Source organism: Paraburkholderia sp. D1E (assembly GCF_052682275.1).
Window position 1 is genome coordinate 574,849 of the sequence record NZ_JBQYMB010000001.1, and the last position, 57,671, is coordinate 632,519.

The following is a 57,671-nucleotide window of genomic DNA, read 5'->3' on the forward strand; positions in this document are numbered from 1 at the left end:
CCTTGAATCCGGGCAGGAACGAGTGATGAATGTTGATAGCGCGCCCGGCGAGGGATGCGCTCAGCCCGGCGGACAACACCTGCATGTAACGTGCGAGGACGACAAGTTCAGCACCGGTCTGCTCTACCACGGCCAGTACCTGCGCCTCCTGTTGCGGCTTCGTGTCGGCCGTCAGCGGTAGATGGTGGAACGGGATGCCGTTCGCAGCCGCGACAGGTTCGAGATCCGGATGATTCGAGGCTACCCCGACGATGTCCATCTTCAGTTCGTCCATGCGCCAGCGGAACAGCAGGTCGGCCAGGCAATGGTCGAGCTTCGACACCAGGATCAGTACCCTGGGTTTCGCTGACATGTCGTGGATCTTCCACGCCATGTCGAACCGGTTAGCAACATTCGCAATTTCTTCACGCATCGACGCAACGTCCAGCCGCTGCATCGATGCCGCATGAAAAATGCACCGCACGAAGAAACGGGCAGTGAATTCATCGTCGAATACATCGAACTCGTCGATATAGCATCCGCGCTCATCGAGAAATCGCACCAGCGCAGCGACCTGCCCGGGTGCGCTGGGACAGGTGACGGTCAGCGCGAACTGTGGCGCCCGATCCGTGCGCTTCGTAGTGGTTTCAGTCATGGCGACTCCGTATTTGGCATGTGTCAGGCGTGCGTGGCTTCGGCGACGTGTGCGGCAGCGAGGTGGGCACGCCGGCGCAGATAGTCGTGACGACTCCAGCGCAGCCGCACGCCCACCTGCGCCGCCGAACGCACCGCGTGCGGTTTGTAGAGCGTGAGCGTGGCGTCGTCGAGCATCACGAAGCGGTCGAACGCCAACGCCAGCAGATCGGCGGCGAGTTGCTCGACCAGGTCCGTGTGTGTCTGCACGTCGAGGTAAGCGCACACAATCCGGCAGAACGCGTCGTAATCGAGGCACTCAGCGATCTCCTCCGGTAGGGCCTGACTTCGACAATGGAGTACCGCATCAATTACCACCGGCTGCGCTACGCGTTCGTGATTGTGGATCCCGATTCGCGTCTGCGCCCGCAACTGGTCAATCACGACATCCCATTCGACCGTTGGTCCTGCTTCCGGATGTTTCATCGAACGATCTCCTATGTATGACGGGAAGCAGCCGGCGCGCGCTATGCAAGATACGGCTGCGCCGCATCGAGCAGCATCAGGCAGCAGTACTCGGCAAAGCTGCGCCGCACGATGACCTGGAACCGGTCATCCCCGTCACGGCACAGCGTGATGCCGGCCTTGAAGAAATGGGTGCTCGCGCATTGCCCGTCAACGAACACGCGTCGATGCAGATCGAGCGGGCTGCCGCTCGCCAGCACCTCTCGCACATGGGTACCCGAAATGTCGATTACGGTGTAACCGCTGCTGACGTCCACGACCGCGTAGTGTTGTCCGTCAAGCGCTTCACGCAAGGCGCGTTCGAGCTCAGCCGCCATATCCTGGGTAGACTGGATCAGCCACTCGTCCGGCCCCATCCACCACACCGCCCGTTCACCTGCAGTCACGCGATCACCGGATTGCTTCGGCAACGCCACGCCCAGCACACCTTGCACGGCCACATCAAACGCGGTACCGTTGCCGCGCACCGTGAGAAGCGTCACGAACGGTCGCTCGGTGAACCGAAAACGCTTAGATATGCCGCCCGATGCAGCGGCAATCCGCCCTTCGATGCCGACGAGCGGCGACTCCTGAACCAGATCATTCAACATGCTGACGTACCCCTTCCGGATCGTAAAAAACAGGACTGCACACCTCGGCCTCGACACAGCGCGTGGCGGACATCGACACAAAGACCCGTTGCCCCATCCTGTCGAGACCGCCTTTGACAACTGCCAGCGCAATCGACCGTTTCAGGATCGGGCTCATATAGCTCGACGTTACATGGCCGATCATCGGCGTGATGCCTTGTGTCGCAGGTGTCGTTACGATCTGTGCGCCTTCGGTCAGCGTGACGCGGGGGTCCACCGGCTTCAGCCCAACGAGCTGCTTGCGTCCCGCACCCTGTGTATCCGAGCGCGACAGCGAGCGCTTGCCGAGGCAGTCCTTCTTCGCGACCATGCCACCCATGCCGAGATCAAACGGCGTGACCGATCCGTCCGTGTCCTGGCCGACGATGATGTAGCCCTTCTCTGCACGCAGAACGTGCATGGTTTCGGTGCCATAAGGCGTGATATCGAACTCCCGTCCCGCGCTCATCAGCGCTTCCCACACACCACGCCCGAAGTTCGCGGGCACGTTGACTTCGTACGCCAGCTCGCCCGAGAAGCTGATTCGCATGACCCGTGCGGAGGCGCTGGCAACGGTGCCGTTGCGATACGTCATGAACGGGAATGCCGCGTTCGCGAAGTCGATGTCCTTACATACCTTCTGCAACACCTCGCGGCTGTTCGGCCCGACGACCGCGAAGGTCGCCCAGTGATCTGTCACGGAGCTCAGGTGGACGTTCAGATGCGGCCATTCCGTCTGCAGCCAGCGCTCCATCCAGTTCAGCACACGCGCGGCGCCACCCGTGGTCGTGGTCATCATGTAGTGCTGTTCGCCAAGGCGCACCGTCACACCATCATCGAAGACCATGCCGTTCTCGTCGAGCATCAGTCCATAGCGGCACTTTCCGACTTCCAGCTTGCTCCATGGATTCGTGTACAGCCAGTTGAGCAGCGTCGCTGCATCCGGGCCCTGAATGTCGATCTTGCCCAGCGTCGACGCATCCAGAATGCCGACGCTGTTGCGTACCGCGAGGCATTCGCGCGCTACCGTCGCGTGCAGGTTCTCGCCGTTTTTCGGGTAATACCACGGCCGCTTCCAGTTGCCGACGTCTTCGAATTGGGCACCATGCGCTTCGTGCCATGGATGGATACAGGTCTTGCGAACCGGATCCAGAAAGTCACCCAGTTCACGCCCCGCGATCGTGCCGAATGTCACCGGTGTGTAGTTGGGCCGGAACGTCGTCGTGCCCGTCTCGGGAATCGTCTTGCCCAGTGCCTGGGCGAGGATCGCCATCCCGTTGATGTTGCCAAGCTTGCCCTGATCAGTGCCGAAACCCATCGCCGTGTAGCGTTTGACGTGCTCGACGGAGTGATAGCCCTCGCGTGCAGCGAGCAGGATGTCAGAGGCCGACACGTCGTTCTGGAAATCAACGAACCGCTTGGGACCGCGCGATGCTTCATCGAGATTTGCAACCAGCCACAGCGGCAACAGTGGTTGTTCATTCGACGGCTTCACCTGCCATTGGTGCACGGCAGGATTCGCCAACCCCGCGGCCTGCGCCGCGGCCCGCCCCGTCGCGATACCGTCACCGAGCGCCTCGGGCAACTGGAACGCGCCACGCGCCGCGCCGACGCTGCATTCCTCCTGCACACCCGCGCCCGGAATGAAGCACGCCTTGTCGTCGTTCCAGAGTGCCTTGCCGCCCGACTGCGCAAAGAGGTGCAACACCGGATTCCAGCCACCCGACATGCCCACCAGGTCACAGCCGAGAGTCGCAATGCGTTGCCCCACGCGTCCCTGTGCATAGCGGGCAACGGTGACGTTGCGCACGCGCTCCTTGCCGTCTGCGTCGATCACAACGGCGTTGTTGACGATGGCGACCCCGCTGCGCGCTGCCTGTTGCGGCAGCGCACCCGCGCTAGCGCCGCGAGGATCGACAACCGTCACGTCTGCCCCGTGTATCTTGAGATCGAGCGCGGCGCGATACCCTTCGTCGTTGTTTGTGAAGATCACCGCACGCCGGCCTGGCAAAACGCTGTAACGGTTGAGGTACGTCGAGATCGCCGACGCCAGCATGATGCCTGGCAGGTCGTTGTTGCCGAATACCAGCGGCCGCTCATGCGCACCCGTTGCGAGAATCACCTTCTTCGTGCGGATCTTCCAGAGCCGTTCACGCGTGCCGCGACGCGTAGACACGGATAAATGATCGGTCAGGCGTTGCGTCACGGTGACGAGGTTGTGGTCCTGGTAGCCAAACGCCGTACTGCGATTCAGAATCGTCACTTCTGGCATTTTTGCCAGTTCAGTCTCGATCGCGCGTACCCAGTCGGCCGCCGGCTTGCCGTCAATCTTTTCTGTGCCGGACAGCAGACTTCCGCCCAGTTCGGGCTGGTCGTCAACCAGAATGACCCGCGCACCGCTCGCGCCTGCCGTTCGTGCCGCAGCCAGCCCCGCTGGACCCGCACCGACGATCAGCACGTCACAATGCGCAAAGCGCTTGTCGTAGCGGCCCGGATCGATCACCTCCGGCGACTTGCCCAGACCCGCGGCATGGCGAATGCGTTCCTCGTACTTCGGCCAGAAGCTGCGCGGCCACATGAAGGTCTTGTAATAGAAGCCCGCCGGCATGAACCGGGCGAACTTCTGGTTGATCGCCATGCGATCGTGCTCCAGACTCGGCTCCGCGTTCACACTTGTCGCGTCGAGCCCCTGGTAAAGCTCGACTTCCGTTGCACGCGCATTCGGAATCGTGTGGGCGCCGCGCTCCAGTTGCACCAGCGCATTCGGCTCCTCAACGCCCGCGGTTACGATGCCACGCGGACGGTGATACTTGAAACTACGTGCAACGAAATGTACGTCGTTGGCAAGCAGCGCAGACGCCAGCGTGTCGCCCTGGAAGCCCTGATAGGTCCGCCCGTTGAAAGTAAACGTCAGCGGAATAGCGCGATTGATGCGCCCGCCCGATGGCAAACGGTTCTGCTGTGTCATGCTGATTCTCCTTCTTTCGCACCGCCGATCTTGCTGACTGACTTGAATGCGTACGTCACGGTATCGCGCTCGGCATTGAACCAGCGGCGGCATCCCTGCGCATGGTTCCACTGTTCACGGTGCAGGCCACGCGTGTTCTTGCGCATGAACAGGTACTCGCCCCATTCCCTGTCGGTAAGCTTCTCGGTGTCGAGCGGACGCACGATCTCGGCTTCGCCGCCGTATGAGAATTCGGACTCGGCGCGCGGCCCGCACCAGGGGCATTGAATGAGCAACATGGATCTCTCCCTGGTTAGTGCGCGACCGCTGCCGCGCCGTGTTCGTCGATCAGATGGCCGGTGTAGAACCGGTCCAGCGAAAAAGGAGCGTTCAGCGGATGCGGCGCATCGTTGGCGATGGTGTGTGCGAACGCCCACCCGGAACCCGGCGTGGCCTTGAAGCCCCCCGTGCCCCAGCCGCAGTTGAAGTACAGCCCCTTCACGTCTGTCTTGCTGACGATCGGGCACGCATCCGGCGACACGTCGACGATGCCCCCCCACTGCCGGTTCATCCGCACGCGCGAGAACACCGGAAACATTTCGACGATGGCCTGCAGCGTGCCCTCGATGGTGTGGAAGCTGCCCCGCTGGCCGTATCCGGTGTACTGGTCCACACCGGCTCCGATCACCAGATCGCCCTTGTCAGACTGACTGATGTACGCGTGCACCGCGTTGGACATGATCACCGTATTGACGATCGGCTTGATCGGCTCCGAGACGAGCGCCTGCAGTGGATGGCTTTCAAGCGGCAGGCGGATCCCCGCCATCTCCGCGAGCACGCTGCTGTTACCTGCGGCGACCACCGCGACCTTCTTCGCCTTGATGAAGCCTTTGACGGTGTCGACGCCGACTACTGCGCCATTGGCGCGGCGAATGCCGGTCACGCCACAGTTCTGCAAAATGTCGACACCGTGCTGGTCCGCACCGCGCGCATAGCCCCAGGCGACCGCATCGTGCCGGGCCACACCGGCGCGGCGCTGGAACGAGGCACCCAGCACCGGATAGCGACTGTGCAGGTTGATCACCGGCACGACCTCCTTGATCTGCTCGGGTGTAAGGAATTCTGCATCGACACCGTTGAGCCGGTTTGCATTCACGCGGCGCTCGGTGTCGCGAACATCCTGCAGCGTGTGCGCAAGATTCATCACACCTCGCTGGCTGAACATCACGTTGTAGTTGATGTCCTGCGACAGGCCTTCCCACAGCTGCAGAGCCTTTTCGTAGAGCGCGGCCGACTCGTCCCACAGATAGTTCGACCGTACGATCGTTGTATTGCGCGCGGTATTGCCGCCGCCGATCCAGCCTTTGTCAAGGACCGCAATGTTACGCACGCCGAGTTCTTTCGCGAGGTAGTACGCCGTCGCGAGACCATGGCCGCCGCCGCCGACGATCACCACGTCATACTCCTTCTTCGGCTCGGGGCTCTTCCATGCGCGCTCCCAGTTCTCGTGATACGACAACCCGTTGCGCAGCAAACTGAATATCGAATACCGGTTCATCATCTGTCTCCTCAACACTCGATCACGTTGACCGCGAGGCCCCCGCGCGAAGTTTCCTTGTACTTGGTCTTCATATCCGCGCCTGTCTCACGCATCGTCTTGATGACCTTATCCAGCGACACGTAATGTTTGCCATTGCCGTGCAGTGCCATGCGGGCCGCGTTTACAGCCTTGACTGCGCCCATCGCGTTACGCTCGATACAGGGAATCTGAACGAGGCCGCCCACCGGATCGCAGGTCATGCCCAGGTTGTGTTCCATGCCAATTTCGGCGGCGTTCTCGACCTGTTCAGGCGACCCACCCATCACGGCTGCAAGCGCCGCGGCGGCCATAGAGCACGCCACGCCGACTTCGCCCTGACAACCGACTTCCGCGCCGGAGATCGACGCATTCTCCTTGTAGAGCAGCCCGATGGCAGCGGCCGTCAGCAGGAAGGTCACAACGCCGTCGTCGCTCGACCCTGGGACGAACTTCATGTAGTACTGCAATACCGCCGGGATGATTCCCGCGGCGCCGTTGGTCGGTGCGGTCACGATGCGCCCGCCCGCGGCATTCTCTTCGTTCACCGCCATCGCATACAGATTGATCCAGTCGATCATCGACAGAGGGTCGCGCAGACTTTCTTCCGACTGGCCTTTCAGCTGTTGAAATAGTTCGGCCGCTCGTCGCCTGACCTTCATGGGCCCCGGCAGGTGCCCTTCCATCGAGCAGCCGCGTGCGATCGCCGCCGACATCACGTCCCTGATCTTCAGCAATCCTTGCCGCACTGCTTCGGGCGTGCGCCAGGTGGCTTCGTTGGCAAGCATCAATCCCGCGATAGACAGGCCGCTTTCCCCGCACATGCGCAACAGGTCCACGCCCGTCCTGAACGGATAAGGAACCTGCGTGGCACCTTCCTGACCGTTGAGACGCACCCCTGCATCGTCAACAACAAAGCCGCCCCCAACTGAAAAATAGGCCTGTTCGTCGACTATCTTGCCGTTTGCGTCGAACGCGGTGAACCGCATCCCATTGGAGTGGAACGGCAGCACCTCACGGCGCAGGAACACCATCTGCGTCTTCTCGTCGAAGGCAATCTGATGGACTCCTGCGACCTCGATCGACTTCGTTGAGCGAATATGCGCCAGCCGGGATTCCACATAGTCGGGATCGATCGCATCGGGGAGATTCCCTTCAAGCCCAAGTAGCACAGCCTTGTCGGTACCGTGTCCCTTGCCGGTGGCGCCGAGTGAGCCGTACAGGTCCGCCCGGATCGCGCTCGCCTCGCCCAGCCTTCCGGCGTCGCGAATGCGGGTAACGAACCGGCAAGCCGCGATCATCGGCCCGACGGTGTGAGAGCTCGAGGGCCCAATGCCGATCTTGAAGAGATCGAAGGTGCTGACGTTCATGGCTTTCTCGTTAAAGTCCAGCGTATACCGGCAGGCGCGCACACAACTTCGCCACCTGTTCGCGCACGCGCTCCTCGACCTGGGCATCGCCGAGGTTGTCCAGCACGTCGCAGATGAGCGCGGCGGTCAGCACGGCATCAGCCTCCCTGAATCCGCGTGTCGTGATGGCAGGTGTGCCGATGCGGATCCCGCTCGTCACGAACGGTGATTGCGGATCATTCGGCACCGCATTCTTGTTCACCGTAATATGCGCACGGCCCAAAGCCGCGTCCGCGTCCTTGCCAGTGATCCCCTTCGCGACCAGGTCGACAAGAAACAGGTGATCGTCCGTGCCGCCGGACACCACGTCGTAGCCGCGCTCAACGAATACCGAGACCATTGCGCGCGCATTTGCCAGCGTCTGTCTTTGATAGTCGACGAACTCCGCCCCAAGCGCTTCCTTGAACGCGACTGCCTTCGCCGCGATGACGTGCATCAGCGGGCCGCCCTGCGTACCTGGAAAGACCATCGAATTGAGCTTCTTTTCGATCTCGGCGTTGGCTTTGGCCAGAATCAGCCCACCACGTGGGCCACGTAACGTCTTGTGGGTGGTTGTCGTGACGATGTCGGCGAATACCAACGGGTTCGGATAGAGCCCTGCCGCAACGAGTCCGGCAACGTGCGCCATGTCGACGAACAGGTACGCACCGACGCGGTCCGCGATCTGCCGGAAGCGTGCAAAGTCCAGCACACGCGAGTAGGCCGAAAATCCTGCCACGATCATTTTGGGCTTGTGTTCGACGGCGAGGCGTTCGACTTCGTCGTAATCGATCAGACCGGTGTGCGTATCGACGCCATACTGAGCCGCGTTATATAGCTTGCCCGAAAACGACACCTTCGCACCGTGCGTGAGGTGGCCACCGTGCGCGAGGCTCATGCCGAGAATCGTGTCGCCAGGCGTCAGCAAAGCCAGGTAGACTGCGGCGTTGGCCTGCGAGCCACTATGCGGCTGGACGTTCGCATAGTCAGCGCCAAATAGCTGCTTCGCACGCGCAATCGCCAGTGACTCCACTACGTCGACATGTTCGCAGCCACCGTAGTAACGCTTGCCCGGATAGCCTTCGGCGTACTTGTTCGTGAGCACCGATCCTTGCGCTTCGAGCACCCGCGGGCTGGTGTAGTTTTCCGATGCGATCAGTTCGATGTGAGCTTCCTGACGCTGGCGCTCAAGGCGCATCGCGTCGGCCAGTTCCGGATCGAACCCGGCAATGGTTTGTTCCTTTGAAAACATTGAAACGTCTCCTGCAACATCCTGGGGTGCCTGCGGCCGTAGCCGCAGGGTGATTCGAATGAGACCGGGTCAGGCCTTGATGATGTTGTGCGCCGGGCCGTACTTGAATCCGGTGATGTTGGTGGCATCTCTCTCGCCCACCACCAGAATGTCGTGCTCGCGATAGCCGCCCGCGCCAGGCAAACCTTCGGGCAGCATGATCATCGGTTCCATCGAGATCACCATGTTCGGTTCGAGCACCGTGTCGATGTCTTCGCGCAGTTCGAGCCCCGCTTCGCGGCCGTAATAGTGCGACAGCACGCCGAACGAATGGCCGTAGCCGAACGTGCGGTACTGCAGCAGGTCGTACTCCGCGTAGATCCTGTTGAGCTCGTGCGCGATATCACTGCAGCGCGCGCCTGGTTTGATCAGTTTCAGCCCCGCTTCGTGGACTTCGACGTTGACCTTCCACAAACGAAGGTGCTCGTCGGAACAGTGATCGAAGAACATCGTGCGCTCGAGCGCCGTGTAGTAACCGGCGATCATCGAGAAGCAGTTCAGGCTCAGGATGTCGCCCTTCTGCACCTTGCGCGTGGTGACCGGATTGTGGGCGCCGTCGGTGTTGATGCCGGACTGAAACCACGTCCACGTATCCATCAGTTCGGAATCGGGGAAACGGCGGGCAATCTCGCGCACCATCGCCTGGGTCGAGGCCAGCGCCACCTCGTGCTCGGGTACGCCTTCGTGCACCGCTGCAGCGAGGGCCGCACCGCCCACATCACACACGTTCGCGCCATGCTTGATGACCTCGATTTCCTCGGCGGACTTGATCATGCGCATGCGCATCGTCTGCGCGCTGATATCGACGAATTCGACAGAGGGCAGCGCGGCTTTCAGCTTGGCCAGCACGTCGACGGGTACGTGGTCAAATTCAATGCCCACACGTCCCTTGTTCTCGATTTCCTGCTGCACTGCACGGAAAAAGTTGTCGCGCTGCCAGTCCGTGTAGACCACGTTGTAGTCACCGACCGTACGGCGCCACGGCTGTCCGCCATCGATGTTCGCCGAGATCGAGACCACCTTGTTCGCCGTCACGACAAGCCCGTACTTGCGACCGAACGAGCAGTACAGGAAGTCCGCGTAATAGTTGATGTTGTGATACGACGTAAACAGCACGGCATCGATATTCTCATTGGACATCAATGCGCGCAGCTTGCCTTGACGGTTCGCATACTCCGCATCCGAAAAGGTGTGCTTCACCTTCTCGCCGTTCTCGATCCTGATCAGGTTCTCCAGTTTCATGCGCTCGCTCCTTCGTGAAAAAGCTCCGTTGGTGTGAGCGAATGGTAGAAGTCTGGTGATTTCGAAAGTTTTCTAAAACGACACGACGGTCCTTAATTGCGACATCGAGGGTTTACCACCGTAAAGCCTCTTTGCTGGCGGATTGGCATCTCCAGCAGGCGAGCGCCTCCCCCACGCAGCAACCGTGTGTGGACTGGAGCAAGAAAAGGGTGGGGGAGATGCTGCCTTACAATGCGTTCTGATATCGCCGACGGTCTGCCATGGGCGAAATTTTGAATTGTGCTTTGTAACGCGTCGCGAAGTGCGTCATTGATGTGAAGCCTGTTCGTGAACAGACCTCTTCGAGCGGCTTGCCGGTTCGGTAAAGCAACTGGCGGGCACGTAGCAGGCGAATTTCAAGATACGCCTGAGCCGGCGTCTTACCTATCCGTTCGTGGAACCAGCGCTCAAGCTGCCGCTGTGAGACGCCCAGATACGAAGCTACCTCCGCCACAGAGAGCGCTTCCTCGACATTGCTCTCCATGATCTGCAAAGCCTCGTCGAGCTTAATATGTTCCGCGCCCATGTACTGGCGCAGCGATGTCCGCTGCTGTTGCTCATGACTGCGTCGTTCGGCAACAAGCAGTTCGAGCACGCGCGCGCCAAGCGAGCGGCTGCCCGGCGGCATGCCGAGCAGATGCACCATCAGGTCCAGCGGCGCGACGCCACCGCTACATGTGTAGCGATCCCGATCTACCTCGTAGAGTCGATTGGACACGATGAGCTTGGGGAACTGGCCCATCAGCACGTCCTGATCTTCCCAGTGGATCGTGCACCGGTAGCCGTTCAGCAGACCGGCACGGGCGAGAAAATAACTGCCGGTGTCGAGACCACCCAGAGCCGTACCGCCGCGCGCGTGCAGACGCAGCCAATCCAGCACTGCGCCGATCCCCTTGCGCGGAATCGGATTGGGGCCGACTACGAAGACGGCGTCAAACGAGCCGGGGTCCCGGATCGTTGTGTCGGGCAGTAAGCGGATCCCGTCGCTCGATTGAACACACTCGCCACCCGCGCTAACGAGTTGATAGTCGTAGACGCGGCGCCCGACAATCATGTTGGCGATCCGCAAGGGATCAACCGCGGCACCCAGTGCGATCAACGAGAAGTTGTCGAGCAGCAGAAATCCATATCTTCTGACGCCGAGGTCATGAAGTCCATTAGCGTGACGCTCTTCGAGCTTGAGAGGGTGAGTTGGCATAGACGGGTTCTGGTCAGCAACGACCCGGCTAGCCTGCGGGTTGTGTCGCAGTAAGACGGGAGGGGCGAGTAAATGCGATATCAGAAGGATACCTTATGAAAAGAGCGAGTAGAATTGCTGGGCAGCGGACAGCGGGATTTTACCCAAGCATTTCATCTGCCCTTTCTTGATCATGTGCATAGTCTCAATGCCAATGAGAATAACGCGCGCGCAGTCAAAGTCCTTGAACCCCAGCATCGGCCGAGTGATGCGTTTGATGGCCCGATGGTCCTGTTCGACCACGTTGTTCAAATACTTGACTTGACGAATCTTGATGGGCGTCTCGCGCTCGGCATTCACCGCATGAAGCGCGGCCAGATTGGAACCGCTCTTGTCGATGGTCACCGTCTCGGGCGAGCCGTTCTGACCGATTGCCTTTTCAAAAAACCGCCGGGCAGCAGCCTTGTCCCGCTTGGCTCTAAACAGAAAGTCGATGGTGTTGCCCGCCTTGTCCACGGCGCGATAAAGATATTTCCACGAGCCTTTGACCTTGATATAGCTTTCATCCATGCGCCAACTCTTGCCCACCGGGCGCTTGTGCTTGCGAAACGTCTTTTCGAACAACGGCACCAACTTGATGACCCAACGATGCACTGTTGAATGATCCACGCCAATGGCGCGCTCAGCCATCATCTCCTCAAGATTCCGAAGACTGAGCGAATAGGCCACATACCACCGCACGCACAACAACATCACGTCCAGCGGATAGTGAAGCCGCTTCAAAACCTTCGCGATGCCTGCAGCAAGGGCCGTTCGTGGTGTCGCGGTCTTCTTCATCGTGAGCCGAAGCAAAGTTTGTGCATCCCGAACTTTAACGCAGCATCGCTAGTGCGACAAAACCGCTTTCTTTGCGCGACCGCGACGATGCGGTTGCGACCGTTTTCAAACGTTTTGAGCGTGCGCGTCGCGTCGGCGCTACGCGGTAGCCAGAAATGCTCTTCGAGTGCGTCACGCGCAATTGCGCCTTCGACCTCGCGGCCGCGGATCGACAGCACGAAAACCACGGCGCGTCCGTTCGGCGAGACGGCGGGCGCGCGATCAAGAACTTCCATGACGTACCTCGACAATATCCTTCGCGGTCTTTGTATTTGTGCTGCGCCGCGCAGCAATAAATCTACCAGAAGTTGAAAGCAGCGCAATCGTCAATGCAGCAACGGTTCAGTTTCGCCGGGTATCCGTTATCGATAACCGCCAGGCGACGTACATGATCGTTATTTTTCAGACGGCCGTTGTGTTGTAGGCGGTTTTGTATGTTGAGGTGTACGCAAGTGATACAGACGGTTAGTTGCGTATTGAAAATCAACATTCTTCGTTATGGTGAGCTTTTTCGGGGGGACGCGTGTACCCTCATCTGGCGAGTGATCCCGGCACTACAGCGTGAAAACTCCCACCTGTAAGGCTGAATTTATCATTGAGAACGCAATAGTCGTTTCTGGAGAAGCGTTCGTAGATCGCGGCGCGTATCGGTGACGACGTGAATGTAAATCGTGTCGTCGCGCACCTCATAGATAACCCGATTCTGGCCGCTCAACGCTTCCCGGAAATTCAGACCACCGAAATCTGCAAGCTCAGCCGGGACATAACCGCTCTGTGGGAACTGCCTGATATTGCTAAACGTGACGGTCAAGTCCGCCGACGTCTGCTTCCACGTCTCGGCACCGAAGCTTTTGAGGATGTAGCGACGCAAATCTTTTGTATCCTCCTGCGCCTCGTCGAGAATCAGGAGCTTCAGCTTCGCCTGCCACATCAGCGGATTTTCTCCTTCCGATCAAGGTCGGCGAGCTCGGCAAGAAACTCACCAGCGTCCTTGAATTTTCCCTGCTCGATGTCCTTCTGGCCTAGGGCCAGGATCTTGAGCAACGCCAGCGTTTGCTGGGTGTCTTCGTAGCTCTGCACGTCCTGCACAACGAGCTTCGCCTCGCCATTCTGCGTAATGAGCAGCGGCTCGCCAGAAGCCGTTAAATCCTTGACGATCTGCGCTGCGTCGCTTTTCAGGTAGCTGATTGGCTTTACGTGGTCTGCCAGGCGCATGTCTGATCCTCCGTTTGTCGCGTCACTCAGACCGAATATAGACTGAATTCAGTTTTTTGCAAAGTCCTGAATCAGCCTTAACCGCTCGTGATCTGTCGTCGGAGGCTCGATTTACCCGCCCACAAAATATGCTGCAGTTCGCCGCCATTCATTGGCCGCCATGAATGCGCCGCCTATTCTGCATCGCCCGCCTCGCACGCCGCGGGCGAGGCAGCGCGCTGGTCGGGCCTCAGCCTGCGCTGCCACGAATATCGGCTGCGGCTTGTGCAGCACGTCTTTGCCTTCGGCCAGAGACAAGCCGATTTTCGACTGATCCAGCTTGCAATACTGGCGCTCAATCTCATTGATTTCAAAGGTCTCAGTTTCGTTCCAGTCTGTGGTGATCTCAACGCGAATCGTGATCTTCATTTCGATCTCCGGCTGACACGGCGCCCAAATTTTAGGCAGCGTGCGCCGAAACCCCAAGATTTTTAACGCTCCGCCACTCAAGCTGCTTTCTGATATTTAGCGAGCATCGACACCAGTTGCGCCGCCGCTTTGCGGCGACGGTGCCGACACATATCCCTCTGCGGTTGCCCTTTGATGCCATTCTCGTGCTTGTGCGGGGTCGCGCTCAATACCTAACCCGTCCTGGTATGCCTGCCCCATGTTGAACATCGCCTCGGCGTTACCATGTTCGGCGGACTTGCGAAACCAGGCGGTCGCCTGGCCGTAGTCCATCGCGACTCCTCGGCCGAACGCATAGCATTTCGCTACATAGAGCTCACCGCGCGCGTCGCCCAGCTTGGCCGCCTTCGCAAACCATTCAAACGCATCGACAGCGTCTTGCGCGACAGCGGACTTGTTCCAGTAGTAAACACCTAAGTCCAGCATAGCGGCTACGTTGTCTTGTTCGGCAGAACGTCGCAGCCACATAACGCCAGCGGCAGGATCACGCTCGACGCCACGGCCAGCCAGATACGCAATGCCAAGGTTGGTTTGTGCGTCAGCGTTGCCCTGCTCGGCGGACTTGTGCAGCCACGAAGCAGCCTGCAAGTCATCCTTTGCGACGCCACGACCGTCTTTATAGAACGCCGCAAGATAGACTTCGGCCTGAGCGTCGCCCTGCGCGGCCGCCTTGGCGAACCAGCGGAATGCTTCGGCGTCGTTTCGCATGACGCCTTGCCCACTCGCGTAACTTGAGCCGAGCCACACCATGCCATTGACATCGTCCTGATCAGCGGCCTTACGGAACCACTCTATCGCTGCGGTCAGGTCGGTCTCGATGCCAATACCCTTCGCGTAGCGGCTGCCCAACTGCCACTGCGAAAACGCATCGCCCTGGTTCGCCGCCGACTTCAGCCAGCCTGTAGCGAGCGTCTCGTCATGCGGTACACCCTGGCCACGGGCATACATGATCGCGAGATTTTTCTGAGCGCCAACGTTTCCGCTGAGCGCCGCCTCTGTGAACAGCTCAGTCGCTCGCCTGTCGTCATGAGCGACGCCCAGGCCTGTCATGTAGAGGTATCCGAGATTCACTTTCGCCTTCAGATCGCCACCTTGCGCCGACAACGCAAACCAGTGCGCCGCCACCTTCAAATCCGGCGGCACGCCGATGCCGCGTTGGAAACACACACCCACCTTGAACTGAGCCGGAGCATAGTCCTGCGCCGCGGCGGTCCGGTACCATTCGAGCGCCCGGTCGACGTCGCGAGGCAGACCGTACAACCCGTATTCATAAAACACCCCGACATTGTCCTGTGCAGGCGCATAGCCGCCCTCTGCGGACTTCGTCATCCATTGCACCGCCAGCGCGTCGTTCTGTGGCACGCCTAGTCCCTTCAGGTACGCGTAGCCGAGCCGATTCTGTGCAGCCGCGTAGCCCTGATCTGCGGCCTTCCGATACCACTGGACGGCGATGCCATCGTCGCGCACCACGCCCTGGCCGACGCTATACATCCGGCCCAGGATGTCCTCGGCTTCCGGCTGACCTTGTTCGGCCGACAGTCGAATGGCGCGCACGCGAGCGTCGCTGGCGTCAAGTTGACGAATATTTTTTGCCTCGCTTGCGTCGTCGCGAGCAAACTCTCCTATCTCGACAGATGGCGCCAGCGCGGGCGCCATTATCTGGGATGCGGCCAACGAGCTGCTGGCAAGCAGCGCAAGCCCAACAGCAATGAATCCGCTCATCCGTCGTGGGCACAGCATAAATAGGTTCATCGGGGATGCCTCGCGTCTATTTTTCTCGTAGTTCTGATGGCGCTTTTATCGAACAGCCAGATGCACAGGTCCACATTGGCGTGTTTTACTTTACTGCTGATTTTAACAACACTCACGATTCCTTGAGCGAGTGCCAGGATATTGAGGAGATACATGCGACAAAGCTTTGCGGACAGATAGTTTTGCTACCGGTGTTGATTGAGGTTCTGTCGCAAAAAGGCGATCCGCTACGATGTGGAGAACAACATGAATGGCTGATCGGTTGATAACGAAGTTGAATCCGGCGATGGCCCGAGTGCTCAAGCGCCTGCATTATCGCTCGACGTGATCCTGATGTGCGTACCGCTGGTACGTAGCCTATCCGCTGCGCCTGCATCACATCGAAGAGAGGGTCGCTGAGTGAGGCATTTGCGCTGATCATTCGACCGTGCATCGCTGGACGCTCAAGCTATTGCCGGTGCTGGAGAAGGCGTTGCGCCGCCACAAGAGCCAGAGCTGGCGAATGGACAAGACGTACTCGCGTCAAGGACGAATGGCGGTATCTTTACCGGGCCGTCGACAAGGACGGCAACAAGATTGACTTTCTGCTACGTGCCCATCCGGACAAGACTGCTCGGCGTTACTTTGAGAAATCGATCGCCCTTAATGGCGCACCCGAGACGGTGACCATCGACAAAAGCGGCGCCAATCCCGCCGCACCCGAAGTCATCAGTGATGATCGTGAATCGCCCATCCAGATCCGCCAGTCCAAATATCCAAACAATCTTGTCGAGCAGGACCATCGCGCGACCAAGCGACGCACGCGACCCATGCGTCCGTCCCTGATCAATTCTACAAACTGACAACATAAATAGTACTTCGCATGCCGAGCAACTTTCCTCCGCGAGCCGTACTGCGACAGAACCTGTTGAGTTGACGCGCAAGCTGGCAGCTTCTCGCTCGCTTTCGCCATTGGCACCACAACCGGCTGGAGCAACACCGTCGGCGTTTGGGTCACCAGAACGACTCGTTGGCTGACGACAAGCCCGCCGTGAGTACCCCCTCGCTTATAATCCCCTCATTGATAGTGATTTCACCGGCGGAGAGCCCCACTCTATGAGTCAGCCACATGGGCGATATGCGGGATCTCGAGACAAGGGCCCGCGCCAATCGCGCCAGCCATCGACTTCTCATCGACAGAACAAGCCATACGTCAAAACGCCACCTGTCCGGGATCCAGCGCAGACGGCGTCCATTTTCAAAACGCGTTCGTTTAAATGGCTGGTCGATGCGGTGGGCGCAGAGAATATTGCACTGGGACTCGATTCCAACCTGACGCGCGTGGCCGAATTAATAAACGGCGAGAGATTCACACCCGAGACGGCCTTCCACATTGAAACAACGCTTGGGCTACCCGACGGGTTTTTCGATCAACCTAACCCCGCCCTCACATCCGAGACCATCAGTCGTTTGAAGGCGCCGCTTGACTTTATTCGCGCTAACGCTGAACCGGAATCGGCGGACGGGCAGGCATCGGAACCTGCTCCTGCAATGCCAGCGAACCGCCGCCCTACCCCCACTGACCGTTTGCCCAGGGAACTAGAAATGTCAAAGAGAACCGATGGTGGCTCGCCACGGCCCGTCGCAAAGAGCAAGCCCACAGCGACAAGGACTGCCACGGTTACTTCGTCGAAACCGGCATCAGCGAAAACAAAAGCGTCCGTGAAGTCGGGGGGCCAGCAATCCTTGCCGTTGAACGACGTGGCCGCTCTGCAAAACATTCGTCGCGCCAACCTGCACGTACTCACCTCCCGTAAGGGATCGAAGGTGCAACTCAGCGCGGTAATGAGTATCAGCGCCTCCAACCTGGACAATCGTCTGTATGGGCAGAAGCGCATGGACGACGCCGAAGCCAGCCGTTTCACTGAACGCCTCGGGTTGCCAACTGCCTGGCTGGACATTCCGCGTTCAGTCACGGACATTCCTGAGTCGGTGTCGGCTCTGCTTGATCCACAGTCCGGTCGACCTGCATCTGATCAACAGGAGCTATCAGCTGCGATAAGGCCGGAAACGGCGGTGGCAAGAAAGTCCGCGGGTAGGAAGGCGAAAACCGCGAGCGGTCGACTCGCCAAACAATCCGCGACGGATCACACCAGCGATGCCGCCGTGACGAAGGCAGTCGCGACGCAACTCGATCCAGTACTCCCGCCTGCCTCCGATCTGGCGATCCGGCAAACTGTTGACAACGATGTCACACCGTCCGCCTCTCACCAGCAGACTGTGCCGGCCTCCGTCACAGAGATCATTGCGGAGCCGCGCCGTTCTGCTATCGTGACGAGCCTGGACGATCTGATAGGCATTGAACCAATAGCAGAAGCCCTGATCAAGACGCTCGCAGGGAAAGCACGGACTGGGCGGCTGGATGAGATGAAAGCGCTGGAACTGTTGCGACAGATCGTGTCGCTCTGACCTGAATCGACAGTACAGCAGAATTCCGAGGCGGCGGGGCTGCCCGCGGAACGGCGCACCCTTTCAGCAGACCCCACTTACCCCGGTCGTTGAGAAGAGAAGCCTGCCTCTTCTCATCGCAGCCTTGATAGCTTGTGCGGGCTGGAGCCGAGCTCTGGAAGCTGCAGGCAACTCGCGCGGGCATTGTCAGGTTGTTGGGTCGGTCACGTAAGATGGCGCGATGAAGAAATCGAAATCGCTTTATTACGGTCACCGTTTCCCGGCTAGTGTCATCAGCTGTGCTGTTCGATGGTATTTCCGCTTCCAGTTGAGCCTGCGCGACATCGAGGAACTGCTCTTCGAGCTCGGCGTGATTGTGACGTACGAGACAGTCCGATGCTGGTGCGACAAGTTTGGTAAGGGCTCTGCGCATCGATTGAAAGCGATGCGTCGCAAGCCCGGTAGTACGGGCACCTCGACGAGATGTTCGTCACACTGCTTGGCGAACCGTACCTGCAGTGGCGTGCGGTGGACGAGCATGGCGCCGACTCGACATCCTGCTTCAAAAGCGGCGCGACAAAGCCGCTGCCAAACGCTTCTTCAAGCGTGTGCTACGTTCGAGATTCGTTGCCCAGCAAGATCGTCACCGATCAGTTGCGCAGCTATCCGGCGGCAAAAGCCGAGATCCCCGAACTTGCGAACGTGAAGCACGTGTTCGTCAAAGCTGCGGCCCGACTGAACAACCGCGTAGAGAGCAGTCATCAACCGACGCGAGAACACGAGCGTCGCATACGAGGCTTTCGCGACCCAAAACGCACACAGAAATTTCTCTCGTGCTTTGGGCCGATCCGGCAACATTTTGCGCTCAAGCGGCATCTGCTGTGCGCGTCACTCTATCGCAAACAACTCGCGGCGCGATTCGTTGCGTGGTGCGACATCACCGAAGTCGCCCAAAATCCGTCCCACGTCTTCTGAGGACGCTCTTTCCCGCCGTCCTTTCTCCTCAGCCTCGACAAGTTAATGGGATGGACGCCCCCACCCGAGACGGCATTGATGTGCCAAAGTGGATGTGTCGAAGCAACCACGTGAACCGAGGGGAGCGCCCATCATGAAGATTACGACAATTGGCATCGATCTGGCTAAATCTGTATTCGCTGTGCACGGCGTGAATGAACATGGCAGAGCGGTGCTGAAAAAGGCGCTCAAGCGGGATCAGATGGCAGTGTTCTTCGCTAATCTGCCAGCCTGCCTGATTGGAATGGAGGCCTGCGCCGCCACGCTCCGCCCTTCGTTGTGGTTAAAGGCCTCTTCGGAATACTCCCATTCGGAGTGGGAGTATCCAGTCTTGTCACCGCACTCATAAATGGCCTGGCCTGTTGTGTCGTATTGAACCTCGGCGCCCATCTCCCGCTCCTCCCGGGCCACCGCCACAGTCCTGTTCATCCGGGCGGGAACGTTGCGGGAACGCTTACGTGCCACATTGACGCGACGCTCAGGTCTATCGAGTCTTTTCCAAAACCATGGGCAATCGGGGCGGGATACGGCCGTTCGAATAGCAAATGCAGGTTTTAGAATAGGGGAATCAGCGGATGCCGAGCGTCGCGATTGGAATATTGAAGGTCGACAAGCGCAATTTTGGCCCCGATGCGAAGGATCGGGCTAGTGAGTTCAGCTTGGCGGCACAGCAAAGCGATGCTTTGCTCAAGAAAGAAAACGCCGATATTCGTGTCCTCATCGCCCCCGAATATTACTGGTCCGGTTACTGTGTGATCGGAGAGAAAGTTAAACAACTTGGCCCCAAGCCGTTGGAGCGGGCTGATAAGCACAGCATCTACAAAAAGCTGGAGAAGATATCGAAAGAAGCCGGTTCACTGGTGATCGTTGCTGGCTCGATCTTCTACCAGAAACCTGGTGGGAAAAAGGTCACTGCCTACAATGTATGCCCCGTCCTGCAGAATGGAAAATTTCTCATCAAATCCTACAAGGAGATGGACGACGGCTCCGCCGGCAAGAACTCGCCCACGTTCATACATACCTCAAAGACGAGCGCACCATATTTCAAGGTTGTCGAAGTTGGGTTCGGCATAGAAGTCTGCGGCGACCATGCCGAAGAACGCCTCATCAATTGGAATGCGACCGCTGGGAAGACCATCGATATCCAAATCCTCATTTCGGATTCCATGCTCCCACTCCAGCATTCGGTCGCCGCCCGCCCCGGCGGCTATCTTGTGCAATGCGATATTGGCGGCACGGAGATGGGTGCCGCCGTCTATCCGGTTGGGCCTGTATACAACAAGACCACCCGCGTTGGCGGAACCGTCAATCTCCCTCAGGTCAATGGTGCCACTACGCACTGTTTCAACCTGACCATCTAAACAGCCTCAAAATGACGAGATTTCTGGAAACCTCCAATGGCTGGTTTATCAAGGTCGATGCGACCATTAATGGCTTGAAACACGCTGTTTTCTCTCCCCCGGCCTGCGTTGACTCGACAGGACACACTTGAAACCCACTTCGCCCAACCAGACCTATCGGCTCGCTACCGGTTACGCATTCGGCCTATCCGATATCGGGCTCGTACGTCGTAACAACGAAGACAATTTTCTGGTTGACGACGTACTCGGTCTTGTCATCGTGTGCGATGGCATGGGCGGTCACGATGCCGGTGAAGTCGCGAGCACCGAGGCGCTTGCGCTGTTCCATCAGTTCATCGCGGAACTCGATCCGCACGCGTTTCATACTGAACAGCGCGACGATCCCGATGCCACGTTGCCGGGTCGATATGCCGCGCAATCGGACGGCACCACGCCGCAAGGCACGCATCCGGCCGTCACCGTTGCGATGCGAGCAGTCGAGCACGTCAACGACCGTTTGTACGCCATGAATCGCGATGACATGCGTCCCGACGGCCGCGGCATGGGCACGACGATGACAGGCCTCTGGCGCCAGCCTCACTCGGCGACCATGGTCGTGTTCCATGTTGGCGACAGCCGCCTCTATCGCTGGCGCGATAGCCGGTTGCTCCAGATCACAAGCGATCAGACGTTCTATCAACGGGCGCTCGATACGGGTATCACTGTCAATCTGCCGGGGCGCAACGAGCTGCTGCAGGCGATCGGGCCGTCGCCAATTGTCGAGCCTGAGGTGCACCGGCTCACGCCGAGGCCGGGTGATCTTTATCTGTTGTGTTCGGACGGTCTGCACGGCATGCTGAACGACCAGCAGATCGCAGACGTGCTGCGCAACGCTACATCCGACGCGTTGGCAACGTGTAGCCGCCAACTTGTCGAGCTCGCCAAACAGCACGGCGGCAAAGACAACGTCACGGTGATACTGGTGTGGTTCGACTCATAACGCCGAATCCCGGTTGTCAGAAGGTGGTCGCTATGGCCTCGCAAAACCGGCGTTTTTAGCGCGCGGTGTCGCCGCAAAAATAAGTCTACTCAGACTCTTTCCACCCACCGCCGACGAGCGCGCAAAATTGCTGCTCGGCAGGCAGGCCGTTGCACGCAACCAGCACGGCTTCAGCTGCCGTGCTGCCTTCGCTCCACCAGAAACTGCGCCCAATCGCGCATTCGGACGCCCAACTCATCATCAGCTTGTGCGTGCCGTTCATGAGTTCATCGCGCGAAAAGGATGCCAGCGGAAGAAACAATGCTGCCTCGGCTTCACTCACCACAGGCAGGGTGGGCGCGATCAACTGCGCGAGTGTTGCATCGAACGCGTCGATCTGAAAGCGCTCGTCGAGCGTCGACCGTGCCAGCAGGTCCAGGCGGTCGTACCACCCACAGCTCGCGCCCATCCACTCGACGAGATCAACGCCCGCGCCACAACTCGCCGCTATAGTCAGCGGGAAATATCGCCCGACGCGATCGATACCTGGCATCATCACGCCCGCCCAGGTACGCTCGCCACACACCCCTCGCCCAAGCGCGAAGCGCCACACCGGGCTCGTCAGATACGCGCCGAGCCAGTCGGCACCTAGACGCTGCCGGCTCGCGTGCAACCCGCGCTGCAGCCAGTCGTCCCAAGGATCGAGAAAGGATGCGGGCAAACGTCTCGACAGAAAATCCCCATGCGTAATAGCCTTACCGAAAAAGCCCGGCGTATCGAACACCGCGCTCATAGCTTCGCGGGACAACTGAATTTGTTGAGCGCGTCGAGATTGAACGGATTCACCACGCTACTCGCACGCAACTCCAGCGTGACCTTGCGGCCGTCGAGGTCCAGCGTGAGATTATAGCGGTCGCGCTGCGCAGTCGGCTCCAGCACGCCCTTGTCGATCATCCTGAACCACGCCCACGGGCCATCGGTGGAATAACCGCTGCTGCCGGCCGCCCCCGGCGGCGCATAGTCGACCCGCACCGAACTCGACACTTTCCCGTTCGGCCATTGGAACGCAGTCGAACGCGTGGGACCGTGCCCATAGGTGAGCGTCTGTCCATCGATGTCGAGCGCGAACTGCGTCACGGCGGCGTCCATCGTGACGGGTTTCAATTCGAAGCGGGCCGATGCCATCTTGCCGCCGCCCGAAAAGAACGCGTCGCGGATCTGCCCGGCTCGCTGGAACTGTGTGAGCACATCCTCGGGAATACCAAGCGATACGTTGCCGAAGGGCCGCCAGCTCCAGCGGGTCTTCGACATATCGACGTAAGGCATCAGGTTGTGCTGGAAGAAGTCGTCGATCAGGCCGCCGGGCGCGAACACGCGGCCGAAGTCTTCCTGCGTCACCGCGTTGCTGGCGTTACGGACGAGCGGGTAGCGGCCATCAATCGCCCGGTGGCAAAACGACGCGACACTCGCCACCCACAGCGAACTCAGGCGCCCACGCTCGCTGCCGAGCGTCAGCGACGATCCCGCGTCCGCCACAGCCGTGAGCATCGCAGCAAGTGGCGCAGGCTTGCCTTCGGCGCCCTGCTTCAGCTTCATCAACGCATCCGAAGCGGGCGCAGGCGCGCCCTGGCGCTTCGCGGTATTGGCAGCATCGAGATAGACGAACACCTCGTTGAGCGAGGCAAGCTGCGAATCGAGCGGCGATGCGCCGCCTGCGCCCGCCGCCGCGAGTTGGTGCAACGAATCGAAATGCAGATCGACGGGATTCTGCAGCGCAACCGCGGGCGCGGGCGCCGCATCGTCGGACGAGGCGAGCGCGCTCTCCAGCTTCTTCTTGACGCTGTCAAGCTTGCCCTTGGCCGTATCGATCAAGGTGCTTTGTTTGACGTCGCCGAGCGTGGTTTCCTTCGTGGCCACGCTCAGCAACTTCTTCAGAGGCGAGGTGGGCTGTGCGAGCACGTTCACCACGCGCGCAGCCTGATCGAGGTCGTGAAGCGGGACGATACCGACATCGGACAGGAATGCGTCCCAGTGTCTGATGTAGTCGTCATAGTAGAGCTCGAGCACCTGCGCGTTCAGTTGCTCGATCGCCGCGGGGTCAGTGACCGCCTCGTCCTTGCCCAATATCCAGTTATCCTTGACGACGTCGGCCACCGCCAGATCGCGGCGTGCGAGGAATTGCCGGTAGCCGTCACGCGTATAGAGGCCAGGTACGCCGCGCGTCATCGGCTCGCCGCTCTTGCGCACGAATACGAGTGCCGCGTCGCGTCCCGCCGCGCTGGCCAGCGACACCTCCGGCAAACTCGTATGCTGCAGATTGCGAGCCAGCGACGCATAGACCCGCTGTTGCAGCGGAATCTTCGCCAGTGCCTGGCGGGCCGACGCGACCAGGTCCGCATCCAGCGTGACCGGGCCGTCGTCCTGCAGATGTTCGAGCAGCGCGGTCATATGCGCCGCCAAATCCTTGCGCTGATCGTCGGTAACATGCCCGGCGAGGTTGCGGTCCCAATCGTAATCCGTCCACGCGCCAACCGATTCGGCGTCGAAATGGCCCGGGTCGCCCAGCATCAGATAGACCCGCAGCGTCTCGTACAGATATTGCGGGTTGTTCGCTTCACCTCGCCGCAACTGCTCTTCCAGACGGCCGACCACTCTCGGCAACAGGGTCTGACGCAAAAGACGCTGATACAGGACCTGCGCAGCGGAGCCGAGTTTGTCGCCCTGATACAGACCCAGCGTCATCAGAAACGGTGCGCCGCCGTTGCGATTCGCGTAGCCGCCGGGAATGTCGCGCGCGGCGTCGAGCAGTGGCAACACACTCAGCACGCCCGCACCCGGCACGAGGTTGCGCGCCTGCGCGTCGATCGCGTCGACCTGTGACGCAACCTCGCGGACGTAGGCCTTGTTGCGCACGTAACTGGTCACGAGTCCCGCCGTCACCAGCACGATCAGAACCGCAGCCAGCACCCAGGCGCCGCGCTGCAGCCAAGCACGGCGGCGCTCGACACGCAGGTCCGCGCCGGCCAGGCCCGATTCCTGGAACAGCACGTCGCGCAGAAGCCGCGTAATGAAATAGCTGCGGCCGCTCGCCGTATTCGCCACCAGCACCTGGCGATCGATGCCAAAGTTCGCCGCCAGTGCGCCCATCACACGGTCGATCGGGCTGCCCTCCTGGGTACCGCTGGTGAAATACACACCGCGCAGCAGCGCGTTTTCCTCATAACGGCTCGACTGGAACACGTCGCCGAGGAAGCTGCCCAGCAGGTCGCGCAATGACGCGAGCTGCTGCGGAAAGCCATAAATCAGCGCGCGCCGCCGAACGTCCCGCTCCTGTTGCAGGCGGTCGAGCACACGCGCCTGCAGGCGCGCTTCCAACGCGTCGAATTCGGCCGGAAAGGCGGCAAGCAACTGGTCGACGTTCGCCGCGTCGGCGACTGGAAACGTCATGCCCCAGACACTCGTGCGCTCCTCGCGCCCGAGGTCGTCGAAGAACTCCACGAAGCCCGCCATCAGATCGCATTTCGTGACCAGCACGTAGATCGGAAAGCGGATGCCGAGGCGTTCATGCAATTCCTTGATCCGCTCGCGGATCGCCTGCGCCTGCGTCTTGCGATCAGCTTCGGATTGCCGCAACAGATCGGCGACCGAAACCGCGACGATCACGCCGTTGATCGGCCGGCGCCGACGGTATTTCTTCAGCAGTTGCAGGAAGCCCGTCCATGCCGCCTTATCGGCTTCGAAATCGCTGTCCTGCGTCGTGTAGCGGCCGGCTGTGTCGAGCAGCACGGCTTCGTCGGTGAACCACCAGTCGCAGTTGCGCGTGCCGCCGATCCCGCGAATCGCCTCCTTGCCGAGCTTATCGGCCAGCGGAAATTTCAGGCCCGAGTGGACCAGCGCCGTGGTCTTGCCCGTGCCCGGCGCGCCGACGAACATGTACCACGGTGTCTGATAGAGATACTGACCGCCAAAGCGCCGGCCACCGCGCGCCTGACGCAGAATGGCCAGCGCTTCCTGGAAGCGCTGGTTGAGTGCCGAGACTTCTGCGGCCGAGCGCGTGTCGCCCGCAGACGGTGCGGACGACGCCGATGCCGATGCTGGATCGGCGGCCGGTTGCGCCGCCACGCTCTGCATCAGCTTCAAACTGGCGATGCGCCCGATCAGCCATTTACCGACGAAGAACCCGGCCCACAGAATAAAAATAATCGCTATCAACGTGACACGGCTCGACACCGATTCCAGCGGCGCGTTGCCGTTGAACGCAAAGAGCGGCCCGTCGACCCAGACGATCAACGCGAGCGCGAGTGCGCCGAAGAACGCCAGCACCCCGGCACGGAAGAACCAGCTAAAGAGACGTTTCATGACAGGTGACCTGGCAAAAGACAAAACGGGAACACAGCGGTAACCGCGGTGGTCATGGCGTACCCGAGGTGAAGACGGTCACATCCACCCGCCGGTTGCGCGCGCGGTTCGCCGCGCTGTCGTTGGGCACGAGGGGCTCAGTGTCACCGCGCCCCTCGGCTGCGAAACGCCCGGGCATGCCGGTGCGTGCGGCCAACACCTGCCTGACGGCTTCGGCGCGGGCTTGCGACAAGTGCCAGTTCGACGGGAAACGCGCCGACACGATGCGCTGGTCGTCCGTGTGCCCGGCTACCACGACGCGGCCCTGCACAGTCTTGAGCGCGTCGCCGATCCGATCGAGCAGCGGATAGAAGCTGCTCGACACATCCGCGCTGCCGGAACCGAACATGCCGTCGCCATGCAGCGTGACCGTCGATTTTCCGAGCGTCTCGACCACACTGACCAGCCCCTGGCTGACCTCAGGCGCAAGAAAAGTAGCGAGGCGCGGCTTCACGGGCTCGAGCGCGACCGCGGCCTTAGGCGTGGCGGCTGGTTCGGCCACCGCCGTCTTCACGCCGTGCAGTGCGGCGAATACCGGATCGGACGCCCGATTCAGGCTGATCGAGAACGCCAGTTGCAGCGCCATCAGGATCACGCCTGTGAGCGCGGCGAGCACCCACATCGGCAGCATTCGCATCAGCGGATTACGCTTGTCGACGACGCCTTGCCAATGCGGCGACAGATCGCGTTCGAGTGGGCCGCGCCGCTCACGGATCATCGCCAGCAGCCGCTCGCGCAACACGTCGAGTTGCGCGCGGCCGCCTTCGATCAGGCGGTAGCGCCCTTCCATGCCGAGCGCGAGACACACGTACATCAGTTCGAGCACCTCGAGGTTGGTGCGCGGGTCCTGCGCGAGCCGCTGCAGGATCATGAAAAATTTCTCGCCGCCCGACGCCTCGTTGTGAAACAGAATCAGCAGGCTGCGCCCCGACCACGCACCGCCGCCCCCCCACGGCGTGCTCGACACGGTTTCGTCGAGAAAGGTACACAACGCGTAGCGCGCCGCCGACAACGTTTCGACGCTCAGGTTCGCCGCGCGGGCCTTGTTCTCGAACTGGCGCACGCCGTCGACGAGGCAGCCGCGCAAGTCTTCGAGATCGGAATGCGTCGACATACGGCGCAGCGGCACGATCAGATCGAGTAGCGGGTTGGCCGCGCGCAGCAGCGGATTGAGGCCACTCGTCGAGATGAGGCCGGACGTGGGCGTGTCGGCTTGCGTGGGTGACTGAACTGGCGACGGGGTGGGCGCCGGTATTTCACCTGACGCAGCGGATGCGCCAGGCGCTGCACCCTTGCCGCCCGGACGCGGTACCAGGAAAGTCGCGTCCTGATCCGCAGCGATGTCGTCTCGACTCATGATCGGCTATCTCCTGATGGCCCAGAACGCCAGTTGCAGACCTGGGAACTCGCCCGCCACGTGCATCGCGAAACCGGCCGACGTGGGCAACAGCTTCCACAGATCGTTGCTGCGGTCGAGTTCGAAGTACGTGAAGCCGGCGTGGAACGGCAACTGCCGCGGCGCAACCGGCAGCGCGCGCAATGCAATGCCGGGAAGCTGCAAATTGACGAGGTCGCGGATTTTTTCGACCGGCCCGATCTTGACCTGCTGCGCAAAGCTGTTGCGCACGGTTTCGGCGGGCATTTGCGCATTGACCGCGAGCACGAACATCGCGGACTTGTAGAGCTCGGTGTCCGGCACCACCGCGACATGCACGCCGAACTTGCGTGCCTCGAGTGGAATCGGCACGACGGCAGAGTCCATCACCATGCTCAACGACTGCCGCAGATCGGCGATCACCGGCATGAAGGTTTCGGCAAGCCCGTCATGCCGGTACACCGGGTATTGCGCGGTACGCTTGTTAGCCTGCGAGAAGGTGGCCAGCTCGCCGGCCAGCGCCACCGCGACGCGGAACAGATCTTCCGGGTGCAAACCGGTCATCGTCGCCAGGTGAGCGACCAGCGGCTCCGTGCGATTGACGAGTTGCAGCAGCAGAAAGTCCTGGATCTCGGCGACTCCGCCTGTGCCGGGCGCCGTCAGCCGGTTCGCGAGCGCTTCGCCGCGCTGGCGCAACAGTCCGGTGAATTCGTCTGCGAAAGCGGCGAGCCGCGGCGCCACCCGGTAGTCGAGACACGGTGGCGCGTAATCGGGATCGAGCACGATGCGGCTGTCCGCGCGCCGCTCGATCACACGTGCGACGCCCAGACACGCATGCGCGTTCGCCACTTCGGTTTCGAACGCGAGTCTCAGGCGCAGCTTGCCGATCTGCAGCAGCGCCGCGCCGGTACCGTCCGCGTTGTTGTCGTTCACTTCGTATTCGAGCGTGCCGTAGCGCGCGAAACTGTCGGTGGACGGCGCTGCCGTGGCCTCCGGAATGCCGGGTCGGCGCACCGGCAGCGCAAGCACGACGAGCGCGTTGCGCGCGTCGTCGGGAATGTCGATGCCCGGCGGCGGGGCGTCGGCGGCGGAGAGAGCGAATGGCGTGCCGTCAGGCAGCACGCCCGCGCATTCGAGAATGGCCAGCTTGCCGAGCGCGAGTTGGGCGTCGTCGAGCTTGAGCGTGGTAAAGCCCCAGCCATACGGCCGCAGCCCGGCCGCTCGCGATTCGACCAGCGCATGCAGGTAACGGTCGTGTTGCTGGAGATGCTGCGGCTGCAGAAACATCCCCTCGGACCAGATGACTTTGTTGTTCCAGGACATCGCGTGTGCTAACTCCGGTGATGCTTCGATTCATCAATTCGTCCGCTGGCCTGACGAGTTCGGGACTGTCACGGGCCGCCCGCCGACGGCCTATGTGTGCTGTGCAATCTACGAATGGGGCGCGCCGCCGTGACTCGCCGCTGCCGCGATCGCGACGCCCAGCGCTTCGAGCCGAACCTCGACCTGTTTGACATCGGCCGGCCACACGTCGACGACCGCGCGCCAGCTCGCCGAGTCGACGTCGCGATACGCGGCCAGCACAGCGACCTGCCGAACGTCTTTCGCGCGCTCCAACACCACGGTGCGGCTCGCGCCGGGCTCGATCTGAAGGTCTTCGCGCGCCAGCAGGTCGGCGCCGAGCAACGCACTGTCGTGATCGAATAGCGCGAAGAAATCGGCGTTACTGAACTTGCTCGCCGACTTCAACTGGTAAAGCCGCACCGCGAGAGGCGATGGCCGGCCGGTGACGTCCGGGTTGAGTTCAGTAGCGGCCTTCAGCGTGACGTCGATAAGCTGCGGTGCCGGCGCCGCGGGGGCCGGTGGAGGTGGCTTGGCTTTGCCGACCAAGGGCAGCTTGTCCAGCATGCCGCAGCCGGCCAGTAGCGAGCTTGCCGCGCCAAAGACGAGCAGGCGGCGCATGTGATCGGTGTGCCATGGCCGCGCAGACAGATTCTCGTGCGGTGCAACCGACACGCGTTGGAACAGACCCAATGGAGAAGGAGTTTTCATTTGGAACGTATGCGTCCGATCTGGTCTTCATAAGCGCTCGCGAAACGTTCGCCGAACAGGCGCTGAAAGTCGTCGTCGGCCTCGCGCACCATCTCGTCGTACATTTCCACCTGGCGATCCCACATGCGCGCCTTGCGGTTGCCGCCGAGCATCTTGTCCATCACGCTCGGCGCCGAGATGCGCTTCTCGATCGCCGCCGGATCGAAACGCTTGAGCACGTCGAGCAGCGCCGCGCGCATGCCGGCGACCATCGCGAGCTCGTGCGCCTTGATGTCGTCGAACGAGGCCCAGATCGCCTTGAGCGGCGGCAGGTAACCCGCACCGCGCCCCGACAGCATCTGCATCAGCGCGCTATCCACGTCAGGGAAAAACTTCAGCGGATTGTTGTCGCGCACGCCGATCACCGTCATGTCGATGCGAATCTCCTTTTTGGTCAGCGCGCGCGCCATCAGCACGTCGATGGTTCCGCCGAGCGATTCGCGCAGCATCTGACCGACCAGTTCGGCGAGTTCCACCGCTCTACGCGAGCCGAGCGGCAGATCAGGCACGCCGAGACCCTTGAGTAGCGCTTGCAGGATGGCGTCCTGGGTTGGGACGGGAGCGGATGCCGGAGTGTGTGCCCGCGCGGACGCTGGAGTTGGCACTGCCTGGCCCGTTGGCGTTGGCCGGACTCCCTGCGCCAACGCAGGTGACTGAGGCGGTACTTCCGCGAGCGTGACATCCGGCATCGACGTGACCGGCTCCGCTCGCGCAATCACGGGCGGTGTACCTGCCTGCTCATTCTGTGAGACCACCGATAGCGGATCCGTTCGGTCATCACGCGTAAACGGCAACGGTGCAGGCGGCACGGGCGTGCTCGACCCCTGCCCTGAGCGCCCGAGAATCGTGAACTCCGGCAGCAGCACCGGCTCGGACGCAACCACCGGCGCTTCGCTCGCTGTCTGCTCATGCAGCCGCTGTGGCAATGCTGCCACCGTGTCATGACCACCCCGGCCACCGTACCCCAGATCGGCAAACGGATCGTAGTCCGTAGGAATACCCATCGACGCGCCGGTGAACGGCAACGACTCCGGCGCCGCATGCGTCCCCATCGAACCGCTATAGCCCGGTGTCCGCGCGAGCGATGGACGTTCGAACAGCGCGTCTGCCAACGGCCCCGCGTGCGGGTTCAACGGCCCATCGAGTCCCAGCGGATCGTCCGCCGGCCCGCTGCCGATCTGCAACGCGTCGAGGCGCGGCGGCAACGCTAGCGGATCGGGCAATGGCACGCCCCCGCACGAACCGAGCAGATCGTCAAGGCCATCGCCGGCCGCCACTGGGGACGGCGCCGCCACGGCGGCCGGTGCTTCGGCCTGCACCACCACGCTCAACAGATACTCACCCACCGCGAGATCGTCGCCGTGCGTCAGACGAGCCTGCCGCGAGCCGCCCAGCGGCCGCCCGTTCAACACGCTGGGATTACTGCCGACGTCCTGAATCAAAAAACTGCCATCGCGGAACTCGATGCGCGCATGCGCGCGCGAGATCAGCTTGTCCGGGTCCGGCAGGACGAGGTCGTTATCGGTTGAACGGCCGATGGTGCCGCCATCCACCTCGAACTTCCTCTCGATCGCCTCGGGCGCCGCTGCATTGCGGTAGTGTTCGACGCGAAGTATCAGGACCATGATGGATTACCTCGTGCCATCGTCTGCCTCCGTGGGCGCATCGGGCGCTTGCGGCGCGGCCGCTTGCGCGGACCCTCCGCTGCTCGCGCCGCCGCCGTTGATATTGACCATTGCCGAGCCGTCGATGGCAACGGTGGGCGCGGAGATCGAGACGCCATTCGGCGTGAGCACGATCGTGCTGCCGCCGACTTTCAAGGTCAGCATCTGATCCGCCTCCAGCGTGATAGTCGCGGCCTTGAGATCGATGCGACCGCCCGCGCCCAGCGCGAAATTGCCACCGGATTTGTGCTGGGTGTCGCCCGTCACGTCGAACGAAAGCGTCCCGCCGATCTTGCCGTTGTGTGCGCCCTGCACCGTGTCGTGCCGGTCGCCCGTGACCTTGGCGTAGTGATTTCCCGCCACGGACAGATGGCGGTCCTTGCCCACCGATTCGAGCGAATCGTTCTTGACGGTGTTGTCCTGGTTACGGCCCGCGTAGAGAAACAGTTGCTCGCTGCCGCCTTTGTCGTCGAAGCGCAGTTCGCTGTAGGTGTCGCCACCTTTCAACGAATCGCTCCTCATCGCCGAGCGCGTGGCGTTGTCGGGCAGCGCGTAGGGCGGCATCATCCCGGCGTTGTAGACGGTGCCCGTGACGAGCGGCCGGTCGGGGTCGCCGTCGAGAAATTCGACCACCACCTCCTGCCCGACGCGTGGCAGGAACAGCGCGCCCCAGCGCTTACCGGCGAACGATTGGGCGACACGCACCCAGCACGAACTGTCACCATCGCTGACACCGGAGCGGTCCCAGTGAAATCGCACCTTGACGCGGCCGTACTGGTCGGTCCAGATTTCCTGATCGTTGTTGCCCGTCACGAACGCGGTCTGCGGGCCACGTATCGAAGGTCTGGGCGTCGTGAGCGGGGTGCGATAGGCATGTGTGCTGTCGAGCGCGTCGAACGTGCAGGAGAACACCAGGCCTTCCGCCGCACCGCCAGCCGGTTCGTAACCGCCGTATGAAATCGCGTAGCGGGCGCCCGTCACGAGATAGTGCGTGTTCTGATCGACTCGTGGATGGTCGTACAGATCGAACAGTCCACCGGGGCTGATGCCGCAAATGTTCGAGCGGCCACTGACGCGCTGGGCCTGCGCCTCGATCGCCTCCATACGCGTGCGGACCACGGTCTCCGCGGCCGCCCTGGTTGAGAAACCCCCAGGATAATCGAATCGCGCCGCGGTGGCATGCTCATAGTCCGACTGCAACGCGGCCTGCGCAAGCGGGATACTGGCCTCTCGATTGGTCGCCATCTCGAAGTTGAAATCCGCGGCGCTCTGCTCGTGCGTCTGCAGCGCACCCTGCAGCGCCCACTCGCCGATGCATTCGATGCCCCGCGTGCCGCCCACGCCACCGGCCACGTAACGAATCGATCCGGCGCCGTCGAGGGTGCTGTGCGCCGCGTACGAATCGGTGAGCACGAGCGTGTGGCTCGAGGCCTCCTGACGGAAGAAATAGTAAATCCCGGCCGACTCCATCAGGCGGCTCACGAAGTCAAAGTCAGTCTCACGGTACTGCACGCAATACGGCAGCGCTTCATACGTGCTGGAAAGCGACACATCGAAACTCGCCGGATACTCGTTGAAGACGTCCTTGATGATCTCGACGACCGTTTTGTTCTGGAACACCCGGCAGTTGTGCGCGCGCGTGAGGAACCACAACCAGTGATGCAGCGTTGCCTGATAGGTCGCGAAGCGGGCGCGCCAGCCGGTGTGCGCAAACTTCGTGACATAGCCATGAAAATACCGCGGGTTGCCGCCCGGCCGGTCGATACGCACACCCATCGGCTGCCCGAGAATGTCGTGCAGCGCGAGCGAAGCACTCTCGCTCAGCAGGTCGAGCCGGTATTCACCGAGCCGGCCGAGTTCGTCGCTGCCGTTCATGCCGGCAAACAGCAGCGCATCGTCGCCGAGCGGGCTCGACACGGCGCACGGGCGGTTCTTCTGAGTGGTCATGGAGGTGGTCGCTAAGGTCGCCACGCGTCAGCCTTTAGGGAATCATCGTTTTGACGGTACCCGGTGCGACGAAGCTGATCGCGCCGCCCCAGGTGCATAAGCAGGTCGATGTGTTGTCGAGTGCCGGAAATTTTCCGATCGTCACCGTCGGCGCGCCAGGCGTCCACGGCGACACCGTCGCGGGCACGCAGGGCATCGGCGTCAGCACGCCGAGCGCGGCCGCCGTCGCGGCGGCGACCGTCGGGTTCGAGACCGAGTTGCAGATGCCGAACGGCATGACGTTGACGAGCGGAATGTGATCCATGATGTTCGCAGCAGGCGGCCCTTCCGCGAACACCTTGTTGGTGGGCAACACGACAAGGCTCGACGGCACCGCGCCGAACGAGCACTTCAGGGTCGCGCCCATCGAGACCTGACTAGCCATGGCGGGGCCGCTCCTCAATCGAATGCATAACAGAACTCGCCGTTCAACACGGTGATGTGCGCGCGACGCACCGGCTTGCCGTCCATCAGCCGCGTGAGAAATTCACCGCTGATGGCAGGCAGCAGACTGTTGGTGAGAATCGCGTCGATCATCCGGCCGCCGCTTTCGAGCTCCGTGCAGCGGCTCGCGATCAGCTTGACCACTTCGTCGTCGTAGGTGAACGGCACCTTGTGGCTTTGTGCGACGCGCCGCGCGATGCGCCCGAGTTGCAGGCGGATGATCGCGCCGATCATCTCGTCATTCAGCGGGTAGTACGGGATCGTGACGAGGCGGCCCAGCAGCGCAGGCGGAAACACCTTCAGCAACGGTTCGCGCAGCGCTTTGGCGATGCCGTCGGCGTCGGGCATCAGGTCCGGGTCCTTGCACAGGCTTGTAATCAGATCGGTGCCGGCATTCGTCGTCAGCAGGATCAGCGTGTTCTTGAAGTCGATCACGCGGCCTTCGCCGTCTTCCATCCAGCCCTTGTCGAATACCTGGAAGAAGATTTCGTGCACATCCGGGTGGGCCTTTTCCACTTCGTCGAGCAGCACGATGCTGTACGGGCGGCGGCGAACCGCCTCGGTCAGCACCCCCCCTTCGCCGTAGCCCACGTAGCCGGGTGGCGCGCCCTTGAGCGAAGAGACGGTATGCGCTTCCTGGTACTCGCTCATGTTGATCGTGATGACGTTCTGCTCGCCGCCATACAACGCCTCTGCGAGTGCCAAAGCGGTCTCGGTCTTGCCCACGCCCGAGGTGCCGGCCAGCATGAACACGCCAATCGGTTTGCCCGGATTGTCGAGACCCGCGCGCGAAGTCTGGATGCGTTTAGCGATCATGTCGAGCGCGTGGCGCTGGCCGATGATCCGCTGCGACAGCGTATCGGCGAGTTTCAGCACATTCTCGATTTCGTTCTTCACCATCCGGCCGACCGGAATGCCCGTCCAGTCCTGCACGACCGAGGCGACCGCCTGGTGATCGACGGTCGGCAAAATCAGCGGCGTCTCGCCCTGGTGCGCAGCGAGTTGTGCCTGCAGATCTTTCAGCTGGGCGAACCATGATTCGGCGCTGCCCGCATCCGCCGCGCTTTCGACCTTGCCGGTCGCGTCACGCAACTTGCCACGCAGTTCGAGGATGCGGTCGACCAGCGCCTTTTCTGTCTGCCAGCGGGCGTCGAGTTCGGCGAGCCGCGCACGCTCGGTGACGAGCTTTTGGGTCGCGAGCGTTTCGCGCTCAAGCGTGTCGACGCCGACCGCCGTCTCGCGCCCGATGATCGCCAACTCCGTTTCGAGCGCGACAATGCGCTTTCTGGCATCGTCGATCGCGGCGGGCGTGGCATGCTGGCTGACCGCAACGCGTGCACAAGTCGTGTCGAGCAGACTCACGGCTTTGTCCGGCAGTTGTCGCGCCGGAATGTAGCGATGCGACAGCTTGACGGCGGCATCGAGTGCTTCGTCGAGAATCTGCACGCGGTGATGCGTTTCCAGCGACGAGGCGATGCCGCGCATCATCAACAAAGCCTTTTCCTCCGACGGCTCCGCCACCTGCACGACCTGGAAGCGGCGCGTGAGCGCCGGGTCTTTCTCGATGTGTTTTTTGTATTCGGCCCAGGTGGTCGCCGCGACGGTGCGCAGCGTGCCGCGCGCGAGGGCCGGCTTGAGCAAATTGGCGGCGTCGCCGGTGCCCGCGGCACCGCCCGCGCCCACCAGCGTATGCGCTTCGTCGATGAACAGGATCACCGGCTTCTCCGATGCCTGCACCTCTTCGATCACTTGCCGCAGACGGTTCTCGAACTCCCCTTTCATGCTCGCGCCAGCCTGCAACAGACCGACGTCGAGCGTGAGCAGGCGCACCTCGCGCAACTGCGGCGGCACGTCGCCCGCCACGATGCGCTGGGCGAATCCCTCAACCACTGCTGTCTTGCCGACGCCGGCCTCGCCGGTGAGAATCGGATTGTTCTGGCGCCGCCGCATCAGGATGTCGATCACCTGGCGAATTTCTTCGTCGCGTCCGACGATCGGGTCGAGCTTGCCGCTTCTCGCCTGTTCGGTCAGATCGAGCGTGAAGCGTTTCAATGCTTCGCCCTTGCCGAGTGCAGCCGGTGCGAGCGCACCGCTGGCTTCGCCGGGCCCTGCCGCGCCCATCTGGAAGTTGTCCGTGGGCGAAAGGTTCGATTCCGGCGAGGCGCCGGCGATTTCATCGAATGCGTCGACGAGCGCTTCGCTCTTGACCTTCTCAAACTGGCGCGAGATCGCATGCAAGGAGTGGCGCAAGCCCTGCGTCTTCAGCAGCCCGACCACGATGTAGCCGGTGCGCACCTGCGACTCGCCGAACATCAGCGTGCCGTACACCCACGCACGTTCAACGGCCTCCTCGACCTGCGACGACAGATCGGTGACCGAGGTCGAGCCGCGCGGCATACGATCAAGCGACGCCGTCAGGTCGCGCGCAAGCACGGCGGCGTCGATATCGAAATGGCGAATGATGCGATGCAGGTCGGAGTCCTGCAGTTGCAGGATCTGATGAATCCAGTGAGCAAGCTCCACGTACGGATTGCCACGCAGCTTACAGAACACCGTACTGCTTTCTATCGCCCGGTAAGCGAGCCCGTTCAACTTCCCGAACAGCGCGACGCGACTGATCTCAGCCATGAATGTCCTCTTGAGCGTGTGGATGCCCAGGTTTAACGAAATGTTCTTTCTCTGACACAGGAGGCTTGTCGCCTCAGAATCGCGAAGGAACCGGATAGAACAGCAACTGATCGGCATCGCGCGCCCGTTCCCGGCCGCCGACCCAGGTCGTAAGCCCAAGCCGCGCGGTGCGCCCGAGCTGCAACGGCGGCACGTGTTCTTTCCTGAGTACAAGCCGCACATCCCAGGCGAGCGCGTCGCCCGCGTATTGCCGGACCCAGTCGATCAGGCGCGCGAGGTTCGCGCCGCCTGGCAACAACGTGCAGAACTGCTCGAAGTCGAGCGGACCGATGCGCAAACGGAACTTGTGTTGAACGTTCCATACCGCGCTGCCCAGCACGGTGCTCAAGCCTAACCGTTCGGCGTTGACGCCGGTCTTCAATCGCGTGCGCTCATCGACAGGCAAGCGCATCCAATGACCGACGAAAGGCTCGACGCTCACGGCCACGCGGAAGAAATCCGCGAGTAGCGCAGCCAGGCCCTCGGCGTTTCGGCGCTGATCGGCAAGACGCCCTGCGTAGTGAAGCTTCGCGACGCCTGGCAACGTTGAGCGGTGCTGCAGCGAAGGCATGCCAAGCCCGACGAGCGAGGCGACATACGTCGAGAAACGGTCGGCTTCAGGGCGGTCGAGACTGACTGCAGGCTGCGCGTTCGCCCACGCGCAATAGAACAGCGACAGCATGCGGTGATGAAATACGTCGAGAAACCGCGCCAGCGTCGGGTCGGCCGAATTGCGCAAGCGGTCGCGGATGTACTCGGTCAGATGCAGCGGCAGCGGTCCGTTCGGCCCACTCAAGCCGAGAAAATTGACCTCCATGCGCGGCGGTTTTTCGCCGCGCCATTCGAGCTTCTCGATCATCGCCGGCTCGAATGCGAGCGTCACCGCCTGCGCAAGCCGCACCGGATCGTCGGCGGCGCGCTGCGACCGGCCCAAGCGCGGGTTGTCCGGGTACGCGGCCTCGATCAGCCGCAGGGCCGCATAGAAGTCGAAGCGCCGAGGCTCGTCGGTGAGCGGCGCGAGGCGCCCTACAGGATCTCGCATCGTCCGATCCTCGCCGGCCATTTCATGATGTCACCGCGCGTTGTCGAACGCACGACGGTCTCGGTGAAAGTATTGAGCGATGTGTACTTAGCGAAAAACTGTTCGAGCACGCTACCGAACAGAAAGATGCCGGCGCCTTCGAACGCGCTTTCGTCCATCGTCACGGTGACCTGCAAGCCTCGCCCGTAGGCGATATGCCCCGGCCCGGGAATGCGTCGCACAACGGGTTGCGACGACACCGAGCGCACGCCTTCGATCTGCCGGTGCCCCACCGTATCGGCGACGCCCACGTAAAGGCGCAGCAGATCGCGCAGCGCCGAAGCGCCCTCCTTCTCACCTTGATCGAGCAAGGAAAGGTAGTTCAGCGACAGATGGCTGACCACGCGCCAGGCAACTTCCCCTTCGGCATGCGAAGGCGCCGGCGCAGTCGGTCCGGCGACACAGCGCACGGCCTGAACGGGCGCGCTCGCCTCCAGTGTGAAGTCGGTCTTGCCAAGGCCTAGCGGCATTGAAAGCGGCAGATCGCGATTGGTGCACAACAACTCGGCGCCAAGCAGGCGCAAATCGCTGCGATAAGGCGCCTCCAGCGGGTCAACCAGCGAGACGAACATCTCACTGCCGACATAGCTAGAACGCGGCCCCTGGCGCCGCTGCCGCTCGGACAGCACGCGGCGCGCGCGGCGCACCTGGTAGTACGCGCCCGCCTCACGCTCGTTCATCAGATCGTTGGCCGCATAGAACGGCCGGAAGGCTTGCTGCTCGTCCTTGCCGCTGCCGTAGCCAGTGACAGACACCACCTGATGAATTTCGAAATCCATCGGCCGGGTACGGTCGGGAATCAGGTGAAACTCGGCATGCTGTTTCGTCAGGTGAATGCGATCCGATCGCTTCGGAAACAGGTTGATCGCCGGCGTGCAGAACAGGCTGAACGTTTCCGTTCCAACGCCGCCTTCCAGCGACGGCTGTAACCTGTCGAACAGGATTACCAGATCGAGTTCGTTGTCCGCGCATCGGCTGACCGCACGCGCGAGGCCGCTGAATTCGACGAACTGATAACGCTGCGGGAACGCGAAGTACTCGTGCAGCAGCCGGTAACCGTGAAACGAACGCGGTCCGTGCGGCAGCAGGGCTTCGTCCGCCGCGAAACCCACACGGCCAATCTGCACCCGGTCGATCACCTCGTGCCACGCAGCGTTGCCGTTGGCCTCGGCCTTGGCCGGGATCGCGATCAACGCCAGAGCATGACCGAATATCTGCTCGTACAACTGCGCGGGCAGCGCATCGCTGCCGCGCAGATGCAGCGTCAGGCGCTCGAGCGACAGTTCGTTGAATGCAAGGCCGGCGGTGGTGCGCAAGCGCAGTCTCAACGCGGCGCGCACTTTGCCTAGCCGCGAAAAATCCAGTCCGGCGAGCTCACCCGCGTGCGCAAAGTACTCCGCGTGGGCAATTTCAAGCGGCCAGAGCGTAGTCTCGTGCGCGGTGCGGTATTCGCACGGCGTCTGGTCGTTCTTACCCAGGATGCTTTTCAGCACGGTGTCGCGTGGCAACCTGAAGCCAGACGCAAGGCTGCCTTCCGCCAGATCCGGCGAGAACTGCACTACTGCCATCGAGGGCGCCGGCGCAAGGTAATGCGGATAAACCAGCTCCAGCAGATGTTCGGTGAAGCGTGGAAACTCCGCGTCGATTTTCATCTGCACGCGCGCGGCGAGAAAGCTGAAGCCTTCCAGGAGGCGCTCGACGTAAGGGTCCGCGCACGCGAAACTTTCCAGCCCGAGGCGTCCGGCGACCTTTGGAAATTCGCGGGCGAATTCGCCGCCGGTCTCGCGCAGATGCTGGAGTTCGCGCTCGTAGTAGCGCAAGAGGCGCGTGTCCATCAGGAAAACACCGCGTCGAAATCGGTGACGCGTATCTCGCCCATCTCCAGATCGAGCTCGGTCTTCAGAAACAGGCGCTCGGGCACGGGCTGCCCCCACAGTTCGCCTTCGAGTTCGAAGACGAGCTGATTATGCGAGCTCTGGTCGAACTCGATCGGCCGAACCTGGACCGTGTTGCGCAAGATGCGTGGTTCGAAGTCCCAGATCGCCTGGCGCATGCGTCGCGCGACGCCCTCGATGTCGATTCCCGACGCGGTCTGCCCGGAAAAATCGGGAATGCCATAGTTGATAACCGACTGCGCGGCGAGCGGAAATGCTTCGAGGTCCTGCAGAATACCGATGCCATTGGAATTGAAGAGCCACGCGAGATCGCGCAACACGGCCTGGCGCAGCGTACGCATCGACAGCACGCGGCGCTCGCGCGATTCCTGCGTGTTGTCTGGTTCGTCGTCGGTCAGCCGGTCGAGCAGCGACGGCTGGAGACGTTCTTTCGCGGTCAGTTCGGCCATGATCGTCTCACTGCAGCGGCGCTGCGGGCGCGGCGTCGATCTGAATTTCACGCACGTCCATCAGCGAGTGGTCGCCCGTGTCAGTCGCAAAAACGCGCTGCCCCACGCCGACAAACACGCCTTCGCGCGGCTCATGCCATTCGGTGCGGCGCGCGAGTTTCAACGCGTCATTCGCCACGGCGAGTGTGCCGTCGTAACGGGTCGGCACAAACGCAACGCTCTCGCCGCCGCTCGCGAAGGTCACCTGAGCCGGCATCCACACGGTGTCGCGCAAATCCGCTGGTGCGTCGAAAGCGATCCGGGTCAGCCGGTGAAACGGCACCCAGTAGTAGTGGCCATTGACGATCATCTCCACCAGCGGCCCAAGGCGCGCATCCGCATCGGCAATCCATTCGAACGGCTCGCCGTCGAGCGTGCCGCTGCTGGCGGGCGCCATGTCTAGCGCCTCTTCGCGCAGGCGTGCGGCCTCGGCGAAGGCGCCGTCGGTATCGCGCTTCAATGCTTCGAGCATCAGCGCGATCCACGCTTGCGGTTCGCCGAAGATGACGGGCGTGCGCCGCCCCGCGAACACTTCAGCGCGCAGCGCTTCGCAACGTAACGCCTCGCGGTAGCTTTGCACCATCGCCAGCGCGCCGGCATCCAACTCGCCGCACACGGCAAGCTGTGTATTCGCGCGCTCCCACTGGCCAAGCACGGCAAGCAGCTGAAACAGGAAGACGCGGCTTTTCGGATCGGCCGGGTTGGCGCGCACTTCCTGCGTCAACGCGGCGAGTGCGTCGTCGAGCCGGCCGCTTCGCAACAGATCCTGAGTCGTCATGGCGTGTCTCTGAAGCTCCCCAGCACGCGGCGCGAGCGCCGCGGCATGAGGAGCGGTGAAGGTCGTTGTTGTCGAACCGCTGAGCTCAATACGTCGCCTTGTTCGTGCTCAGATCCCACTTCTTCGGTGTGCCGGTCTTCACCGTGGCGCCGTCGAACTGGTCGTACTGGTATGAGATCTTCGCGAAGTTCAACGAGAACGATTCGGACGGCCGGTCACCGCCGCTCGACAACGAATAGGCACTCACGATCGCCTCCTCGAGTTCGATCTTCAGATACACCTGGTCGGTCTTGTCCGCGCCACCCGTCTGGATGAAGTGAATCTCGGCCTTACCTAGCGACTTGCCATAGGTCGCCTGGGCAAACAGGTCGGCCGACGCGATATCGGTCGGCTTCGAGAACGTCACCTCCGAGAAGGACGGATTGCTCGTATCGCGATCGGTCGCGCCGTCGCTGCTCGTGGAGATGGCGCGACCGACGCCCAGTTGCATGGAATTGACGGCGATCCAGTCGGTATGGCCTTCGACCTTGGAGGTGCCTTTGATCTGCGTTGCGAAGTTTAGGAGAATCATTTTTTTCCTCTTGATAAGTGAACAACAACCCGATGGACAACGGGCTGCCGGAGCTTGCTAAGCCGATTACTTCTTGGCCGACGGCAGCTTCGAGACGAGCCGCAGCGACACGGTCAGTCCTTCGAGCTGGTAGTGCGGGCGCAGGAAAAACTTCGCGCCGTAATAGCCCGGATTACCCTCCACTTCTTCCACCACGACTTCCGCACCGGCGAGCGGTTTGCGCGCCTTGTCGGCCTCGGTCGCAGTGGCCGGGTTGTTTTCCACGTACTGGCCGATCCAGTTGTTCAACCAGATCTCCATGTCGCGGCGTTCCTTGAACGAACCGATCTTGTCGCGCACGATGCATTTCAGGTAATGCGCGAAGCGGCAGGTCGCGAACAGGTACGGCAAGCGCGCCGCGAGATTGGCGTTGGCGGTCGCGTCGGCGTCTTCGTATTCGGTTGGGCGCTGCAACGACTGCGCGCCGATGAAGGCGGCGAAGTCCGTGTTCTTCTTGTGGATGAGCGGCATGAAGCCGTTCTTCGCCAGCTCCGCTTCGCGGCGGTCGCTAATCGCGATCTCGGTCGGACAGGTCATGTCGACGCCGCCGTCGTCCGACGGGAACGTGTGCACGGGCAAGCCTTCGAGTGCGCCGCCGGATTCGATGCCGCGAATCTGCGAGCACCAGCCATAGGTTTTGAACGAGCGGTTGATGTTGACCGCCATCGCATACGCGGCGTTCGACCATGTGTAGTTCTTCGGGTCGCCGCTCGTATCTTCTTCGAAGTCGAATTCCTCGACGGGATTCGTATTCGCCCCGTACGGCGCGCGCGACAGGAAGCGCGGCATCGTCAAACCGACGTAGCGCGCGTCCTCCGAATCACGGAACGAACGCCATGCTGCGTGCTCGGGCGTCTGGAAGATTTTTGTCAGATCGCGCGGATTGGCGAGTTCCTGCCACGAGTCCATCAGCATCACGGACGGATCGGCGGCGCTAATGAACGGCGCGTGCGCGGCGGCCGCGATCTTGGCCATGGAACTGAGCAGGTCGACATCAGGCGCGCTGTTGTCGAAGTAGTAATCGGCGACGAGTGCGCCGAACGGTTCACCGCCGAACTGACCGTATTCTTCTTCGTAGACCTTCTTGAACACCGGGCTTTGATCCCACGCGGTGCCTTTGTATTTCTTGAGCGTCTTGCCCAACTCGTTCTTCGACACGTTGAAGACGCGGATCTTCAGCATCTCGTCGGTCTCGGTGTTGTTCACCAGATAATGCAGGCCACGCCATGCGCTTTCGAGTGCCTGGAACTCCTCATTGTGCAGAATCTGATGAATCTGCTCGGAGAGCTTTTTGTCGATCTGGGCGATCAACGCGCCGACGGTGGCGAGCACATCGTTCGACACCAGGTGGGTGCCGGCAAGCGCCTGCACCGCGAGTGTCTTGACGGCCTCTTCGACGGCTTCTTTCGCTTTGTCGGTTTTCGGTTTGAATTCCTTTTGCAGCAGGCTCGCGAACTCGCTCACCTCAACGGTCTCGCCGCCTGGCGACGCTTGTGATTCGGTACTGGTCTCGGCCATGTGAAACTCCGTCGGTAGCGATTGGGGTTATTCCTGCGGCTTCGGGGACGAGGTGAGCGCCTGCATCAGCGCCGGCTGTTCGAGCAGTTGCGCGATCAACGTTTCCGCGCCGGTCTTGCCGTCCATGTAGGTCAGAAGATTGGCGAGCTGCGAACGCGCTTCGAGCAACTGGTTGAGCGAGCCGACCTTGCGGGCAATCGCCGCGGGCGAAAAGTCGTCCATGCTCTCGAAGGTCATATCGACCGAGAGATTGCCTTCGCCCGTGAGGGTGTTCGGCACCTGGATCGCCACGCGCGGCTTGGTTGCCTTCATCCGCTCGTCGAAGTTGTCGACGTCGATCTCGAGGAACTTGCGATCGGCGACCGGTGCGAGCGGGTCGGCCGACCTGCCGGACAGATCGGCGAGCACGCCCATCACGAACGGGATCTGCACTTTCTTCTGCGATCCATACACCTCAACGTCATACTCGATCTGGACGCGCGGCGCCCGGTTTCGAGCGATGAATTTCTGACTGCTTTCCTTGGCCACGATGACTCTCCGCTTACGAAGGGGTTGCTGGGATTACTCCGACTGAATGCCGCCCACCTGGCGGACGGATGCCATGCTTTCCGGCGCGAGGTCCGCGACGATTTCGAGGAAGCTCATCGTCACGAGGCGCCGCGCACGCAGCAGCATCAGGGGCACGGGACTCGACGGCTCGTGGCGTTCGTAATACGCGCAGAGTTTGTCGAGCAGGCGCGTGACGTCGTCGCGTCCGGTGATTTCGTCCTTGCGTGCTGAGGCGTTCGCGCCGGGTTGGGTGGCGTCGCCGCCCGCGCCGTCCGCGTCGGCTGCATGGGTTGCGTCGTCTGACTCAAGCGCATCGGCCGGTGCACGGCGTTGCAAACGCTGCGCTGCGAAGTCGCGGGCGCGTTTGAGCAGCCGGCTGAGTTCAGTGAGATCGATCGCGCGTGCGGCGCCCACCCGCGCGGTGAGTTGCGATTCGATGTGTTCGATACACGCGCAGGCTTCTTCGAGTAACGCCGCCGATTGCTGCAACACGCCGAGCTCGACGTTCAGGAAGATTCCTTCGATCAACGTCATCGTCGGCGCTTCCTCACCCTCGGGGGCCGCCATTTCGCCGTTAGCGATTTCGATGTCGCGCAGGCTGACGCGTCCCGCCACGCCGGCGTCGATGAGCGAGGCTGCCTTCAGCGTGCGCAAAACGGTGGTGGAGTCGATCAACGCGGTGAGCGCGTTGACGCGCATCGTCGGATCGTTGTCGTCGTCCGGATCGAGTTGCGGATGTACGTGATCCCAGTTCGCGTCGAGCAAACGATCCAGCACGACGAGACCTTGTGTGAACCCGGCGATGCCCTCGATTTCGAGCATCGCGCGGGTCAGATGGATGGCAATGCGCAGATCGCGCGTGCGGGTGAATAACGCAAGGCAAGCTTTGCGGACCGCTTTCCAGTCCGCCGGTTCACCCGCGATGACGGTCGCGCCGAACTGCGCCTCTTCCTTGCCCTTGGCGAGTTCTTCGAGCTCGAGAAACGCCGCGTCGTATTCCAGGTCGCTGCCGCACGGCGCGTCCACGGATAACTCGGTCAGGATTGCATCGGCATCGAACACGTTCACCCCTTTTTCTGATCGCGGAGTGAATTATTGAGATGATGCGTTTCCCAAACGTTTCCGTGGCCGATCACAGCCACGGACGCGAGGCTATAGCTGCTTCAGACGATCGATCTTCTGTTGCGTCGAGTTCTCAAGACTCTGCAGCACGGTCAAATCCGCCTGGACCCGTTCCAGTGCCTTTTTCTGAATCGCGCGCGCCTGCCTTTCCTGAGTCGCGATCCCCTGGCCGAAGCCTTCGATCGACTCAATGGCCTGGTGCGATATCTCCACCCGCTTCAACGCGTCGTCTCTTCTTTTCCCATAACTGTAGAGCTGATACCCGCTGATCGCATTCCCCAGGAAAGGAAAAAACGCGAGCGGCTTCATCAATAACTCCGTGCCCGTGGGAACTCTGGGGGTCGTCGACAGTGGGCTACTCAAGTAGACCGCATCAAGGTTCTGCTGCTCGATTTCCTTGACCTTGCGGGCAGCCTCGATATCCTCTCGATTCACACCCAGTTGCTGCTTGAGTTGATCCGCGGTCTCACTGAGCTCACGGTGTTGCTCAACGCTGTTTTCGTGCTTGCGCAGCAACTGCGTTCTGCCCGTCCTTGCGTTGTCGACGTAAGTTGTCAGTGTCCCGTATTCATCGGCATTGCCTCGCATCCACGTTGCGAATGGAACGCCGGTGGCACGGTGAAACATCCCCTTGCTGCTGTCACTTTCTCCGTATATATCAGCCATGCTCATTCTCCTTCGTTAGCGATGCATTGACGATTTTCAGGCGCTACTCGCAGTGGCGAAAAAGTGGCCACCCAACACTTACCGCTTGCTCACATCCGGCACATCCACACCCGCCGTGCGCGCGACGTTGTACCAGCGGATCGACTCCGCGTAGTCACGCGGCACGTCGCCCGAGCCGTTTCCGTAGATGTCGCCTAACTGCTTCGCCGCCTGACCGCTGCCGCCACGCGCCGCGCGTTTGTAGAGCCGTACGGCGTCGTTGAGCTTGCCTTCGCCTTGCAGCTTCGCCGCCTGCGCGAGCAGATCGGCGGACGATACTTTCGGCTCGGCGGCGGGTGTGGTATCGGCAGGTTTGGCGGCGAGCGTGGGCGCAGGCGCGGCGGGGGACGTTGCTTGCGCATTTGCCTGCGACGGCGTGGGTGCCACAGACGTCGGGGCGGCATGCGACGCCGTGGTGCTGCTGACTGGCGCCGCTGCTTGCGCCGACGTCGTATGCGGCGTCTGCTGCGCGACAATGGCTGTCGATGCCGCCGTTGGCGCGGCATTCGGCTTGGTGGTTTTACTCGCGCTCACCACCGCTTCCGAAGCGCGGTTCTTCGCAAGCGCCTCGCGCGCGCGGCGCTCCGCGTCGGCAGCGGATGCAGCGGATGCAGCCTTCAGGCGTACGGCTTCACGCTGTGCTGTGCTTGTGCTGCTTGCGCTGTTCGTGGCGTTTGTGGCGTTGGTCGCCACGGACGTATTCGTGGCACCTGGGGCACTCGGATTACCCTTCTCGTCGCCAACTGGTGTTGTCGCAACCCGTGCCTCCGCGCCGGACGCAGCACCTTGCGATGCGGACGCCTCCGCAGGCTTCCCCGCCACGAGCGATGACCTATTTGCATCGACCGGCGGCGTCACACTTGCCGCGGACCCGCCACCATTCACCGATACCGGCGTGCTTTGCCTGAGCATGAAGTATCCGCCGCCACCCACGGCCAGCAGCGCCACCGACGCCACCGCGATCAGCGCAGTCGTGCCGCCCTTCTTCGCGACCGGCGCTAGCCGCACCGATCCGTCGCCCGAGCCCGCCGGCATACCAGGCTGGCGTGGCCGGTCAAGCGCGAGCCGCGTGCCCCCTTCCGCTCCACCGTCACCAAGCGCACCGGAGCGTGACGCCGCCGAATCGTCGCCGTGCAGCTTCGCCAGCTTGCGGCGCGCGAGATCGGCATAGGTCCCGTCCGGAAACTTCGCGATATAAAGTTCGAATTCGTCCGGATCGCTGCTGTCCTTGATGGTCTTCCAGAACTCGATCTCGACCGCGCTCAAATCGTTCGCGACGCGCGTGCCGCGTGCCGCGCCCGTTTCGCCGGGCGGTCGCGCGCGCGCCGCGGCCACCGCGAGCATGGTCGCTTCGTCCTCGTCGATCGCCTGGCCGGCGAGTGCGCGTTGCAGGTCTTCCTTGAATGCCCTCGCGTACGGGTAACGTTCCTCGGGATTCTTCGCGAGCGCACGAAACACAATCGCGTCGAACACTGGATCGAGCGCCGGATTCTGCACCGAGGGCGGCACCGGATCGTCCTGGATGATCTGCCGTTGCACGGCCCAATGACCGTCTCCAACAAACGGCCGCTTCATCGTCAGCAACTGGTACAGCACGATGCCGACCGCGAAAATGTCGGAGCGTGTACCCACCGGATTGCCCATTGCCTGCTCGGGCGACATATAGCTAGGTGTCCCGACCATCGTGCCGGCCTGGGTGCCGTCGCTGCCGGTATCCGACAGCCGCGCAACGCCGAAGTCGGTCAACTTCACGCGCATCTGTGCGTCGAGCATCACGTTCGCCGGTTTCACGTCGCGATGCACAATGCCCTGCTCGTGCGCGTAGCCAAGCGCGTCGAGCAATTCACCGGTCATGCGCACCGCGTCCTTCACGGCGAATTTCGTGCCCTTGTCGAAGTACGCCTTGAGCTCCTCGCCGCGAATCAGCTCCATCACGATGTAGGCGACGTTGTTCTCTTCGCCGAAATCGAACACGCCGACAATATGCGGATGACTCAGCCGCGCGACGGCCTGCGCCTCCCGCTCGAAGCGCACCTGATATTCGGCCGCCATTTCCGGATCGGAAAGCTGGCTCTTGAGAATGGTCTTGATCGCGACCGGCCGGTTCAGTTTCGGGTCGACGCCTTCGTAGACGACACCCATCGCGCCGCGCCCAAGCACGCGCCTGATCTGATATCTGCCGAGTTGTTGTAGCTCTTCCATCGCTGCGGCCGCTCAAGGCGGCGTGCCTCCCATGAAAACATGCGGAAGATCGATCGACTCGCCGGACTCGCGCGCCCGGCGCTGCCAGTACACGGCACACGCATAATCACGCGCGACGTCGCCCTCGCCGCCGTACAGGTTGCCGAGACGTTTTTGCGCGGGACCATAGCCGGCTACGGCCGCGACGTCGTACCAGCCAAGCGCTTCCTCGAGCTGGCCGGCCGCGTCGTACAGTTGCGCGCAGTGATAGGCCGCGAGCCGGTCCAGTGCGGCGCTGGGTTGAGCGGCGCAGCGCGGATCGTCCATGCGCGCGAGCGGCACGCGGCGGGGTGCGTCCATCGCTTTTTTCTGTGTGTGCGTGGGCGGCGGTAGCGGGTAGCCGAGCGAGCATGCCACCTGGGGCTCGGCTCTTGCGGAACCCCAGGTGGCAACACTGGCCGCAACAGCCATGGCGGCGATCCACCATGCAACATTGGCGAATGTCGGCGAAATCCTCCGTGTCAGGAGCGACCTTATAAGCGACTGCGCGAGCACTCTCACAGGCGAGTTCACGGACACACCTCCGTTGCACGCAGGCGCACGCTCTCGTCGCGCGGTTCGGCGACGGCGTGATCGGCGAGCCGGCACGGCGCGGGCTGGCGCACCTCGAGGTCGCCCTCGTGCGGATAGGTCTGAACCTGCTCGAGATCGCCGGCGAATCCGTATTTCACCTTCAGCGTGAATTCGTCCTCCTGATGCATCTGGTTCACCATCGCCGACTGAATCCCCGCCTGCACCGAGGAAATTGCGCTGATCAGCACGTTGTTGCCGACGCACGGCCCCATGTTGACGCGCGCGCAGTTGACCTTCGTGCCGATCGCGAAGCGGGTCTGCTGGCCATCAGGCAGCGAAAAAAACGCGTCGTAACCAGACACAAGCGACAGCTTGCCGACGTTGTTCAGAGTGAACTCGCCCGGCAGCGCTGCGCCGACATTCTGGTTTTCCTTCGTCGTGAGCGTGATGCTGTTCGCGCCCACCGACGCCCCGCTCGCCGTGGTGACGAAACCGCCAGCGACGATCGTGAGCGCGTCGCCGATTAGCGTGGGGCCGAACGTCGTGGCGCCGCCGCTTGTCGTCGACAGGTTGCCGGCCGTGCCGGAGATCTTGAGCGCACCGCCCGCCGTTACGTTCATCGTGCCGGGCGTCGACAACGCCAAGGCGAGGTCCTGCGCGCTCGTCAGTGAGCCGCCAGCGGCGCGAGCCGTGACCAGTGCGCCGAACGTGTTGGCCAGATCTAGGAGCAGATTGCCGTTCGGCGTGCTGAGCGTGGTCGTGCCGCTCACCTGTAGCGCGCCGCTCTGCGTGATGTCGCCACCCGCGCTCACGTTCAGCGACGCCACATTGGATGCCCCGAAGTTCAGTGCGCCCGCGCTATTCACGCTGGTCGGTCCGCCGCTCAATTGCAGCAGGTTACCGAATTGATTGGCCTGGTTGAGCGTGATCGCGGCGGCGCCGGTCGTTGCGATCGAGGTCCTACCGGTAATCGTCGCGGCGGCCGATTGCGTGACGGCGCCATCCGACTGCAGTGTCAGGTTCGCGAGCGTCGTCGTGCCGAGCTGGATACCGCCGGTGTCCGCGCTGAGAGCAAGCGAACCGCCGCCGGTAAACGTCGCCGCGCCGGTGAAGTGATTGAAGGCGTTGCTCGCGTTGAGTGTCGAACCGGCACCGATGTTGAATGTGGCGCCGCGCACGTTGAACGCACCCGACAAGGTGTTGAGGCCACCACTCGCAACGAGCGTACTGCCACTGAGCAGGCTGAGGTTATTGCCGAGTGTGGCGCCGGAAAGCGCGAGCGTGGCGCCGCCGTTCACCGTCGCGAGACCGCTGCCGAGCGAACCGCCCGCGCCGACGGCCAGCGTGCCTTGTGTGATCGACGTGCCGCCGGTATAGCTATTCGCGCCATTCAGCGTGACGAGGCCGGCGCCCTGCTTGGTCAGCGATTGTCCCGTGCCGTCGTCGCGAACCGCGCCATTGACAGTGAGCGCTGCATTCGATGCCGCCGATACCGTGCTGCCGCCGCTCAGCGTGACGAGCCCGTTCGCGACACTGTTGCCGGTTGTCGTTTCCAGCGTGCCTCCCGCCAGCGTGACGGCGTTTGCAAGCGTGTTCTGCAGATCGAGCGTGGCGCCGCTGCCGACCGTGATCGCGCCCGTCTGTGCGCCCGCGGTGCCGCTGTTCTTCAGCGCAAGCGTGCCGGCTGTCACGGTGGTGCCGCCGGTGTAGGTCTGGGCTGTATCGAAGCTCAGCGTGCCGGTGTTCTGCTTGCTGAGCGCGCCGCCGCCACTGATCGCTCCGTTGAAGGTGCCGGCCGACGCCTGGTCGAAGACGAGACGTGTACCGCCGGCGAGCGCAATGTTGCCGTTCAGGCTGCCCGTATTGCCTTGCAGCGTGCCGCCCATCACGCTCGTGCCGCCGCTGAAGCTGCTGATGCCGTTCAGCGTCACAAGCCCCGTCCCACTGACGACCAACGCGCCCGCCGATGCACCGTTGCCGAGCGCGCCGTTGATCGTGAGTGCCGCGTTGCCGCCGGTCGCGAGGCCGTTGCTGCCATTGAGCGTCACCGCGCCGTTCACGATGCCGCTACCCGTGGTCGTCTCCAGCGTGCCGCCATTCAATGTCACCGCATTGGCAAGCGTGTTCTGCACATCCAGTGCCGCGCCGTTACCCACCGTGATCGCACCCTCCGGGGCGCCGGCTGTGCCGTTGCCCGTCAAAGCCAGGGCGCCGCCGGTCATGCTCGTGCCGCCGGTGTATGTCTGGTCTGTGCCGAACGTCAGCGTACCGGTGCTCTGTTTCGTGACCGCGCCCGCGCCACTGATCGTGCCGTTGAAAGTACCGGTCGATGCTTGGTCGAACACGAGCCCCGTTCCGCTAGCGAGTGCAATATTGCCTTGCAGACTGGCGCTATTGCCCTGCAATGCGCCGCCCGAAACCGTCGTGCCACCGCCATAGCTTTGCGTACCGTTGAATGTCAACGTGCCGCTGTTCTGTTTCGTGACTGCGCCGGCGCCGCTGATCGAGCCGTTGAAGATACCGTTCGATGCCTGATCGAACACCAGCGAAGTGGCGCTCGCAAGACCGATATTGCCTTGCAAACTGGTGGCGTTGCCCTGTAGCGCGCCGGCCGTCACCGTCGTGCCGTTGCTATAGGTGTTGAGGCCGTTCAGCACCACGGCGCCCGATCCGTTGACGATCAGTAATCCTTTCGATGTGCCGTCGCCGATGACCCCGTTCACGGTCAACCTCGCGCCACTCCCAGTCGCAAACGTGTTGCTGCCGTTCAGGGTGATCTGGCCATTCGCGATGCCGGTGCCGGTTGTCGTTTCCAGCGTGCCACCGCCATTCAGCGTCAATGCGTTAGCGAGCGTGTTCCGCAGATCCAGCGCGCCTCCGCTGCCCACCGTGATCGCGGCTGTCGAAGCGCCGGCGGTGCCGTTGCCGCTCAGGGCCAAGGTGCCACCGTTGATCGTCGTACCGCCGCTGAAGGTGTTGATGCCGGTCAGCGTCACCGTGCCCACACCGTTCACGGCGAGCGCGCCTGCCGGTACGCCGTCGACGATGACGCCATTGACGGTCAGCGTCGCGTTGTTGCCCGTCGAGAACGTGTTGCTGCCGTTCAGCGTCACCTGGCCGCTTACGATGCTGGCGCCGGTCGTCGTCTCCAGCGTCCCGCCGCCGTTCAGCGTCAATGCATTGGCAAGCGTGTTTTGCACATCCAGCGCAGCGCCACCGCCGACCGCGATCTCTGCACTGCCGGTCGTACCACTGCCTGTCAAGGCCAGCGTGCCACCCGTGACGTTTGTTCCACCGGCATAGTTTTGTGCTGTATTGAACGTGAGCGTGCCGGTGCTCTGCTTCGTCACTGAACCGGTGCCATTGATCGTGCCGCTGAACGTGCCATTCGATGCCTGATCGAAAATCAACGAAGCGTTGTTCCCGATGTTGCCCTGCAGACTCTGCGTATTGCCCTGCAGCGAGCCGGCGCTCACCAGTGTGCCGCCTGTGTACGTATTGACTCCGGTCAGTACCACTGTTCCCGGTCCGCTGACGGTGAGCGCATTCGGTGACCCACCACCGCTGATTACTCCGCTGACCGTGAGCGTCGCGCCTGAACCGGTCGCAAAAGTGCCACTGCTGTTCAACGCGACCGGTCCGCTCACCACACCGGTTCCGGTCGTTGTCTCCAGCGTCCCGCCGCTTAACGTCACCGCATTGGCAAGCGTGGTCTGCACATCCAGTGCTGCACCGCTGCCCACCGCGACCAAACCTGACTGAGCGCCGGCCGAGCCGTTGCCAGTCAGCGCCAGGGTGCCGCCCGTGACACTTGTGCCCCCGCCATAACTTTGTGCGGTGCCGAACGTCAGCGTGCCGGTGTTTTGTTTAGTCACCGCACCGGTCCCACCGATCGTGCCGCTGAACGTGCCGTTCGATGCCTGATCGAAAACCAGCGAAGCGTTGTTCGTAATGCCGCCCTGCAGGCTCTGCGTATTGCCCTGCAGCGTGCCAGCGCTCACCAGTGTGCCGCCTCTGTAGGTGTTGACTCCGGTCAGCACCACCGTTCCTGGTCCGCTGATAGTGAGCGCGTTAGGTGATCCGCCGCCACTCACGACCCCACTTACGGTGAGCGTCGCACCAGAACCGGTCGCGAAAGTGCCACTGCTGTTTAATGCAACAGGTCCATTCACCGTGCCGGATCCCGTCGTCGTCTCCAGCGTCCCGCTGCTTAACGTCACTGCATTGGCGAGCGTGTTCTGCACGTCCAGCGCGGCACCGCTGCTCACCGTAATCGCTGCAGTACCTGCTGTTCCGTTGCCGGTCAGCGCCAGGGTGCCGCCACTAATCGTCGTACCGCCGCTGAAGGTGTTGACGCCGGTCAGTGTCGCTATGCCTGTGCCGTTCACGGCAAGAGCGCCCGCTGACGCACCATCGACAATGACGCCATTGACGGTCAGCGTCGCGTTATTGCCGGTCGAAAATGCATTGCTGCCATTCAGCGTTATCTGACCGTTCGCGATGCCGTTGCCGGTTGTCGTTTCCAGCGTGCTGCCGCCGTTCAACGTCACTGCATTTGCCAGCGTGTTCTGAACGTCCAGCGCGGCACCGCTGCCTACCGTAATCGCGGAAGTGCCGGCTACCCCGTTTCCGGCCAGCGCCAACGTGCCGCCCGTAACGCTAGTGCCGCCGCCGTAACTCTGTTGCGTGTTGAATGTCAGCGTGCCAGTGTTCTGCTTTGCGACGGCGCCAGTCCCGCTGATCGTGCCGTTGAACGTGCCGTTCGAGGCCTGATCGAAGACCAGCGACGCGTTGTTCCCGATGTTGCCCTGCAGGCTCTGCGTATCGCCCTGAAGCGTGCCGGCGCTCACCTGTGTGCCGCCTGCGTACGTATTGACGCCGGTCAGCACCACCGTACCCGGGCCGCCGATGGTCAGCGCATTCGGTGATGCGCCGCCGCTGATGGTTCCGCTGACCGTGAGCGTCGCACCGGAGCCAGTCGCAAAAGTGCCGCTGCTGCTCAATGCGACCGGTCCACTTACCGTGCCGGTTCCGGTCGTTGTCTCCAGCACGCCGCCACTTAACGTCACGGCATTGGCAAGCGTGTTCTGCACATCCAGCGCCGCACCGCTGCCGACAGTTATCGTGCCCGACTGAGCTTCCCGCTGCTCCGCTTCCGGTTAGAGCTAGGGTGCCGCCCGTGACGTTCGTTCCGCCACCGTAACTTTGCACGGTGTCGAACGTCAGCGTGCCGGTGTTTTGTTTTGTCACCGAACCGGTGCCATTGATCGTGCCGCTGAACGTACCATTCGACGCCTGATCGAAGACCAGCGAAGCATTATTCGTGATGCCGCCCTGCAGGCTCTGCGTATTGCCCTGCAGCGTGCCAGCGTTCACCATTGTGCCGCCGGTGTAGGTATTGACTCCGGTCAGCACCACCGTTCCCGATCCGCTGATAGTGAGCGCATTCGGTGACCCACCACCGCTGATTGCTCCGCTGACCGTGAGCGTCGCGCCGGCGCCGGTCGCCAAAGTGCCGCTGCTGTTCAATGCGATCGGTCCGCTCACGACTCCGCTGCCGGCTGTGGCCTCTAAAGTTCCGCCGCTTAACGTCACCGCATTGGCAAGCGTGTTCTGCACATCCAGCGCCGCGCCGCTACCGACAGTGATCAAGCCCGACTGAGCGCCCGCCGTGCCGTTGCCGCTCAGCGCCAGAGTGCCACCCGTGACGTTTGTACCCCCGCCATAACTTTGTTGCGTAATGAACGTCAGCGTGCCGGTGTTTTGTTTCGTCACCGCGCCAGTTCCGCTGATCGTACCGCTGAACGTACCGTTCGCCGCCTGATCGAAAACCAGCGAAGCATTATTTGTGATGCCGCCCTGCAGGCTCTGCGTATTGCCCTGCAGCGTGCCAGCGCTCACCACTGTGCCGCTGGTGTATGTATTGACACCGGTCAGCGCCACTGTTCCCGTACCGTTCACGGTGAGCGCGCCGGCCGGCGTGCCGTCGACAATGGCACCGCTCACGGTCAACGTCGCATTGCCGCCGGTCGAGAACGTGTTGCTGCCGTTCAGCGTCACCTGGCCATTCACTATCCCGCTGCCAGTGCTCGTCTCCAGTGTCCCGCCATTCAGCGTGACCGCATTGGCAAGCGTGTTCTGCACATCCAATGCCGCGCCGCTGCCAACCGCGACCAACCCCGATTGAGCGCCGGCCGAACCGTTGCCAGTCAGCGCCAGGGTGCCACCCACCACGTTCGTCCCACCGTCATAACTCTGCGTTGTATTGAACGTCAGCGTGCCGGTGTTCTGCTTCGTCACCGAACCGGTGCCACTAATCGTGCCGCCAAACGTGCCGTTCGACGCCTGATCGAAAATCAGCCCCGTCGAGTTGTCCAGAACAATGCCGCCTTGCAGGCTGGTCGTATCGCCCTGAAGCACGCCGCCCGTCACCGACGTGCCACCGCCATAGCTCTGCGTGCCATTGAATATCAGCGTGCCGGAACTCTGCTTCGTGACTGCGCCAGTCCCACTGATCGTCCCGTTGAACGTACCGTTCGATGCCTGATCGAAAACCAGCGAAGCATTGTTCGTGATGCTGCCCTGCAGACTCTGCGCATTGCCTTGCAGCGTGCCTCCGCTCACCACAGTGCCGCCGGAGTACGTATCGACGCCGGTCAGCACGACCGTGCCCGTACCGCTCACAGTCAGCGCGCCTGCCGGCGCACCATCGACAACCGCATTACCGACAGTCAGCGTCGCATTGCTGCCGGTCGAAAACGTGTTGCTGCCGTTCAGCGTCACCTGACCGTTCACCGTGCCGCTACCGGTGCTCGTCTCAAGCGTCCCGCCATTCAACGTCACCGCGTTGGCAAGCGCGTTCTGCACATCCAGCGACGCACCGCTGCCCACCGTGATCGCCGAAGCGCCGGCGGTGCCACTGCCCGTCAATGTCAGCGTGCCACCCGTGACGTTCGTGCCGCCGCTATGCGCGTTCAACTGGCTCAACTCAAGCGTCCCGCCGGTCAAGGTCAAACCGCCGGAGCCCGAAATCGAACTGCCGCCTGCCTGGGTTATCGTCCCATTCGCATCGGTCAACCCAAGGGTGATCGCCCCCGTGCCCGAACTCAGGCCGCCGAGCGACATGCCGCCTGCGCCGGCGAGCATCGAAATGTTGCCGCCGTCCGTCGACAGCGAAAAGCCGTTCATCAGGATCGCGTTGCCGGCCTCGAGCGAAATCGATCCCTGCGAAGACGGCGCCGTCGTCGTATTCAGCGCCAGGTGCGACATGAAGATGATGGAATTTGTGGCCTGGAGCACCAGGTTGGTCGTCGACGAAAGCCCCACCAGCGTCGACGTCAACACATACGAATCATTCGCGCCCGCAGTGAACGTACCGGTTCCCGATGCCAGCGTCCCGCATGTGCCGGGGTCGGTTGCGACGATGCACAGGTTGTAAGGATCGAGCAGCAAGGTGCCACGCTGACCGTGCGGCGCGCTCAGGTCAACGGAGCCGTCCACGACGAGCGCCCCCTTGCTCGATACTTCCACGTTGCCGCCGTTGCCGCCATTCGCTCCGCCGCGCGAAACGATCGCCCCGGAAAATTGCGTGCGATCATTGGACCAGACGACAACCTGCCCGCCATTACCCTGATCGGTTGCGCTCGCATCCAGCACCGCGCCCTTCGCGATGGTGGTCGTCGATGCGTTCTGCAACGGCCCAGTGCCACGCTCGGCGCCGCCCACCAGGATCGTGCCGCCGCCGACCGCGCCCGACGTGTCGAGCTTCGCCGTACCGGCCAGCGCCAACTGGTTGCCGCTCACCGTAATATTGCCGCCGTGGCCGCTCGCCCCCGCGCCGCTCGCGTCGAGTGTGCCGCTGATCGACACGATGCCTTGCGCGCCGCCGTTCAGCTGAATGTCTTCGCCATTCGAGCTGATCGACCGCGCGCGAATCACGCCGCTGCTATTGATGACGGTATCGAGCGCACTGTCACGCGCCTGTGCACTCAGCAACACCGGACCACCGGAAAAAATGGTGCCGCTGTGGGTAATACTGGCCTTCAGCGCGCCGGCATCGACACTCACCGACAGCGGGCTCTCGGCATCCAGCGTCATGCTGACTCGATCTCCCGCAGCCAATGCCACGCCACCCGAGGCGCTCAGATTGCCGCTGTTGACGATCTGCGGCGCGATGAACACCACCGCGCCATCACGCGCATTCACCGAACCCTGATTGACGATACTGCCCGCCGAACCGCCGTTCTGAAACGCATAACGTCCAGCGAGGAAATCGCTATCGGAGATGCCGAGTGTCGACGCGACGAAACTGCCGGTGTTCACCGACGCCCCCGGCGCGAACAGCACGCCCGCCGGGTTGACCAGGAAGACCTTGCCGGTCGCCGTGATACTGCCGAAGATCGACGACGGCGAACCGCCCACCACCCGGTTGAGCGCGACCGAACTCGCATTCGGCTGAACGAAACTAACGCTGTTGCCGTGACCGATCGAAAAGCTCTGCCAGTTGATGATCGCGTTACTGCTCCCCTGATTGATCACCAGTTGCTGGCCATTGGGCTGCGTCACCGTGACGTTGCCCGACACCACCTTGGCGCCGCTCGGCAGCGTCTGCGAGAAAACGGCCGCGCTCGTCAGCAGTAGCGCGGACTCCAATACGAGCGTGCGCACGCCTCGCGCCCACGAAAAATCGCGCGTGCTGCAACGACACTCGTCAAAGGAACGATCGGGATAACTCACCGATCCGGTTTTCCGCAGCATCCCGTCTCCTCAGCGCACGGACCGCGAGGTCCGCATCAAAAGAACTGCACCCATTGCACCCAGACACGCGGCGTGTTGTCGTGCGTGTCGGAGGTTGGCTTCCTGCCGCCGTGCCACGCGATGCTGGTGCGGAACAGGTACTTGTTAGGCGCGCCGAAATTCATGCCGACGCCGTAGCTCAGCAAGCGCACGCTATTGGACTGGCTGGGATCGGGCGCCGGCGCGTCGCCCGGTTTGGCGTTGAACAGGATGTAGCCGAAATCGAAGAAACTCGTCAGCACAAAGCCGCCGGCGCCGATATGCAGTCCCGGCACCGTGTAGCGCAATTCGAGTGTGCTGGCGAAGCCGTCGTCGCCGATCGCTTCACCTTCCGGATAACCGCGTACGCGGTTCGCGCCACCCAGCGAGAACTTCTCCGCCGCGGTCAGATTCTTCGAAGCGGCTTGGCCCGACGCGGAGAAGAACAGCGCGAGATTCGGTGCGAGTTGCTGAAGACGCTGATAGTCGCCATAGAATTTCGTGAAGAAGCCGTTCGTGTGGTAGCCATTCACGCTGGCGTCATCGCTTTTCTCGGCGTCGCTGCCGAAGCCGAGCGTGCCGAACATCACACCAGCGGTGTAGACGTTGACGTAGCCCGTGCCGCGCGAATCGCCATTCACCTGAGCCTTCAGTCCGACGATGTCTTTCTCCTGCGCCGGCGCACCGCTCTGTTTGTCGTTGAGATCTTCATAGGTCAGCCCCACCTGAGCGAACAGATTTGAATCCTTGCTGCGCTGGATCGGTTGGAGTACGAACAGATTGACCACGTCGGCGGTGCCGTGCGCATTCAGGTCCGCGAACTCTTTGCCGAGCGAATAGTTGAGCCGGCCGTAGTCGACACCCACGCGCGTCCCCAGGTACCCCACCGGCACGAGGTAGCTCACGTCGCCGAAGTCGCTCAGGTTCTGATTGGTGATGAAACCCTGTACCGACAGCAGGTCGCCAATCCCGAGCGGGCTCACGAGACTGGCCTTCACCCCTAAGCGGTAGGCGCCCGCATAGCGATTGCCGTAGTTGTCCACATCGATTTCGCCGGTGATCCGCTTGGGCTTCTCAGCCAGCACCTCGACCTCGAGATCGGCGGTGCCGACCTGCGCGCCGCGATTGAGTGTCGAACGAATCACCGCCCCGGGCAGATCGCGAATCAGCAGCAGCGGTGTTTCGACGGACTTCTCCGTAATGATGTCGCCTTCCTTCAGGCGCGCGCGCAGCATGCCCAGCACCTGGTCTTCGGTCACGCGCGCTTCGGCCGGGTAAGGATGCTTGACCGTGATCTTGCCTAAGCGCCCTTCGAG

General features: G+C 62.1%; 42 protein-coding genes and 4 pseudogenes (2 of these 46 only partly in view). 7 read left to right on the forward strand and 39 right to left on the reverse strand.

Translation table 11 applies throughout. The features are described from left to right. The 16 genes and pseudogenes from purU to ACUN0E_RS02810 form a co-directional block, all read right to left on the reverse strand. Nucleotides 1-634 carry the 5' portion of a formyltetrahydrofolate deformylase gene (purU, locus tag ACUN0E_RS02735; RefSeq protein ID WP_445565554.1) on the reverse strand. 254 nt of this gene lie to the left of the window's left edge, so only the first 634 of its 888 coding nucleotides appear in the window; it begins with the start codon at nucleotides 632-634; its stop codon lies beyond the left edge, outside the window. A 23-nt stretch (nucleotides 635-657) separates the two neighbouring features. After that, complete coding sequence (locus ACUN0E_RS02740; protein WP_445565555.1) at nucleotides 658-1,098, reverse strand: dihydroneopterin aldolase; 441 nt, start codon at nucleotides 1,096-1,098, stop codon at nucleotides 658-660. Nucleotides 1,099-1,139: 41 nt separating this feature from the next. Further along, on the reverse strand, nucleotides 1,140-1,727 hold the full coding sequence (locus ACUN0E_RS02745; protein ID WP_445565556.1) for a sarcosine oxidase subunit gamma: 588 nt from the start codon (nucleotides 1,725-1,727) through the stop codon (nucleotides 1,140-1,142). Beyond that, a complete protein-coding gene (locus tag ACUN0E_RS02750) occupies nucleotides 1,717-4,713 on the reverse strand; it encodes a sarcosine oxidase subunit alpha family protein (RefSeq protein WP_445565557.1) in 2,997 nt (998 codons plus the stop codon). The genes ACUN0E_RS02745 and ACUN0E_RS02750 overlap by 11 nt, the downstream gene beginning before the upstream one ends. Beyond that, complete coding sequence (locus ACUN0E_RS02755; RefSeq protein ID WP_183804534.1) at nucleotides 4,710-4,991, reverse strand: sarcosine oxidase subunit delta; 282 nt, start codon at nucleotides 4,989-4,991, stop codon at nucleotides 4,710-4,712. The genes ACUN0E_RS02750 and ACUN0E_RS02755 overlap by 4 nt, the downstream gene beginning before the upstream one ends. Nucleotides 4,992-5,005: 14 nt before the next feature. After that, nucleotides 5,006-6,250 carry a sarcosine oxidase subunit beta family protein gene (locus ACUN0E_RS02760; RefSeq protein ID WP_445570362.1) on the reverse strand — a complete coding sequence of 415 codons (1,245 nt, stop codon included), beginning with the start codon at nucleotides 6,248-6,250 and terminating at the stop codon, nucleotides 5,006-5,008. Nucleotides 6,251-6,261: 11 nt separating this feature from the next. Further along, a complete protein-coding gene (locus ACUN0E_RS02765) occupies nucleotides 6,262-7,638 on the reverse strand; it encodes an L-serine ammonia-lyase (protein WP_445565558.1) in 1,377 nt (458 codons plus the stop codon). A 10-nt stretch (nucleotides 7,639-7,648) separates the two neighbouring features. Further along, the gene (gene glyA, locus ACUN0E_RS02770; protein ID WP_445565559.1) at nucleotides 7,649-8,908 is read right to left on the reverse strand and encodes a serine hydroxymethyltransferase; all 1,260 of its coding nucleotides are present in this window, start codon (nucleotides 8,906-8,908) and stop codon (nucleotides 7,649-7,651) included. Nucleotides 8,909-8,977: 69 nt separating this feature from the next. Beyond that, nucleotides 8,978-10,189: a M24 family metallopeptidase gene (locus ACUN0E_RS02775; protein ID WP_445565560.1), complete on the reverse strand. Its 1,212-nt coding sequence runs from the start codon at nucleotides 10,187-10,189 to the stop codon at nucleotides 8,978-8,980. 226 nt (nucleotides 10,190-10,415) lie between these two features. Next, on the reverse strand, nucleotides 10,416-11,426 hold the full coding sequence (locus ACUN0E_RS02780; RefSeq protein ID WP_445565561.1) for a GlxA family transcriptional regulator: 1,011 nt from the start codon (nucleotides 11,424-11,426) through the stop codon (nucleotides 10,416-10,418). Nucleotides 11,427-11,519: 93 nt separating this feature from the next. Further along, the gene (locus ACUN0E_RS02785; RefSeq protein ID WP_445565562.1) at nucleotides 11,520-12,242 is read right to left on the reverse strand and encodes an IS6 family transposase; all 723 of its coding nucleotides are present in this window, start codon (nucleotides 12,240-12,242) and stop codon (nucleotides 11,520-11,522) included. Next, nucleotides 12,239-12,517, reverse strand: coding sequence for a DUF1488 family protein (locus ACUN0E_RS02790; protein ID WP_445565563.1), 279 nt, complete (start codon nucleotides 12,515-12,517; stop codon nucleotides 12,239-12,241). The genes ACUN0E_RS02785 and ACUN0E_RS02790 overlap by 4 nt, the downstream gene beginning before the upstream one ends. A gap of 356 nt (nucleotides 12,518-12,873) precedes the next feature. Beyond that, entirely contained in the window at nucleotides 12,874-13,212 is a 339-nt protein-coding gene (locus ACUN0E_RS02795; protein ID WP_445565564.1) for a type II toxin-antitoxin system RelE/ParE family toxin, read from the reverse strand. Then, nucleotides 13,212-13,496, reverse strand: a complete 285-nt coding sequence (locus ACUN0E_RS02800; RefSeq protein WP_408242224.1) for a type II toxin-antitoxin system Phd/YefM family antitoxin — start codon at nucleotides 13,494-13,496, stop codon at nucleotides 13,212-13,214. Before ACUN0E_RS02800 ends, ACUN0E_RS02795 begins: the two co-directional genes overlap by 1 nt. Nucleotides 13,497-13,724: 228 nt before the next feature. Then, a pseudogene (locus tag ACUN0E_RS02805) lies at nucleotides 13,725-13,904 on the reverse strand (ISKra4-like element ISBte2 family transposase); the annotation flags it as partial. Nucleotides 13,905-14,000: 96 nt separating this feature from the next. Further along, nucleotides 14,001-15,695 carry an SEL1-like repeat protein gene (locus tag ACUN0E_RS02810; RefSeq protein WP_445565565.1) on the reverse strand — a complete coding sequence of 565 codons (1,695 nt, stop codon included), beginning with the start codon at nucleotides 15,693-15,695 and terminating at the stop codon, nucleotides 14,001-14,003. A gap of 5 nt (nucleotides 15,696-15,700) precedes the next feature. On the opposite strand from ACUN0E_RS02810, the gene ACUN0E_RS02815 reads away from it, so the two are divergent. From ACUN0E_RS02815 to ACUN0E_RS02845, 7 genes and pseudogenes are all read left to right on the forward strand, one after another. Further along, nucleotides 15,701-15,961: a hypothetical protein gene (locus ACUN0E_RS02815; protein ID WP_408341005.1), complete on the forward strand. Its 261-nt coding sequence runs from the start codon at nucleotides 15,701-15,703 to the stop codon at nucleotides 15,959-15,961. Next, nucleotides 15,961-16,507 (forward strand): annotated as a pseudogene (locus ACUN0E_RS02820) (IS6 family transposase); the annotation flags it as partial. The gene ACUN0E_RS02815 and the pseudogene ACUN0E_RS02820, both read left to right, overlap by 1 nt. Nucleotides 16,508-16,790: 283 nt before the next feature. After that, nucleotides 16,791-18,143, forward strand: coding sequence for a hypothetical protein (locus ACUN0E_RS02825; RefSeq protein WP_445565566.1), 1,353 nt, complete (start codon nucleotides 16,791-16,793; stop codon nucleotides 18,141-18,143). Between the two features lie 462 nt (nucleotides 18,144-18,605). Beyond that, complete coding sequence (locus ACUN0E_RS02830; RefSeq protein WP_445565567.1) at nucleotides 18,606-19,097, forward strand: DDE-type integrase/transposase/recombinase; 492 nt, start codon at nucleotides 18,606-18,608, stop codon at nucleotides 19,095-19,097. A 133-nt stretch (nucleotides 19,098-19,230) separates the two neighbouring features. After that, nucleotides 19,231-19,398: pseudogene (locus tag ACUN0E_RS02835) on the forward strand (IS110 family transposase); the annotation flags it as partial. 313 nt (nucleotides 19,399-19,711) lie between these two features. Next, entirely contained in the window at nucleotides 19,712-20,497 is a 786-nt protein-coding gene (locus tag ACUN0E_RS02840) for a hypothetical protein (RefSeq protein ID WP_445565568.1), read from the forward strand. 127 nt (nucleotides 20,498-20,624) lie between these two features. Then, nucleotides 20,625-21,476, forward strand: coding sequence for a PP2C family protein-serine/threonine phosphatase (locus tag ACUN0E_RS02845; RefSeq protein ID WP_445565569.1), 852 nt, complete (start codon nucleotides 20,625-20,627; stop codon nucleotides 21,474-21,476). Nucleotides 21,477-21,561: 85 nt separating this feature from the next. On the opposite strand, the gene tagF is transcribed toward ACUN0E_RS02845, so the two are convergent. The 23 genes and pseudogenes from tagF to ACUN0E_RS02960 form a co-directional block, all read right to left on the reverse strand. After that, nucleotides 21,562-22,263 carry a type VI secretion system-associated protein TagF gene (gene tagF, locus ACUN0E_RS02850; protein ID WP_445565570.1) on the reverse strand — a complete coding sequence of 234 codons (702 nt, stop codon included), beginning with the start codon at nucleotides 22,261-22,263 and terminating at the stop codon, nucleotides 21,562-21,564. Further along, a complete protein-coding gene (gene tssM, locus ACUN0E_RS02855) occupies nucleotides 22,245-25,814 on the reverse strand; it encodes a type VI secretion system membrane subunit TssM (RefSeq protein ID WP_445565571.1) in 3,570 nt (1,189 codons plus the stop codon). Before tssM ends, tagF begins: the two co-directional genes overlap by 19 nt. A gap of 52 nt (nucleotides 25,815-25,866) precedes the next feature. Continuing rightward, on the reverse strand, nucleotides 25,867-27,210 hold the full coding sequence (locus ACUN0E_RS02860; RefSeq protein WP_445565572.1) for a DotU family type VI secretion system protein: 1,344 nt from the start codon (nucleotides 27,208-27,210) through the stop codon (nucleotides 25,867-25,869). Nucleotides 27,211-27,216: 6 nt separating this feature from the next. Continuing rightward, nucleotides 27,217-28,551 (reverse strand): type VI secretion system baseplate subunit TssK, encoded by a 1,335-nt coding sequence (gene tssK, locus ACUN0E_RS02865; RefSeq protein WP_445565573.1) that lies wholly within the window; start codon nucleotides 28,549-28,551, stop codon nucleotides 27,217-27,219. A gap of 108 nt (nucleotides 28,552-28,659) precedes the next feature. After that, the gene (gene tssJ / locus ACUN0E_RS02870; RefSeq protein WP_445565574.1) at nucleotides 28,660-29,280 is read right to left on the reverse strand and encodes a type VI secretion system lipoprotein TssJ; all 621 of its coding nucleotides are present in this window, start codon (nucleotides 29,278-29,280) and stop codon (nucleotides 28,660-28,662) included. Continuing rightward, complete coding sequence (gene tagH, locus ACUN0E_RS02875; protein WP_445565575.1) at nucleotides 29,277-30,944, reverse strand: type VI secretion system-associated FHA domain protein TagH; 1,668 nt, start codon at nucleotides 30,942-30,944, stop codon at nucleotides 29,277-29,279. The genes tssJ and tagH overlap by 4 nt, the downstream gene beginning before the upstream one ends. A gap of 6 nt (nucleotides 30,945-30,950) precedes the next feature. Next, nucleotides 30,951-32,930, reverse strand: coding sequence for a type VI secretion system Vgr family protein (locus ACUN0E_RS02880; RefSeq protein WP_445565576.1), 1,980 nt, complete (start codon nucleotides 32,928-32,930; stop codon nucleotides 30,951-30,953). A gap of 34 nt (nucleotides 32,931-32,964) precedes the next feature. Further along, nucleotides 32,965-33,354 carry a DUF4280 domain-containing protein gene (locus ACUN0E_RS02885; protein ID WP_445565577.1) on the reverse strand — a complete coding sequence of 130 codons (390 nt, stop codon included), beginning with the start codon at nucleotides 33,352-33,354 and terminating at the stop codon, nucleotides 32,965-32,967. Nucleotides 33,355-33,368: 14 nt separating this feature from the next. Further along, complete coding sequence (gene tssH / locus ACUN0E_RS02890; RefSeq protein ID WP_445565578.1) at nucleotides 33,369-36,041, reverse strand: type VI secretion system ATPase TssH; 2,673 nt, start codon at nucleotides 36,039-36,041, stop codon at nucleotides 33,369-33,371. Between the two features lie 73 nt (nucleotides 36,042-36,114). Then, nucleotides 36,115-37,122, reverse strand: coding sequence for a type VI secretion system baseplate subunit TssG (gene tssG, locus ACUN0E_RS02895; protein WP_445565579.1), 1,008 nt, complete (start codon nucleotides 37,120-37,122; stop codon nucleotides 36,115-36,117). Further along, nucleotides 37,107-38,996, reverse strand: coding sequence for a type VI secretion system baseplate subunit TssF (tssF, locus tag ACUN0E_RS02900; RefSeq protein ID WP_445565580.1), 1,890 nt, complete (start codon nucleotides 38,994-38,996; stop codon nucleotides 37,107-37,109). Before tssF ends, tssG begins: the two co-directional genes overlap by 16 nt. Further along, a complete protein-coding gene (gene tssE / locus ACUN0E_RS02905) occupies nucleotides 38,996-39,505 on the reverse strand; it encodes a type VI secretion system baseplate subunit TssE (protein WP_445565581.1) in 510 nt (169 codons plus the stop codon). Before tssE ends, tssF begins: the two co-directional genes overlap by 1 nt. A 7-nt stretch (nucleotides 39,506-39,512) precedes the next feature. Continuing rightward, nucleotides 39,513-40,322 (reverse strand): type VI secretion system accessory protein TagJ, encoded by an 810-nt coding sequence (locus ACUN0E_RS02910; RefSeq protein WP_445565582.1) that lies wholly within the window; start codon nucleotides 40,320-40,322, stop codon nucleotides 39,513-39,515. A gap of 85 nt (nucleotides 40,323-40,407) precedes the next feature. Next, a complete protein-coding gene (locus ACUN0E_RS02915; protein WP_445565583.1) occupies nucleotides 40,408-40,893 on the reverse strand; it encodes an Hcp family type VI secretion system effector in 486 nt (161 codons plus the stop codon). Nucleotides 40,894-40,959: 66 nt separating this feature from the next. After that, on the reverse strand, nucleotides 40,960-42,450 hold the full coding sequence (gene tssC / locus ACUN0E_RS02920; RefSeq protein WP_445565584.1) for a type VI secretion system contractile sheath large subunit: 1,491 nt from the start codon (nucleotides 42,448-42,450) through the stop codon (nucleotides 40,960-40,962). A gap of 27 nt (nucleotides 42,451-42,477) precedes the next feature. Next, nucleotides 42,478-42,978: a type VI secretion system contractile sheath small subunit gene (tssB, locus tag ACUN0E_RS02925; protein ID WP_445565585.1), complete on the reverse strand. Its 501-nt coding sequence runs from the start codon at nucleotides 42,976-42,978 to the stop codon at nucleotides 42,478-42,480. 33 nt (nucleotides 42,979-43,011) lie between these two features. Beyond that, nucleotides 43,012-44,067, reverse strand: a complete 1,056-nt coding sequence (gene tssA / locus ACUN0E_RS02930; RefSeq protein ID WP_445565586.1) for a type VI secretion system protein TssA — start codon at nucleotides 44,065-44,067, stop codon at nucleotides 43,012-43,014. A gap of 84 nt (nucleotides 44,068-44,151) precedes the next feature. After that, entirely contained in the window at nucleotides 44,152-44,787 is a 636-nt protein-coding gene (locus ACUN0E_RS02935; protein WP_445565587.1) for a hypothetical protein, read from the reverse strand. A 78-nt stretch (nucleotides 44,788-44,865) separates the two neighbouring features. Further along, complete coding sequence (locus ACUN0E_RS02940; RefSeq protein WP_445565588.1) at nucleotides 44,866-47,028, reverse strand: protein kinase domain-containing protein; 2,163 nt, start codon at nucleotides 47,026-47,028, stop codon at nucleotides 44,866-44,868. A gap of 12 nt (nucleotides 47,029-47,040) precedes the next feature. After that, nucleotides 47,041-47,367, reverse strand: coding sequence for a hypothetical protein (locus ACUN0E_RS02945; protein WP_445565589.1), 327 nt, complete (start codon nucleotides 47,365-47,367; stop codon nucleotides 47,041-47,043). Nucleotides 47,368-47,576: 209 nt separating this feature from the next. After that, on the reverse strand, nucleotides 47,577-52,673 hold the full coding sequence (locus tag ACUN0E_RS02950; protein WP_445565590.1) for a beta strand repeat-containing protein: 5,097 nt from the start codon (nucleotides 52,671-52,673) through the stop codon (nucleotides 47,577-47,579). A gap of 79 nt (nucleotides 52,674-52,752) precedes the next feature. Further along, a pseudogene (locus ACUN0E_RS02955) lies at nucleotides 52,753-56,337 on the reverse strand (beta strand repeat-containing protein); the annotation flags it as partial. Between the two features lie 35 nt (nucleotides 56,338-56,372). After that, nucleotides 56,373-57,671, reverse strand: partial view of a ShlB/FhaC/HecB family hemolysin secretion/activation protein gene (locus tag ACUN0E_RS02960; protein ID WP_445570363.1) — the 3' portion only. 423 nt of this gene lie beyond the right edge of the window; only the last 1,299 of its 1,722 coding nucleotides appear in the window; its start codon lies off the right edge, out of view; the stop codon is at nucleotides 56,373-56,375.

What these genes read in the sequence shown, in the direction of transcription:
- ACUN0E_RS02810 (WP_445565565.1), bottom strand. Translation starts at nt 15,695, where the DNA reads ATGAACCTATTTATGCTGTGCCCACGACGGATGAGCGGATTCATTGCT.
- tssE (WP_445565581.1), bottom strand. Translation starts at nt 39,505, where the DNA reads ATGGCCGAACTGACCGCGAAAGAACGTCTCCAGCCGTCGCTGCTCGAC.
- ACUN0E_RS02765 (WP_445565558.1), bottom strand. Translation starts at nt 7,638, where the DNA reads ATGAACGTCAGCACCTTCGATCTCTTCAAGATCGGCATTGGGCCCTCG.
- tssG (WP_445565579.1), bottom strand. Translation starts at nt 37,122, where the DNA reads ATGCGAGATCCTGTAGGGCGCCTCGCGCCGCTCACCGACGAGCCTCGG.
- tssC (WP_445565584.1), bottom strand. Translation starts at nt 42,450, where the DNA reads ATGGCCGAGACCAGTACCGAATCACAAGCGTCGCCAGGCGGCGAGACC.
- ACUN0E_RS02755 (WP_183804534.1), bottom strand. Translation starts at nt 4,991, where the DNA reads ATGTTGCTCATTCAATGCCCCTGGTGCGGGCCGCGCGCCGAGTCCGAA.
- tagH (WP_445565575.1), bottom strand. Translation starts at nt 30,944, where the DNA reads ATGGTCCTGATACTTCGCGTCGAACACTACCGCAATGCAGCGGCGCCC.
- glyA (WP_445565559.1), bottom strand. Translation starts at nt 8,908, where the DNA reads ATGTTTTCAAAGGAACAAACCATTGCCGGGTTCGATCCGGAACTGGCC.
- ACUN0E_RS02860 (WP_445565572.1), bottom strand. Translation starts at nt 27,210, where the DNA reads ATGAGTCGAGACGACATCGCTGCGGATCAGGACGCGACTTTCCTGGTA.
- tssF (WP_445565580.1), bottom strand. Translation starts at nt 38,996, where the DNA reads ATGGACACGCGCCTCTTGCGCTACTACGAGCGCGAACTCCAGCATCTG.
- ACUN0E_RS02815 (WP_408341005.1), top strand. Translation starts at nt 15,701, where the DNA reads ATGCCTCGCGTCTATTTTTCTCGTAGTTCTGATGGCGCTTTTATCGAA.
- tssM (WP_445565571.1), bottom strand. Translation starts at nt 25,814, where the DNA reads ATGAAACGTCTCTTTAGCTGGTTCTTCCGTGCCGGGGTGCTGGCGTTC.
- ACUN0E_RS02750 (WP_445565557.1), bottom strand. Translation starts at nt 4,713, where the DNA reads ATGACACAGCAGAACCGTTTGCCATCGGGCGGGCGCATCAATCGCGCT.
- ACUN0E_RS02795 (WP_445565564.1), bottom strand. Translation starts at nt 13,212, where the DNA reads ATGTGGCAGGCGAAGCTGAAGCTCCTGATTCTCGACGAGGCGCAGGAG.
- tssK (WP_445565573.1), bottom strand. Translation starts at nt 28,551, where the DNA reads ATGTCCTGGAACAACAAAGTCATCTGGTCCGAGGGGATGTTTCTGCAG.
- tssH (WP_445565578.1), bottom strand. Translation starts at nt 36,041, where the DNA reads ATGGCTGAGATCAGTCGCGTCGCGCTGTTCGGGAAGTTGAACGGGCTC.
- ACUN0E_RS02825 (WP_445565566.1), top strand. Translation starts at nt 16,791, where the DNA reads ATGAGTCAGCCACATGGGCGATATGCGGGATCTCGAGACAAGGGCCCG.
- ACUN0E_RS02915 (WP_445565583.1), bottom strand. Translation starts at nt 40,893, where the DNA reads ATGATTCTCCTAAACTTCGCAACGCAGATCAAAGGCACCTCCAAGGTC.
- ACUN0E_RS02760 (WP_445570362.1), bottom strand. Translation starts at nt 6,250, where the DNA reads ATGAACCGGTATTCGATATTCAGTTTGCTGCGCAACGGGTTGTCGTAT.
- ACUN0E_RS02780 (WP_445565561.1), bottom strand. Translation starts at nt 11,426, where the DNA reads ATGCCAACTCACCCTCTCAAGCTCGAAGAGCGTCACGCTAATGGACTT.
- ACUN0E_RS02790 (WP_445565563.1), bottom strand. Translation starts at nt 12,517, where the DNA reads ATGGAAGTTCTTGATCGCGCGCCCGCCGTCTCGCCGAACGGACGCGCC.
- ACUN0E_RS02740 (WP_445565555.1), bottom strand. Translation starts at nt 1,098, where the DNA reads ATGAAACATCCGGAAGCAGGACCAACGGTCGAATGGGATGTCGTGATT.
- ACUN0E_RS02885 (WP_445565577.1), bottom strand. Translation starts at nt 33,354, where the DNA reads ATGGCTAGTCAGGTCTCGATGGGCGCGACCCTGAAGTGCTCGTTCGGC.
- tssJ (WP_445565574.1), bottom strand. Translation starts at nt 29,280, where the DNA reads ATGAAAACTCCTTCTCCATTGGGTCTGTTCCAACGCGTGTCGGTTGCA.
- ACUN0E_RS02800 (WP_408242224.1), bottom strand. Translation starts at nt 13,496, where the DNA reads ATGCGCCTGGCAGACCACGTAAAGCCAATCAGCTACCTGAAAAGCGAC.
- ACUN0E_RS02945 (WP_445565589.1), bottom strand. Translation starts at nt 47,367, where the DNA reads ATGGACGCACCCCGCCGCGTGCCGCTCGCGCGCATGGACGATCCGCGC.
- ACUN0E_RS02745 (WP_445565556.1), bottom strand. Translation starts at nt 1,727, where the DNA reads ATGTTGAATGATCTGGTTCAGGAGTCGCCGCTCGTCGGCATCGAAGGG.
- ACUN0E_RS02940 (WP_445565588.1), bottom strand. Translation starts at nt 47,028, where the DNA reads ATGGAAGAGCTACAACAACTCGGCAGATATCAGATCAGGCGCGTGCTT.
- ACUN0E_RS02840 (WP_445565568.1), top strand. Translation starts at nt 19,712, where the DNA reads ATGCCGAGCGTCGCGATTGGAATATTGAAGGTCGACAAGCGCAATTTT.
- ACUN0E_RS02785 (WP_445565562.1), bottom strand. Translation starts at nt 12,242, where the DNA reads ATGAAGAAGACCGCGACACCACGAACGGCCCTTGCTGCAGGCATCGCG.
- ACUN0E_RS02775 (WP_445565560.1), bottom strand. Translation starts at nt 10,189, where the DNA reads ATGAAACTGGAGAACCTGATCAGGATCGAGAACGGCGAGAAGGTGAAG.
- ACUN0E_RS02910 (WP_445565582.1), bottom strand. Translation starts at nt 40,322, where the DNA reads ATGACGACTCAGGATCTGTTGCGAAGCGGCCGGCTCGACGACGCACTC.
- ACUN0E_RS02935 (WP_445565587.1), bottom strand. Translation starts at nt 44,787, where the DNA reads ATGGCTGATATATACGGAGAAAGTGACAGCAGCAAGGGGATGTTTCAC.
- ACUN0E_RS02830 (WP_445565567.1), top strand. Translation starts at nt 18,606, where the DNA reads ATGTTCGTCACACTGCTTGGCGAACCGTACCTGCAGTGGCGTGCGGTG.
- ACUN0E_RS02880 (WP_445565576.1), bottom strand. Translation starts at nt 32,930, where the DNA reads ATGACCACTCAGAAGAACCGCCCGTGCGCCGTGTCGAGCCCGCTCGGC.